Genomic DNA, 56730 nt, shown 5'->3' on the forward strand with positions numbered 1-56730 from the left:
GTGAGCACCGACGAGGTGTACGGCTCGATCGCGCACGGCTCGTGGACCGAAGACTGGCCGCTCGCGCCCAACTCGCCGTACTCGGCCTCCAAGGCCGGCTCCGACCTGCTCGCGCTCGCCTACTTCCGCACCCACGGGCTCGACGTGGTGGTCACCCGCTGCTCCAACAACTACGGGCACTACCAGTACCCGGAGAAGGTGATCCCGCTCTTCGTCACCAACCTGCTCGACGGCGGCACGGTGCCGCTCTACGGCGACGGCGGCAACGTGCGCGACTGGCTGCACGTGCACGACCACTGCCGGGGCATCGCGCTGGTGCAGGACAAGGGGCGGCCGGGCGAGGTCTACCACATCGGCGGCGGCACCGAGCTCACCAACCGCGAGCTCACCGAGCGCCTGATCGCCGCGTGCGGCGCGACCTGGGAGTCGGTGCGGCCGGTCCCCGACCGCAAGGGCCACGACCGCCGCTACAGCCTCGACATCACCAAGATCAGTCAGGAGCTGGGGTACGCGCCGACGGTCGACCTCGCGCGCGGCCTGGCCGAGACGGTCACCTGGTACCGGGAGAACCGCGCCTGGTGGGAGCCCCTCAAGGGATGACACGCATCCTCGTCACCGGTGCGGGCGGGATGCTCGGGCAGGACCTGCTCGACGTCCTCAAGGGTCAGCCCAGCCTCAAGGGCCGGCCCGACCTCGACGTGACCGCGCTCGCCCGCGCGGACCTCGACGTGACGGACGAGGCCGCGGTCCGCGCCGCCGTCGCCGGCCACGACGTGGTACTCAACGCGGCGGCCTGGACCGACGTCGACGGCGCCGAGGAGCGCGAGGCCGAGGCCACCGCTGTCAACGGCGCCGGCGTGGCCCACCTGGCCCGCGCGGCGCGCGCGACCGGCGCCCGCCTGGTGCACGTCTCCACCGACTACGTATTCCGCGGCGACGCCACCACGCCCTACGCCGAGGACGCGCCCACCGACCCGATCAACGCCTACGGCCGGAGCAAGCTCGCCGGCGAGCGGGCGGTGCTGGCGGCCGGCGGGTACGTGGTGCGGACCGCGTGGCTGTACGGCGCGCACGGGCGCAACTTCGTCACCACCATGCTGCGGCTGGCCGGCGAACGGGAGACCGTCGACGTGGTCGACGACCAGCGCGGCCAGCCGACCTGGTCGTGGGCGCTCGCCGAGCGGCTGGTCGACCTCGCGCTCGCGGACGCGCCGCCCGGCGTCTACCACGGCACGGCCAGCGGCGAGACCACCTGGTACGGCCTGGCCCGCGCCGCCTTCGCCCGCGCCGGGCACGACCCCGACCGGGTCCGCCCGACGACCAGCGACCGCTTCGTGCGGCCCGCGCCCCGCCCCTCGTACAGCGTGCTGGGCCACGATCGGTGGGCCGAGGCCGGCATGACACCCATGACAGACTGGGAGACGATGCTGTCCGCCTACCTCGGGAGCCCCCGTGCCTGACCTGCCCCGGGTGAGTGCCGTGGTGCTCGCGTGGCGCACGGAGCCGCTGCTGCGGCGCTGCGTCGAGGCGCTGCTCGCGTCCGTCAAGGTCGACGTCGAGGTCGTGCTCGTCGACAACGGCTGCACGAATCCCGACTTCGAGTACCTGTCGAGCCTCCCCGGCGTCGTCGTGGCCGGCTCGGGGGAAAACGCCGGTTTCTCCGCCGGCTGCAACGCGGGCGTGGCCGCCTCCACCGGCGAGTACGTGGCCCTGGTCAACGGCGACGCGATCGTCGAGCCCACCGCCCTGGCCCGCCTCGTCGACGTGCTGGCCGACGAGAGCGTCGGGATCGCCGCCGGCGCCGTACGCCTTGCCGACGAGCCCGAGCTGCTCAACTCCCGCGGCAACGAGATCCACGTGCTCGGCGTCAGCTGGGTGGGCGGCTTCCGCGAGCGCGAGACCCGTAGCGAGCCGACCGAGACGGCCGGCGCGATGGGCGCCTTCGTGGTCACCCGCCGCGCACACTGGGACCGCCTGGGCGGCTTCGACGACCACTATTTCGCGTACGTCGAGGACGCCGAGATCTCGCTGCGCACCTGGCGGCTCGGCCTGCGCGTGCTCAACGTCCCGGACGCGGTCGCGCTGCACGGATACGAGTTCAGCAAGGTCAGCTTCAAGTTCTACCTGATCGAGCGCAACCGCCTGATGTTCGTGACCACCGTCTGGGGCGGCCGCGCCCTGGCGCTGCTGGCCCCACCGCTGCTGGCGCTGGAGCTCGTCATGATCCTGCTGGCCGCCAAGGAGGGCTGGCTGAAGGACAAGCTCCGCGGCTACGGCTGGCTGTGGCGCCACCGCCGCCACCTACGCGCCCGCCGCCGCGCCCTCCAGGCCGAACGCGTCGTCCCCGACCGCGAGTGGACCCGCGTCCTGACCGACCGCTTCGACACCCCGCTCATCAACCCGCCGGGCGTCGGCCTCCTGAACGCCCTGATGACCCGCTACTGGCGGCTCGTCGGCCGCTGGATCTGACCCCTCCCGCTCCGCGCCGGCTCCCTGTCTAGAGCGACAGTTCCCAAGCGGATACACCCCGGTCCGCGTCACCTGAGGACCGTATGCCGCGGGCACCGCGGCGGCCGGCGGCTCGCGAGCGAGCCGAAACCCCCGGCCCCCGCTGCCACCTCCGCGCGACAAGCCCAACTCCCCGGCAACCCGTCGAGCGCGCCATGATCGTTAGCCCAAAATCCGCAGTCCCACCGGCGTGTCACACAGCTGGAGGGCTAACGATCATGGTGCCGCCCAAAAGCCTCTTCGAAGAAGTGGGACGAGCAGTCCCGGTCGAGGGCAACAAGCTCTCAATCGTAGCCACACCAGCCATGGGCGATCGTGGCCGCCCACAGTGGACAGATGACGCGGCATTTGTCGCACCCACGGCAGTCGCCCTGTTGATCAGGGGGTTGGTGGAGTGACGCACCGGGCGACACGCCCACCAAGTCCCTGATCAACACCGAGCCACCACCCCTCCACGCACGAACCAGCCGCAGGGCGGCCCTGTCCGGAGCCCGAGGCCCCGCCGGGAGGCGCGCTAACCGCAACCAAAAGCCGAGCCGCGTCCATCCACGAAGACCAAGAGGATAAGGGCTTGGGACCGCGGACCCGGCAGCGGACGGCCGGGGTTTCGACGAGCGCCGGCGAGGAGCCGGCCGGGAGCGGTCTCCGGCGGGAGCGGCGGTCCGCCGCTGACGCGGCCCGGGACAGAATGTGGTTCCGGCCCAGGCTGACACCGCCTGGGCCGGAAGCCGATGCGGCCTAGCTGGCGTAGGTCTCGAACTCCGCGACGCGTGGGGCGCCGCCGGAGCTGGTGATGCGGAAGGTGATCTTCGTCAGCGACGTCGCGGCGAAGGTGATGGTGCCGGCGCCGCTGCCGGAGGTCAGGACGGCGCCGGTGTCGTGGTTGACGAGCTGCCAGGAGCCGATGCTGCCGCTGGTGCCGGACGGTTCGCGGATGACGGCGCGGGAGACGCGGGTGGCCGAGCCCCACTTGATCGAGATGTCGCCGGTCGCGCCGGCCGGGGACCAGTAGGTGGTCAGGCTGCCGTCGCGGACGTTGCCGTAGCTCGTGCCGCTCGCCTTGCTGGAGCCGTCCGAGCCGGCGCCGATGCTGAGGTTGGTGCCGCTCGGCTGGGTCGGTGCGGGCGTGGTGGGCGCCGGCGTCGTCGGGTTCGGGCCGGCGGTGGTGGGCGGCGGCGTGGTCGGGTTCTGCGGCACGCAGTTGCCGTTGGAGACCTGGAGGCCCTTGTTGGCGCCAGCGGTCTGGCTGACCACGTTCGGCACGCAGCTGGCACCGTCGAGCGTGTACGCGTACGGGATGCTGACGCTGGTGTTCGACTGGACGTTGGGGCCGGCCGGGTTGGTGTCGTCGCCGGGGGCCGACCAGGTCACGTTGTCGAAGACGTTGCCGCTCACCTGCCAGTAGCCGGCCGCGTCGGTGTAGAACGTGCCGAGCACGTCCTTGGAGTTCCGGAAGTAGTTGTTGTCCACCTTGGCGCGTGCGCCGGCGCGCGAGTTGATGCCCGACTCGCGGAGGCTCACGTAGTGGTTGTTGTAGATGTGGGCGATGCCGCCGCGCAGCAGGGGCGTGCGGGAGTCGATGTTCTCGTACAGGTTGTGGTGGAACGTGACGAACCCGTTCGAGGTGTCGCTCTCGCTCGACCCGATGAGGCCGCCGCGGCCGGAGTTGCGCAGGATGCTGTACGAGAGCGTCACGTACTGGGTGTTGTCCTTCATGTCGAAGAGGCCGTCGAAGCCCTCCGCCTCACCGCCGGACGCCTCCAGCGTGACGTGGTCGACCCAGATGTTGCGGACCGTGCTCTCCATGCCGATGGCGTCGCCGCCGTTGGAGAGGGGCGAGCCGGACTTCTTGACGTTCCGGACGGTCACGTTCTGGATGATGATGTTGCTGGAGTCACGGATGTGGATGCCCAACTGGTCGAAGACGGCTCCGCCACCGACCCCGATGATGGTGATGTTGCTGATCTCCTTGAGCTCGATCTTGTCGGCGGCGGTGTTGCAGCTGTCGCCCGACACCTTGGTGGTGTTGCCGTGGTTGATCGTGCCCTCGACCTGGATGACGATCGGGGTGCTGCTGCTGGCCCGGTTGCACAGGGCGGTGTGGATGGCGGTGCCGGTGGTGGCCCGCACCGTCTGGCCGCCCGCGCCGCCGGTGGTGCCGCCGTTCTGCGTGGCGTAGCCGGTGACGCCGCCGGTCGCCGCCGACGCCTCCGGAATCGCCAGCATCACACCGGTCCCGCCGGCGACCACGGCCGCCGCCCCGAGCGCCGCGAAGAGTCGCAGTCTCACTTTTCCTCGCCTCATCTCTCGCTTGGTCGCCTCCACCGGAGGGATCCGTGAGGCAGGAAAGCGCTTTCCACGGGCGAGCATAGGACGCCGTCTATAGATGTTGCAAGTGTCAACTCGCCGCGGTCACCCCAGGCCCCAGGGAAACGTGGAGCTTTGGGGTGCTGTCCCGCATGCACCGCTCCCGGCCGGCTCGTCGCTGGCGCTCGTCGCACCCCGTCCGTCCACTGCCAGCTCCGCGGGACAAGCCCGAAGGATCGCGCGGCCCACCCGCCGCCGCGCCCCTGACGGAGGGTAACCAGCCCCGAGGGCGGATCTAGGAGAGTTCGGGTTGACATGGCGCCCTAACTCTCCAAGATCTGGCATCGGACGCGGTTCACGCGCGCTGTGGCGGTTACTGGCGGTGATGGCGTGTCTGTTCGGTCTGGTGCCCGTCGCCCCCGGGCAATGGACATCGTGGACAAACGAACCGTGCGTCCCTGGGGTGAGCGGCGGACGAGTGAGTCCGCGGCAGCGGCATGGACCGCGACGGCATCGAGCTTTTCCAGACTGCGGCGAGTTGGAGTTTGCCCGGGTTCGGGTCAGCCGCGGACCGCTGCTCCCGCCGGAGTACGCGCGGGTCGGCGGCTCGCCAGGGCTCGCCGAGATCCCCGACCCGCGCTGCCAGGCCCGCGCCGCAAGCCAGCGGACGGCCGGGGCACTCGGCTCGCCCGCGAGCCGCCGGCCGGGAGCGGCGCCCGCGGGGAAAGCACGCCAGGAAACGCCTCGCCGCGCTCCACGCTTCCCCCGGGGACCCCGGGCATACGGTCCGCAGCGGACGCGAACGAGGGGAAATCTGCCTCGAAGCGGCGCCTACTCCTTGGCGTCGCCTTCGGCCTCGTCGAGGTCGTCGAGGATCTCCAGGTCGTCGGAGCCGGCGGACTGCGGCGGAGCCTTCTTCTCCACCGCCGGCGGCGGCTCGGACGGCGACTCGGTGACCGGCGCGGCCGGCGGCTCCTCGGTCAGCAGCGACGTCAGCGCCACCCCGATGACCCGGCGGAACGTGCGGCCCGTGCGGCTCCGGTCGAGCACCGCCACCTCGAGCTGCTCGGCGCCGAGCGTGCGGGGCTGCCCGCCCTCGCCGCCGACGCTGCCCAGCGCCTTCACCGCCAGGCGCACCGCCTCGCCGAGCGACAGGTCGATCCGGTGGGCCTCCTTGAGCGCGCCGGAGATCGCCTCCGCCTGGCCGCCCATCGCCATCACGCCCGGCTCGTCCTGCACCGAGCCGTCGTACGTGATCCGGTAGATCTCGTCGGACTCCGGCGTCGTGCCCACCTCGGCGACGCAGATCTCCACCTCGTACGCCTTCACCTGCTCGGTGAAGATGGCGCCGAGCGCGTGCGCGTAGGCGTTGGCGATCGCCCGCCCGGTCACGTCACGCCGGTCGTAGCTGTAGCCGTCGAGGTCGGCCTTGCGCACGCCGGCGCGGCGCAGGTTTTCGAACTCGTTGTACCGCCCCACGGCCGCGAACCCGATGCGGTCGTAGATCTCGCTCACCTTGCGCAGCGAGGTCAGGTTTTCCGCGACGAACAGCACCCCGCCCTCGTACGTGAGCACCACGGCGCTGCGACCGCGGGAGATGCCCTTGCGGGCGTGCTCCGAGCGGTCGCGCATGATCTGCTCGGGTGAGGCGTAGAACTGCATTGCCACGTCGGCGGCTCTCCTTCAGACAGACGAGATCGGTGGGGCGGGTATCAGCCGCCGATGTTTTCCATGCGGCGGGCGACGACGGCCTCGGCGATCGCGCCGACCTCCTCGTCGGTGTGGCGGCGGGTGCCCTCGGTGGTCGCGCTCATGACCACCGGGTAGATCTTGCGGGTCAGGTCGGGGCCACCGGTGGCCGTGTCGTCGTCGGCCGCGTCGTAGAGCGCCTCCACGCCCAGCGTCACCGCCTCCTCCACCGACAGGCCCGGCCGGTACCGCTTCTTGAGCGCCGACTTGGCGAACAGCGACCCGGAGCCGATGCCGTCGTACCCGGTCTCCTCGTAGAGGCCGCCCGCGACGTCGAAGCTGAAGATGCGCCCCACCTTGGTCGGGTCGGTGGCGGCCAGGTCGACGCCCGCGAAGATCGGCACGACCGCGAGGCCCTGCATGGCCGCGCCGAGGTTGTTGCGCACCAGCGCGGCGAGGCGGTTGGCCTTGCCGTCGAGCGAGAGCATCGCGCCCTCGATCTTCTCGTAGTGCTCGAGCTCCACCTGGAAGAGCTTGATCAGCTCGATGCCCACGCCGGCCGTGCCGGCCATGCCCACCAGCGAGTACGGGTCGGCCGGGTGCACCTTCTCGATGTCGCGGCTGGCGATGAGGTTGCCCGCCGTGGCGCGCCGGTCGCCGGCCATCACCACGCCGTTGGCGCAGACGATCGACACGACCGTGGTGGCGTGCGGTGCCATGTCCGCGGAGTACCCCGGCGGGAGCGGACGACGCCCGGGCAGGAGCTCAGGCGCGTTCAGACTGAGGAACTGCGTGAAGGAGGACGTCCCCGGGTCCGCGAAGAAGTCTGGTAGACGCCGGGATGGATCAAAACCCGCAGGCACGTGCTTCCCTTCAGATAGGTGATCGCGTTCGCAAGATACGCCACGTCACAGAGTGCGCGAGCGGACGGAGCCGCTCGCACTAAAGAACGCCCAAAGCAGACACTTACCGACTACTGGCCGCCTTTCTGGACGTACCCCCTCACGAACTCCTCCGCGTTCTCTTCCAGCACCGAGTCGATCTCGTCCAGGAGGTCGTCGACGTCCTCCGTGATCTCGGCGTGGCGCTCGGCGACCTCCGGGTTGGCCTCGGGGGCCGGGCCGGCGTCGACGTCCTCCTCGCGGCGGGCCTTGCCGGACTGTGACTGACCGCCTGTGTCACGGGTAGCCATCGGGTCCTCCTCAACATCGCTTGCTGAAAAACTACCTCGCCGGTGCCACGGAAAACCCTCGCCTCACGCGACGTTTCGCCCAGGGCGCAGCGATCACCCGCCGGTGATGGCCTCGAGCAGGTCCTTGGCACTGGCGCAGCGGTCGAAGAGAGCACCGACGTGCTTGCGGGTGCCCCGCTCGGGCTCCATCATCGGCACCCGCACGAGCGACTCGCGCCCCACGTCGAAGATGACCGAGTCCCAGCTGGCGGCGACCACCTCGGACGCGTACTGGGCGAGGCAGCGGCCCCGGAAGTAGGCCCGGGTGTCCTCCGGCGGCTCGACCATCGCCCGGCGGGTCTGCTCGTCTTCGAGGAGCGTCTTCATCGAGCCGCGGGCGACGAGGCGGTGGTAGAGCCCCTTCTCCGGGCGGACGTCCGAGTACTGGAGGTCGACGAGCTGGAGCTTGTGCGAGGCCCAACCGAGCTTTTCCCGCTCGCGGTAGCCCTCCAGCAGCCGCAGCTTGGCCACCCAGTCGAGCTCGTCGGCGCAGAGCATGGGGTCGCGGCCGAGGCGGTCGAGCACGCTCTCCCAGCGGGCGAGCACGTCGGTGGTGGCGGCGTCGGTGTCCTGGCCGTAGCGGTCGTCCACAAAGGACTTGACCCGCTCGAAGTAGGCCCACTGGAGGTCGAGCGCGGTGAGCCGGCGCCCGTCGCGCAGCCGCATGAGGTGGGCCAGCGCCGGGTCGTGGCTGACCGCCTTGAGCTCGGAGACCGGGTCGGCGATGCCGAGGTCGGGCGTGAGCGCCTTCTCCTCGATCATCGTGAGCACCAGCGCGGTGGTGCCCACCTTGAGGTAGGTGGAGATCTCCGACAGGTTGGCGTCGCCGATGATGACGTGCAGGCGCCGGTATTTGTCCGCGTCGGCGTGCGGCTCGTCGCGGGTGTTGATGATCGGGCGCTTGAGCGTCGTCTCCAGCCCGACCTCGACCTCGAAGAAGTCGGCACGCTGGGAGATCTGGAAGCCGGGCTGCGACCCGTCCTGCCCGATCCCGACCCGGCCCGCGCCGCACACGATCTGGCGGGTCACGAAGAACGGCGTCAGGTAGGCCACGATGTCGGCGAACGCCGTCTGGCGGCGCATCAGGTAGTTTTCGTGCGCGCCGTAGCTGGCGCCCTTGTTGTCGGTGTTGTTCTTGTACAGGTGGATGGTGTGCGTGCCCGGGATGGTGGCCGCGCGCCGCGACGCCTCGGCCATCACGCGCTCGCCCGCCTTGTCCCACTTGACCACGTCGAGCGGGTTGGTCACCTCGGGCGTCGAATACTCCGGGTGCGCGTGGTCGACGTAGAGCCGGGCGCCGTTGGTGAGGATGACGTTGGCCAGCCCCAGATCCTCGTCGGCGAGCGCCTCCGCCGGGTCGTACGCGGCCCCCGAGTAGGTGAAGCCGCGCGCGTCGCGCAGCGGCGACTCCTCCTCGTAATCCCACCGAGCCCGCCCACCGCGGGTCAGCTCGGGCCGGGCCCCGTACGCGTTGACCACCTGGGACGAGGTGACCATCGGGTTGGCCCCGGGCTGGCCGGGCACCGAGATACCGTACTCGACCTCGGTCCCCATGATCCGCCGAACACTCATGCCTCGCCTACCTCACTGCCGCCCAGGTGCGTACGCGCCACCCGTCGAGCGTAGTCCGATAGGCACGCTCCGCGCTGCGCCGCACCGGGTGGGGTTGGAACGACTCTCCGGGGCTACGCTCCGGTATCATGACGCGGCCACAGTGGGCGGCGCACGGGCAAACGCATGGCGACCAGGCGAGGAGCGTAGCGGGTGGGTGAGCTGACGGTCACGCGAGCCGTCCCGTCCGAGGAGAAGGAGGCCGTCGTGCCGGCCCCTTCGGCCGAGGAAAAGCCAGCGAAACGGCGCACGAGAAGATGGCGCCGACCCTCCGGACCGTTCGCGTGGGGCGCCCTCGTCGTCCTGGCGGCCACGACCACCGCGATGATCTGGACCTACGCCTCGACCCACCAGATCTTCCCCGACTCGCAGTGGTACCTGATCTACACGTATCAGTACATGGGGTACGACAAGGCGCACGGCGAGCAGATCGTGCTCGACTACATCCGCGACCACGGCACCTTCAAGCCGTACGACTACCTGTGGGCCTCCAAGCCCTTCACGCTCAGCTACCGCCCACGCATACTGCTGCCACTGCTGTCGATCCCGTGGGTGGCGCTCTTCGGCCCCGGCGGCATCGTGGTGGTGCCGGCCATCGCGTTCGTGGTCGCGATGTTCCTGATCTACCGCTTCGCCACCGTGCACGCCTCGGTGCCGGCCTCGGTCGCGGCGAGCGTGCTCGCGGTCATGTCCCCGCTGATCGCCAAGTGGTGCGTCGGCGGCCTGACCGACTCGCTCGCGCTGATGCTCCATACGACGCTGCTGCTGCTACTCCCCTGGCGCAAGCCCGCGACGAAGTGGACCGTGGCCGGCCTGGCGCTGGCCGCGTTCCTGGTGGGCACCGCACGCGTCATCACGCCCTACACGGTGGCCACGGTCGCGGCGGTATGGCTCTGGGCGATGTGGCGCGACCGCGACCGCTGGCGCTCCTGGACCGCCGCCGCCGCCGGCGCCGCGGTTGGCGTGATCGCCGGCGGCATCTGGAGCAAGGAGGTCAGCGCGCCGCTGAGCAGCCGCGACCACTTCTTCAGCATGACCGGCGGCCGCGCCCGCACACTGGGCGAGGCGATGCCCTGGTACCGCGAGGCGGTCCCGACGGCGCTCTCCAAGGAGGCCACGATCGTCCTCTCCAGCTGGCCCCTTGTGCTGCTGCTGGTGCTGTCGATCGTGGCCAGCGTGGTCGCCTGGCGCACCGTGGTGCCGTGGCTCGTGGCCTCCGCCTGGGTCGGCGCCACGGGCATCTTCCTCATCGCGCCGTTCATGACCATGTTCCGGTACGAGCTGCCGATGCTGCCCGCGCTGGTCGTGGCCGTGGCGGTCCTCTTCGACCGGGTCGCGAAGGGCCTGCTGCCCGCCTTCCAGAGACCACCCGCCGCCGAGCCCGCGTCTTCTCCGGGCGCCAGCGGCTGACCATTTGGGTTTTGCCCGCGTCCGCGTCAGCTGTAGGCCGTATGCGCGGGGTCCCCGGGGAAACGTGGAGCGCGGCGGAGCGTTTTCTTGGGGTGTTTTCCCGCGGGCACCGCTCCCGGCCGGCGGCTCGCAGGGCGAGTCGAAACCCCCGGCCGTCCACTGCCGGGTCCGCGGCGCAAGCCCCTCAGGCGGCCGCCCCGATGACAGCCGGTGGTCTTGGTATTTGTGGCCCCTCGACTTCGGAGTTGGAGCCGGGTTGTCCCTTGCTCTGCGGTTTCGGCTTCGCTTGTGGTTGCGGTTACTGCGCCTCCGGCGGGGCCTCGGGCTCCGGCCGGGCCGTCCCCGGCTGGTTCTTTTGTTGGTGGGTGGTTGCGGTGGGAGCCGTGCCGTATGCCGTCGTCCAGGCAAAGCCGAGCAGACCAGCGCCGGGGCCGCCAGCCGCCGTCTGATCCTCACCCTGCTTTGGGGTGTGGCGGCCCCGGCGCTGGTCTGCTCCCCGTGCGGGTGGACGACGGCATACGGCACGGCTCGGGCTACGCCCGCTGGCTGCGGCAAGAGGCAGGGCCGGCCACAGGGGTCATGACCGCTTTCAGCCGACTACTTCCAAGCAGATCTCTCCAGTCCGCGTCAGCGGTAGACCGTATGCTCCCCGCTCGCAAGGTCCGCTCCGGCCATGGGCTATCGGTTACATGGCGTCACCGGCCCGGGATCGGGGGCTTTGAGATCTAGGACGGTTAGGGTTGATATGGCGCCCTAACTCTCCAAGATCTCGAATCTTGTGCCGCGTGCACGGCGACGGCGGTTACTCGCGGCGACGAAACCCCCTTGTTGTTGCGGGATCGCCTATCCGAGAACAGACATCGTGGACAGGGGCGACCGCGGCCCGGCGGCGGATGGGGTGAAGCCGCTGGCTGCGGCGGTCCGGACCTGGATTTCGTTGCGGTTAGTGCGCCTCCGGCTCCGGACGGGGCCGCCTGCCCTTGTTTGACGTTGTTGGTGGGTGGTTGCGGTGGGAGGCGTGCTTCGCACGCTGCTGCGGCTTCGGGGGTTGACCGGGGCCGCGAAACACAAATGACCGGCGGATCGCCGGCCCACCCGCCCGGTCCTTGGGATGTGGCTCAGCATGTGGGCGGCGTCATGATCGTGAGCCCGAAAAGGTCGCGACACGCCGAAGACCACGCCCCTAACGGGCTAACGATCATGCGATGCGGCGCCGCAGCCCCGCATCTCCCACGTGACGGGACCATCGGGTCAGCATGTGGAAGGCGTCGTGATCGTTAGCCCGAAACCCGTGTGACACGCCGGCACGAACGCGGGTTTTGGGCTAACGATCATCAAAACGCGGTGAACACCGAGCCAATCTCCCGAGACGTGGGCTGTGGCAACGATCCGCTGGTCATGCGTGTTCGCGGCCAGGCCATCCCCCTAGCCGCAGCGGTGCGCGAAGCCCGAGGCGCACCAACCCGCAACCACGAACGAGGCTGACGCGGCCGACACGAGAAGGGCCCCGGCAACGCCGGGGCCCTTCTGTGCGAACGGTGCGGGCTACAGGTACTGACCCGTGTTGCTCACGGTGTCGATGGAGCGGCCGGCCTCGGCGCCCTTGCCGCCGGAGACGAGCGTGCGGATGTAGACGATCCGCTCGCCCTTCTTGCCGGAGATGCGGGCCCAGTCGTCCGGGTTGGTGGTGTTGGGCAGGTCTTCGTTTTCGCGGAACTCGTCGACGCAGGCGTCCAGCAGGTGCTGCAAGCGCAGGCCCTTACGGCCCGACGACAGGAACTCCTTGATGGCCATCTTCTTGCCGCGGTCGACGATGTTTTGGATCATGGCGCCGGAGTTGAAGTCCTTGAAGTACAGGACTTCCTTGTCGCCGTTGGCGTAGGTGACCTCGAGGAAGCGGTTTTCCTCGGTCTCGGAGTACATGCGCAGGACGACCGCCTCGATCATCGCGGCGACGGTGGCTTGTGCGTCGCCGCCGTGCTCGGTGAGGTCGTCGGGGTGCAGGGGCAGCCCGGTCAGGATGTACTTCGAGAAGATGTCACGCGCGGCCTCGGCGTCCGGGCGCTCGATCTTGATCTTCACGTCGAGACGGCCGGGGCGCAGGATGGCCGGGTCGATCATGTCTTCGCGGTTGGAGGCGCCGATCACGATGACGTTTTCGAGGCCCTCGACGCCGTCGATCTCGCTGAGCAGCTGCGGCACGATCGTGTTTTCCACGTCGGAGGAGACGCCGGAGCCGCGGGTGCGGAAGACGGAGTCCATCTCGTCGAAGAACACGATGACCGGCGTGCCCTCGTCCGCCTTCTCGCGGGCCCGCTGGAAGACAAGCCGGATGTGCCGCTCGGTCTCGCCGACGTACTTGTTGAGCAGCTCAGGGCCCTTGATGTTGAGGAAGTAGCTGGTGTGCTTTTCCTCGCCACGACCCTCGGCGATCTTCTTGGCCAGCGAGTTGGCGACGGCCTTGGCGATCATGGTCTTGCCGCAGCCGGGCGGGCCGTAGAGCAGGATGCCCTTCGGCGGGCGCAGCTGGTGCTCCCGGAACAGGTCGGAGTGCAGGAACGGCAGCTCGACCGCGTCGCGGATCTGCTCGATCTGGGACTGGAGGCCACCGATGTCCTCGTATCCGACGTCGGGCACCTCCTCCAAGACGAGCTCCTCGACCTCGCTCTTGGGGATCCGCTCGTACGCGTACGCCGAGCGGGGCTCGATCATCAGCGAGTCGCCGGCGCGCAGCGCCGAGCCGATGAGCGTCTCCGCGAGGTGGACGATGCGCTCCTCGTCGGCGTGGGACACCACCAGCGCCCGGTCACCCGGACCGCCGGCGGGGTGCTCCAGCACCTCCTTGAGCATGACCACCTCGCCGACCCGCTCGTAACCGAACGCGTCGACGATGTTGAGCGCGTCGTTGAGCAGGACCTCCTGCCCGCGACGCAGCTCGTCGACGTCGAGTGACGGGGACACCGCCACCCGGAGCTTTCGCCCGCCGGTGAACACGTCGACGGTGCCGTCGTCGTGTTTGGCCAGGAAGACGCCGTAACCGCTCGGCGGCTGCGCCAGGCGGTCGATCTCCTCCTTGAGCGTGACGATCTGGGCTCGGGCCTCTTTGAGAGTGCTCACGAGCCGCTCGTTGTTTTCGGTCAGTCGGGCCAGCTGCGCCTGCGTTGCCGCTAGCCGCTCCTCGAGCTGCCGGACGTGTCGTGGGCTTTCGGTCAGCTTGCGCCGCACCAGAGCGAGTTCCTCTTGAAGGAACGCGACCTGAGTGGAGAGATCGTGGGCCTCCTTCTCCCACCGTGCGGCGCGCGAGTCCGCGTCGTCGCTGCGTGCCACGTCCCACCTCCCCGGGGGGCTTGAACGTACTGCCATAACACTAACCGCTGTTACGGCCAATCGAACCTACGCAACACCCTCGTCACTGACTCTTGATCTGCAATGCGGGGGTGAGCAGCCTGTGTAATGCCCGGAGACCAGCGGCACATTCCTCAAAGTGTCGGGCGTCCCACCATCGAGGCCACGAGCCGGGCAAACTCCTCGAGCCGCGTGATCTGCCCCGCACCGCCGTCGTCGAGCGTCTTGCCGAAGCGGAGCGCGTCGTGGCGTACCGAGTTGGCGTTCTCCTCGGCCGGCGCGGCGGGGTTGGGCACGGCCTCGTCGAGGGAGCTGAGCAGCAGGTACACGTCGATGCTGTCGACCCGGGCCTGCCCGCCGGCAGTGCGGGTGAGCCGCCGGCGGCAGCCCACCTCGGTGACCGTGGAGAGCGGCACGACGCGCAGCGAGGAGGTCATCGAGCCGGGCGGGCCGTCGCCGGGCGCCACGTCCTCGCCGTGCCACAGGATGAGCCGGCTGCCGTCGCAGACCACGACCTCCTGCCAGACACCGTTGACCTCGTTGACGAAGCGTTCGAGTGTGAAGCCGAGCACGGTGGCGCCGCGCAGCACCCCGCCGAGGGCCTCCAGGGCCACATCGGGGTCGCGCAGGTAGGCCCGGGCCGCCGAGTCCAGGTCCTGGTACGGCGACCAGTCGGGAAAGACCGCGGGCAGCTCACCACCTCCGAACGCCGGCCTAGCCACTCGTGTCGGCCTCCTCACCCCGGGCGGGCGCCGGCACGGGCCCGGCGGCGGCCACCGCCCGCGGCGGCACCTCCGGAGCGGCGCCCGAAGCCGCTTTGCGGGCCGCGTACGCCTCGGCGCCCTTGCTGGGCTTGCGGCGGCGCGGCGGGGCTGTCACGCCGGGCGCGAGGCGGCGGGTGGAGACCAGGAACGCGGTGTGCGCGATCATCCGGTGGTCGGGGCGGACGGCCAGCCCGTCGGCGTGCCAGTCGCGCACCAGGCTCTCCCAGGCGCGCGGCTCGGTGAAGCACCCGCGCTCGCGCAGCGCCTCGACCAGCTCGGAGAGCTGGGGCACGGTCGCCACGTACCCGATGAAGACGCCGCCGGGCACGAGGGCCCGCTCGACGAGGTCGAGCGCCTCCCACGGGGTAAGCATGTCCAGGATTATCCGGTCGAAGCCTGTTTCGTCGCATTCAGTGACGTCGCCGACGCGCAGGTGCCACGCGGAGTGCGGGCCGCCGAAGAAGGCCTCGACGTTCTTCCGGGCGATGGCGGCGAAGTCGTCGCGCACCTCCCACGAATGCAGCTCGCCCGCCGTGCCCACCGCGCGCAGCAGCGAGCAGGAGAGCGCGCCTGAGCCGGCGCCGGCCTCCAGGACCTTCGCACCCGGGAAGATGTCGCCCATCGCGACGATCTGTGCCGCGTCCTTGGGGTAGATCACCTGGGCGCCGCGCGGCATCGACAGGACATAGTCGGACAGCAGCGGGCGGAGCGCCAGGTACGCGGTGCCGCCGCTGGATGTCACCACACTTCCATCCGGAAGGCCGATGAGCGCGTCGTGCTCCAGCGCACCCCGGTGGGTGTGGAACGAGCGGCCGGGCTCCAGCACGATCGTGTGCATCCTGCCCTTGGGATCGGTGAGCTGCACCCGGTCACCAGGGCGGAACGGCCCGCGGTGGGCGGGCACGGAGTCGACGTCGTCGGAGAGCGCGGCGGTCACGTGTTCATCTTCCGGTTGGGTTCGAGGAGTTGGGCGAGATCGGCGACGTGGAGGACGCCGACGACATCGTCGCCCGCGGTCACCAGGTACTGCGCGCCGGGGTGTGCCTGGACCGCCTTGATCACCTGCTCGCCGCTGGTGCCGACCGGGATCGTGTGGATGCCGTCGATGCCCCGGGCCACGGTGTCGACCGAGACCCACGGACGGCGCTCGGCCGGCACGGCCGCGGCCGCGGCCCGGTCGACCAGCGCGACGAGCCGCCCGGCGGAGTCGGAGACCCCGAGCGAGGCGCCCGCGCGGCCGGCGTCGGTGCCGCGCCGCTGCGCCTCGGCGAGGGGCGTGCCGGTGGGCACCGCGAACACCGGCCGGGCCAGCCGCGCCACGTCGATCAGCGGGAACCGGCGGCTGATCCGGGCCACCCGGATCGCCTGGCCGGCGCCCTGCCACATCGTGAACGCCACGAGCAGCATGAACACCAGCCCGAACGTGGACAGCACGCCGGCCACGGTGAGCAGCGCGACCGCGGCGGCGGTGGCGATCGCGACCGCGCGCCCCACCCACCCGGCGACCTCGGTGCCCAGGTGGCGGTCGCGGCTGATCGCCCAGACCGCCGCGCGCAGCGCCCGGCCGCCGTCGAGCGGCAGGCCGGGCAGCGAGTTGAACACGGCGACCACGATGTTGCTCACCGCGAGCTGGAACGCGAGCTGGTTGACCAGCGTGCGGTCGGGCAGCGCGAGCGCCGCGACCGTGGCCACCACGCCGAGCACCAGCGACACGGCCGGCCCGGCGAGCGACACGTAGAGGTCGACCTTGGGGCTGGGCGCGTCGCGGTCCATCTCGGTGTAGCCGCCGAGCAGCTCCAGGGTGATGCCGCGCACGCCGATACCGTACCGGCGCGCCGTCAACGCGTGGCCGAGTTCGTGCAGGAGCACCGATCCGAGTAGGCAGACGACGAAACCGAACCCGATCGCGTAACCCGCCGGCTGGGAGAGATCGAGCTCGCGGCGGACGAACTCGCCGTAGATGACCGTGACGAGGACGGCGAGGAGGAGCATCGACGCGTTGAGATACACCGGCACGCCGAGCACCCGCCCCACGGCGAGACCCGGTCGGCGGTCGGACTGATCCTTCCGGGCACGGTCCTGCCGCGCGCGATCCTCCACCCCTCGATGCTACGGGTTGCCGAGCGCGGCGCGGGTGACGTGTCATACCCGTGCCCTAACCTCTTGGCATGACGGTCGCGGAGCTTGGCGAGATCGATTCGCAGGAGCCGGTCTACCCCACCCTCTCCCCCTCGCGCGCGGCCGATTTCAAGACCTGCCCTTTGTTGTACAGGTTTCGCACGATCGACCGGCTGCCCGAGCAGCCGACGCCCGACCAGGCCCGCGGCACGCTGGTGCACGCGGTGCTGGAGCGCCTGTTCGACCTGCCGGCCGCCGAGCGCACCCCGGCCGCGGCCGCCGACCTGATCACTCCACAGTGGGAGCGGCTGGTCGAGGAGGCACCGGCGCTGGCCGAGCTGCTGGTCGCGGACGAGCGGGAGCGGTTCCTCACGTCGGCCGGCGAGTTGCTGGAGGGCTACTTCGCGGTCGAGGACCCGCGGCGGCTCGAGCCGGCCGAGCGGGAGAGCCTGGTCTCCGCGGTGGTCGACGACCGGCTGGTGATCCGGGGCTACGTCGACCGCCTCGACGTCTCCCCCGCCGGCGACCTGCGGGTGGTCGACTACAAGAGCGGCGGCGCGCCGCGCGAGGCGTTCGAGGCGCGGGCGCTGTTCCAGCTCAAGTTCTACGCGCTGGTGCTGTGGCGCACCCGGGGCGTGGTGCCGCGCGTCCTGCGCCTGCTCTACCTGCGCGACCGGGAGATCTGCGACTACGCGCCCGACCCCGAGGAGCTGGTCCGCTTCGAGCGCACGCTGCTGGCGCTCTGGCAGGCGATCGACCGGGCCACCGCCGAGCGCGACTTCCGGCCCAAGCCGAGCCGCCTCTGCGACTGGTGCAGCCATCAGTCGCTCTGCCCGGCCTTCGGCGGCACCCCACCGCCGTTCCCCGAGCCGGGCGACGAGACCGCGGACGCCGCCCTCATCCCCCAGGAGGATGACCGGCTCACCGCGGGCGACGAAGGAGAAGCGTCCCGCAGCGGATAGTTTCGCTGCATGACCCCCGCGGACGCTCCCGCCGCCGGCCGGCCCCTGTGGGGCGGCTGGCGTGAGCGGCTGCGTCCCGACCCGGACGCGCGGCGCGTGCTGCGCAACGACGGCCTGCTCGCGGCCGCGGTCATCGCGGTCGAGCTGATCCTCACCGCGATCGGTCCACCCCAGCCGCGCCAGCTGGGCTGGGCGGCGGTCGTGGTGCTGAGCGTCGCCGGCGCGGCGCCGCTGGTGCTGCGCCGGGTCAGCACGTGGGGCGCCGTCGTCCTGCTGATCGCGGCCGGCGGCGCGTCCGCGATCACCGAGCACCAGACGGTGACCGCGACCGTGGCGATCCTGCTGCTGACCTACACGGTCGCCGCCCAGTTCGCCCTTTCCCGGGCCGGCCTGGCGGCCGCGCTGCTGTGGGGTCCGGTGCTGGTGATCAACTTCTTCACACCCGCCCACCTGCGCCCCGACGGCATGTCGCTCGGCTACATCGTGTTCCTCAACGTGCTGATCGCCATGGTCTGCTTCTTCTTCGGCCGCACCGTGCACGCTCGCCGCACGTCCACGCACGCGCTGGAGGAACGCGCCCGCGCCGCCGAGCAGAACCAGCGGGCGCTGGCCGAGCAGGCCGTCGGCGACGAGCGCCGCCGGATCGCGCGCGAGCTGCACGACATGGTCGCCCACCACGTCAGCGTGATGGGGGTACTGGCCACCGGCGCCCGCCGCGTGCTCAAGCGCGACCCGGACTCGGCCGACGAGGCGCTCGCCACGATCGAGGACACCAGCCGCGCCACGCTCCGCGAGATGCGCCGCCTGCTCGACGTCCTCCGCACCGACGCCGAGCCGGCCGCCGAGCTCTCCCCGCAGCCCGGCCTCGCCGGCATCGAGGCGCTGGTCGAGCAGGTACGCGAGGCGGGGCTGCCGGTCGCGCTCCGGGTCGACGGCACACCCGGCCCGCTCGACCACGGCGTGGCCCTCGCCATCTACCGGATCGTGCAGGAGGCGCTCACCAACGCGCTCAAGCACGCCGGCAACGCCACCGCGCACGTGCGGCTCAGCTTCGGCGTGTACTGGCTGATCGTCGAGGTCTTCGACACCGGCCGCGGCCCCGTGCCCGGCTCCGACCAGGCCGTCGGGCACGGGCTCGTCGGCATGCGCGAGCGGGTCGCGCTGTACGGCGGGACGCTGCGCACGGGCCCCCGGCCCGGCGGCGGCTTCCGGGTGTACGCGAAGATCCCCATGGAACAGTAGCGACAGGGGGACCAGGGTGACTTCGGAACGGCCGGTGCGGATCCTGCTCGCCGACGACCAGCCGCTGCTGCGGACGGGCTTTCGCATGGTGCTCGGCGCCGAGGAAGACCTGGACATCGTCGGCGAGGCCGGCGACGGCGCCGAGGCGGTCGACCTGGCCCGCCGGCTGCTGCCCGACGTGGTGCTGATGGACATCCGCATGCCCCGCCTCGACGGGGTGGCGGCCACCCGCGCGATCGTCGACGCCCGCCTGCCGGTGCGGGTCCTCATCCTCACGACCTTCGACCTCGACGAGTACGTGGTGGGCGCGCTGCGGGCCGGCGCGAGCGGCTTCCTCGCCAAGGACGTGCCGGCCGAAGACCTGGTGACCGCGATCCGCACGGTGGCGGCCGGCGAGGCGGTGGTGGCGCCGCGGATCCTCAAGCGGCTGCTCGACCGGTTCGCGGACAGCCTGCCCGACCCCTCCTCCACCCCGCCGAAGGCGCTCGACTCGCTCACCGAACGGGAGCGCGAGGTGCTCGTGCAGGTCGCCCGGGGCCTGTCCAACGCGGAGATCGCCGGCGCGCTGTCGGTCAGCGAGACCACGATCAAGACCCACGTGGGCCACGTGCTGACCAAGCTCGGCCTCCGCGACCGGGTGCAGGCGGTCGTGCTCGCGTACGAGACCGGCCTGGTACGCCCCGGCGCGTAGGGGGACGCGGGCGTACTCCTTCAGGGGGAGGCCGGGCGCGCCGGACACCTCGCCGGGCGTACCCGAAGAGTCTCCGCAAGCACGACGGCGCGGGCCCTTCCGTGACCTAGCGTGAGATCCGTGATGGGCATTCGGGGGAAGGCCTGGCCACAGGCCTTGTGCGCGGGCTCGCTCAGGGGCAACCCTGAGCGAGCATCGGGGACGGCCCGCATCCAAAGGTGGGTTTCGAGTTCCCCCCGCGGGCGGACGATTCCGCGGCTCGCGGCCCTCAACATGGATGCTGCCGGCCGGTCCACGGGTCCGGCCGGACCAGACTTCCTGCGCCCGGCACCACGCCGGGCGCAGATCGATGAGGGGGAAGTGTGACGACGACGGTAGCCCGCGACACGCATGTGGCGGCCCGAGCCACCGACGTGTGGAAGGTGTACGGCTCGGGCGAGGCCCAGGTGGTGGCGCTCCGGGGGGTGACCGCCGAGTTCGAGCGGGGACGCTTCACCGCGATCATGGGCCCGTCCGGGTCCGGCAAGTCCACGCTGATGCACTGCCTGGCGGGCCTCGACTCGGTGACCCGCGGCCAGGTGGCGATCGGCGACACGGTGGTCACCGGCCTCGGTGACGCCGGCCTGACCAAGCTGCGCCGCGACAAGGTGGGCTTCATCTTCCAGCAGTTCAACCTGCTGCCCACCCTGTCGGCGAAGGAAAACATCCTGCTGCCGCTCTCGATCGCGGGGCGCAAGCCCGACCAGGCCTGGTTCGACACCGTGATCGCCACGGTGGGGCTCGGCGACCGGCTCGGCCACCGCCCGTCCCAGCTCTCCGGCGGCCAGCAGCAGCGGGTGGCGTGCGCCCGCGCGCTCGTCTCGCGGCCCGAGGTGGTCTTCGCCGACGAGCCGACCGGTAACCTCGACTCCCGCTCCGGCGCGGAAGTGCTGGCGTTCCTCCAGCGCTCCGTCCGTGAGTACGGGCAGACGATCGTCATGGTGACCCACGACCCGGTCGCCGCGTCGTACGCGGACCGCGTGGTCTTCCTCGCCGACGGCTCGATCGTCTCCGAGCTCTACGAGCCGACGCCCGAGTCCGTCCTCGACACCATGAAGCGCCTCGACGTGCTGACCGGTGAGGCGGCGGCCTGATGCTGCGCGCCACTTTCAAGAGCCTGCTCGCCCGCAAGCTCCGGCTCGTGCTGTCGGGGCTGGCTGTCGTGCTCGGCGTGATGTTCGTGTCGGGGGCATTCGTGCTCACCGACACGCTCGGCCGCTCGTTCGACCAGGTCTTCTCCACGGCGTACTCGCAGACCGACGTCGGCATCACCGCGAAGCCCAAGGTCGACGTCGACGAGTTCGAGGGCGAGGAGGCGGCGGCGCCGTTCCCCGCCTCCACTGTGGACAAGGTGACGGCGGTGCCCGGCGTGGCCAAGGCCACCGGCTCGGTCTCCACCGACGGCGCCCGCCTCATCGGTGAAAACGGCAAGGTGGTCACCTCGTTCGGGCCGCCGCAGCTGGGCGAGAGCTGGAACCCGGACGACGGGCTCATCCAGCTCCGCGAGGGGCGCGGCCCCACCGCCGACAACGAGATCGCCATCAACGCGACGCTCGCCGACGCCGGCAAGGTCACGGTGGGCGACAAGGTCGGCGTGCTGACCCGCGAGCCGCGGCAGGAGTTCACGATCGTCGGCGTCTTCGGCTACAGCGGTGACCGCGACAGCCTCGGCGGCGTGCAGCAGATCGCGTTCACGCCACCGGTGGCGCAAAAGCTGATGCTCGGCGAGACCGGCGTGTGGAACAACATCACCGTCAAGGCCGCCAGCGGCGTCTCGCACGACAAGCTGCGCGACGACATCGCGGCCCAGATCGGCAGCGGCTACGAGGTGAAGACCGGCAAGCAGCTGACCGACGAGGCGTCCGACACCTTCCAGCAGGGGCTGAGCTTCTTCAACAACATCCTGCTCGGCTTCGCCGGCGTGGCGCTGTTCGTCGGCATCTTCCTGATCCTCAACACGTTCTCGATCATCGTGGCGCAGCGGACCCGCGAGCTGGCGCTGATGCGCGCGGTCGGCGCGAGCCGCCGGCAGATGATCGGCTCGGTGCTCACCGAGGCGATCGTCATCGGCATCGTCGCCTCCGTGCTCGGCCTCGGCGCCGGCATCGGGGTGGGCGCGCTGCTGGCGTTCGTCTTCGGCAGCCTGGGCGGCGGGCTGGAGATAGCCTCGATCGGCGTCCCGCCCGCGGCCGTCATCAGCTCGTTCGTGGTCGGCCTGCTGGTGACCGTGGTCGCCGCGGTGCTGCCCGCGCTGCGGGCCTCGCGCATCCCGCCGGTCGCGGCGATGCAGGAGGTCGCCACGCCCGACCGTCCACTCACGAAGGTCACGGTGTGGGGCGCGATCGTCGGCGCCGCCGGCGGCGCGCTGCTCGCGCTCGGCCTGAGCGGCAACGCCGGCGACGGAAATGGGACACTGTGGACGATCCTGGGTGGCGTGCTGGTCACGTTCATCGGCGTGGCGCTCCTGACCCCGCTGGTGAGCAAGCCGGTGGTGAGCCTGCTCGGCCGCATCTTCTCCTGGTCGGTGCCGGGCAAGCTGGGCCGCCTCAACTCCGGCCGCAACCCGCGGCGCACCGCCATCACGGCGGCCGCGCTGATGGTCGGCATCGCGCTGGTCACCGGCGTCACCGTGCTGCTCGGTTCGGCCAAGTCGAGCATCACCAAGCTCGCCGAGGACACCATCCACGCCGACCTGGTCATCTCCGGCGTGCAGAGCGGGCCGCGGCCGCCGAGCTTCGACCCGGCGGTGCTCAACGAGGTCAAGGCCATCCCGGGCGTGCAGGCCGCGACCGGCACCTACGGCGACCTCGGCACGGTCAACGGCAAGAAGGAGTACCTCACCGCGGTCAGCGACATCGGCGCGCTGAAGGACGTCTACCGGGCCGAGCCGACCGCCGGCAGCATCGCCTCGCTCGGCCCCGACCAGATGCTCGTCGACTCCAAGACCGCCACCGACGAGGGCCTGTCGGTCGGGTCGCGGCTCACCGTACAGCTGTCCCGGGGTGAGACGCACACCTACACGCTGTCGGGCATCTACAAGGAGTCCGACCTGTATGGCGGCTTCGTGATGCCGGTACAGGCCACCAAGGACTTCGCGATCCCGCAGCCGACGCAGGGGTACATCCAGCTCAGCCCCGGCGCCACGGTGGCGCAGGTGGAGCCCCAGGTCGACAAGCTGCTCGCGGACAGCCCCGAGGTGTCGGTGGCCGACCGGAGCAAGTTCATCGAGCAGCAGACCAGCGGCTTCGACCAGATCCTCACGATGATCCAGATCCTGCTGGCGCTCGCGATCCTGATCGCGGTGCTCGGCATCGTCAACACCCTCGCCCTGTCGGTGCTCGAGCGGACCCGCGAGCTGGGCCTGCTCCGCGCCATCGGCCTGCGCCGCGCCCAGACGATGCGCATGATCACGGTCGAGGCGGTGGTCATCTCGATGTTCGGCGCGATCCTCGGCATCGTGGTCGGCACCGGCCTCGGCGCCGCGGTGGTCCGCGCCCTCAAGGACGACGGCATCACCGAGCTCGTCCTTCCCTGGTCCCAGATGGGGCTGGCCGTGGTAGTGGCAGCGATCGTAGGAGTGGTCGCCGCGATCCTGCCCGCGATCCGGGCCGCACGCCTCAACGTGCTCGGCGCGATCGCCCACGAATAGCCCAGCGGGGGACAGATGGGGGCGGCTCGGGCGGGCCGCCCCCATCGGGTACCCAGCGGGTCGCCGTGCTCGCTAGCCCGAAAGGGCGTGACTCGCCGGCTGGAGCGGCCGTTTGGGCCAACGATCAATGCGCGTGGCGGTCAGCGGCGGGACCAGGCGGCCGCGCGGATGTCGCGCAGGGCCTGCCGGCGGGTGTCGCCGCGGAGGGTGTCGATGTAGAGCTTGCCGTCCAGATGGTCGGTCTCGTGCTGCAAGGCCCGGGCCAGAAAGCCGCTCCCGCTCACCGTCAGCGGCGTGCCGTACTGGTCGAAGCCCTGCACCGTCGCGGACATGGCGCGCGGCGTCGGAAAGTACAGCTCGGGGATGGACAGGCAGCCCTCCTCCCCCTCCTGGAGCTCCTCGGACAGCTCGATGGTCGGGTTGACCACGTGGCCCACCTGACCGTCCGCGTCGTACACGAACACGCGCGCGCTCACGCCGACCTGCGTGGCCGCGACGCCGGCCCGGCCGGGTGCGCCGAGCAGCGTGTCCATCAGGTCGGTGACCAGTGAGTGCAGCTCGGCGTCGAAGGAGGTGACCGGTTCGGCGGGCGTGCGCAGGACCGCGTCGCCCAGCAGCCGGATGGGCCGCATCGTCATGGCCGCCAGGCTATCTGGTCCCTTACGTCAGCGCCGCCCCAGGAACGCGGTCAGCGCCGCCTCTGGGGCGCGGCGCGCAACGGGGCCGCCCCTGGAGCGCGGCGCGGTCAGCGTCGGCCTTGGAGCGCGGCGCGCAGCGGCGCCGCCTTGGCCTCCGCCTCCGCCACCTCGGCCTCGGGGTCGCTGCCCCAGGTGATGCCGCCGCCGGCCCACAGGTGTACGCGTTCCCCGTCGGCGGCGGCGGTGCGGATGGTCAGGCCCAGGTCTAGGCGGTCGTGGCCGATCCAGCCGAGCGCGCCCATGCTGGGGCCGCGGCCGACCGGTTCCAGGGCGGCGATCTCGGCCAGCGCGGCGCGCTTGGGCGCGCCGGTGACCGAGCCGCCCGGCGCCATCGCGCGCAGCAGGTCGGCCAGGCTCAGGCCGGGGGCGGGTTCGGCGGAGACCACGGACTCGGCCTGCCAGAGGTCGCACCAGCGGCGGATCGCGTACAGCTCGTCGACGCGGACCGAGCCGGTGCGGGCGACGCGGGCCAGGTCGTTGCGTTCGAGGTCGACGATCATCACGTGCTCGGCGCGTTCCTTCGGTGAGGCGAGCAGCTCGCGCCGCCCCGCCGGGGTGGCCGGGCGGGTGCCCTTGATCGGGCGGGTGACGACCCGGCCGCCGGAGACCTCGACGAGCGTCTCGGGCGAGGCGCACCCGATCGCCCAGCGCTGCCCGGTGAGCACGCCGGCGTAGCGGGCGCCGGGCAGGTCGGCCAGGCGCCGCAGCGCGGGCAGGGGGTCGCCGAGGTAGGGGGCGGAGGCGTGGCCGACGACGTTCACCTGGTAGACGTCGCCGCGGGAGATCGCGGCCCGCACCGCCCGGACCGCCTCGGCGTGGGCGGCACGGGTCCAGCTCGGGCGCCACTCCCCCAGCTCCCACGGCCCGCCCTCCGCGGGAACGCCCGAGGAGGCCACGTCGTGAACCACCGCGGAGAGGTCGGGCACCGCCGCGGAAACGTCCGGGGACGCCGCGTCGTAGACCACCGCCGAGAAGTCGCGCACCGCCGCGGAAAGCTCCGGGGAGGCCGCGTCGTAGACCACTGCGACCAGGTCGGGCACCGCCGGGGCGGGGGTGGGTCGGCCGACCGGCGCACCCGCCGCGAACGCACCCGCCGCGGCCGAGACGAAGACCGACGCGCCGGCGGCGGCACCCGGGCGGGGCGACTTGTCGCCGATTTGACGCACATCCCGCACCGGTAGTCCGTGTTGATCGAGGAACGCTTGGAGAAGATGGAAGGGATCGCCACCGCTGTCGATCCGCCACTCGACGCGGCAACGCTCTCTGAACGCGCGGTAACGGGAAGGCTGCGCCCCGCTGACAACGTTGGACTGTGTTGGGAGCGTTCCCAGTACGACCGGTCCGAAGTGCCTCATCCGAAGGGTGGATTCTCCCGTGTTAGTGCCATTACTTGTTCGAAAGAGTGTCGTTCTGCTTGGTAGCGTGCGTCACTGGTCATGTGAACCGTGACACAGCACCCCCACAGTCCGGAGAACCCGATGTGTCCGCACCAACCGTCCTGCCCCTCCGCTGAAGCCACCGACAGGGATGCCGCACGCGTCGTCGCGTGTTTCCCGGAGCAAGGCTGGAGCCTTCTCTGTAACGGCGTAATCGTCTTCGAGGACACCGGTGAGCTTCTGCCCGACGGCAGGACCATCGCCCCCCACCGCGGCCCGGCACGCCACGCCCTCGCCGCCTGAGACCCGGCACGCTCCATCTGAGTGAGCATGCCACCAGCCTCGCCCCCAACGTTCGCGGGCTGAGGCTCTCGACGGACACCGTCGTCCCTCATCGATAAGGCCGGCCGTAACACCGCGCGGCCATGTCGTCACGCGTAGGAGTCGACCGGCGGGCACGCGCACACAAGGTTGCGGTCGCCGAACGCTCCGTCGATGCGCCGGACCGGCGGCCAGTACTTCGCGGACCGGTCCACCCCCGCCGGATAGGCGGCCACCGAGCGCGGGTACGGGTGGGTCCACTCGTCCGCCGTGACCATCGACGCCGTGTGCGGCGCGTTGGCGAGCGGGTTGTCCCCGCCCCACGAAGCGACCGAATCGATCTCCGAGCGGATGGCGATCATCGCGTCGCAGAAGCGGTCGAGCTCGGCCAGGTCCTCCGACTCCGTCGGCTCGACCATCAGGGTGCCGGCCACCGGAAACGACATCGTCGGTGCGTGGAAGCCGTAGTCGATCAGGCGCTTGGCCACGTCGTCGACGCTCACGCCGGTCGCCTTGGTCAGCGGGCGCAGGTCGAGGATGCACTCGTGGGCGACAAGACCCTTGTTGCCCGAGTACAGCACCGGGTAGTGCTCGCGCAGCCGCGCGGCCACGTAGTTGGCGGCGAGCACCGCGGCGCCGGTCGCCCGCATCAGCCCGTCCGGCCCCATCATCCGCAGGTACGCCCACGGAATCGGCAGGATGCCCGCCGAGCCGTGCGGCGCCGCCGACACCGACGTGGGCATGAACGGGGCGAGGTGCCCGCGCACCGCCACCGGGCCGACGCCGGGGCCTCCCCCGCCGTGCGGGATGCAGAACGTCTTGTGCAGGTTGAGGTGCGACACGTCGGCACCGAACCGCCCCGGCTTGGCGTACCCGACGAGCGCGTTGAGGTTGGCCCCGTCGACGTACACCTGCCCGCCCGCGTCGTGCACCTTGGCGCAGAGCGAGGCGATGCCCGTCTCGTACACGCCGTGGGTGGACGGGTAGGTGACCATGACCGCGGCCAGCGAGTCACGGTGATCGGCGATTTTGCGGTCGAGGTCGACGAGGTCGACGTTGCCGTCGGCGTCGCAGGCCACCACGACCACGCGCATGCCGGCCATCACCGCGCTGGCCGCGTTGGTGCCGTGTGCGCTGGACGGGATGAGGCACACGGTGCGGCCCGTGTCGCCGCGCGACAGGTGGTATCCGCGGATGGCCAGCAACCCGGCCAGTTCACCCTGGGAGCCGGCATTGGGCTGGACGCTCACCGCGTCGTACCCGGTGATCTCGGCCAGCCACCCCTCGAGCTGGGAGATCATCGCGGTGTAGCCGGTCGCCTGGGCGGCCGGCGCGAAGGGGTGCACATCCGCGAACTCCGGCCAGGTGATCGGCTCCATCTCGGTGGTGGCGTTGAGCTTCATCGTGCAGGAGCCGAGCGGGATCATGCCGCGGTCGAGCGCGTAGTCCTTGTCGGCGAGCCGCCGCAGGTAGCGCAGCATGGCGGTCTCGGAGTGGTGGCTGTGGAAGACCGGGTGGGTGAGGTACTCCGACGACCGCGGCAGCGGCACCGTGGCGGTGACCGGCTCGACCGGGTCGACGCCGAAGGCCGCCCACACCGCCGACAAATGCGACAAAGTCGTCGTCTCGTCGCAGGCGATGCCCACCGCGTCGTCCGTGACGAGCCGCAGGTTGACGCCGCGCGCGGCCGCCTCCGCGACCACGGCGGAAGCCCGTCCGGGCACCACCGCGGTCACCGTGTCGAAGAAGTCGTCCGAGGCCAGCGAGATCCCGCCGGCCCGCAGGCCCGCCGCGAGCGTGGCGGCCCGGCCGGCCACCCGGGACGCGATCGCGCGCAGGCCCTCGGGACCGTGGTAGACCGCGTACATGCTGGCCATCACGGCGAGCAGCACCTGGGCGGTGCAGATGTTGCTGGTCGCCTTCTCACGCCGGATGTGCTGCTCGCGGGTTTGCAGCGCCAGCCGGTAGGCCGGGGCGCCGTCCGCGTCGCGGGACACCCCGACGAGCCGCCCGGGCAGCATCCGCTCCAGGCCCGCGCGCACCACCAGGTAGCCGGCGTGCGGACCGCCGAATCCCATGGGTACACCGAAGCGCTGGGTGGTGCCGGCGGCGATGTCGGCGCCGATCTCGCCCGGCGGGCGGAGCAGCGTCAGCGCGAGCAGGTCGGCGGCGACGGTCACCAGCGCACCGGCGGCGTGCGCGCCGTCGACGAGCGCGGCGTGGTCGCGCACCGCGCCCGAGGCACCGGGGTACTGGAGGTGGAGCCCGAAGAACTCGTCCGGCAGCGGCTCGGCGTCGAGGTCGAGCACCCGCACCGTGATGCCCAGCGGCTCGGCGCGGGTCTGGATGACGGAGAGAGTCTGCGGCAACGCGTCGGCGTCCACCACGTACACCTGGCTGGGGCTCTTGCTCGCGCGGCGGGCGAGGGTCATCGCCTCGGCCGCGGCGGTCGCCTCGTCGAGCATGGAGGCGTTGGCGGTGGTGAGGCCGGTGAGGTCGGCGACCATGGTCTGGAAGTTGAGCAGCGCCTCCAGGCGCCCCTGGCTGATCTCCGGCTGGTACGGGGTGTACGCCGTGTACCAGGCGGGGCTCTCCAGCACGTTGCGGCGGATCACGGCCGGCGTGTGGGTGCCGTGGTAGCCGAGGCCGATCATCGAGACCGCCACGGTGTTGCGGGTGGCGAGCGCGCGCAGCTCGGCGAGCGCCTCCTCCTCGGTGGCGGCCGGCGGCAGGTCGAGCCCGTCGTGCCAGCGGATGACCTCGGGGATCGCGGCGTCCATCAGCTCGTCGAGCGAGCCGTAGCCGACGGTCTCCAGCATGCGCCGCTGCTCGGCGGCGGACGGTCCGATGTGGCGGGCGGCGAAACTCATCGGCGACTCCCGGGAAGGTCGGCTGTCCAACCTCCCCCTCTGTCGCGCCACTGCGCGCTCCAGAGTCGCCTGCCCTCGCGGTCCTTTTGCCTGAGAGGTTCCGGGGAGGATTTGCCCCTTCGGCGCCGTGTAACGGTCTCTCCCGCGCGGGTGGTACCGGCAAGGTTCAACCTACCAGGATCCGTGTTTCGGCTACGTGTCACAGGATGCGGTTAAGGTCACGGCGTGACCTACGAAGCCGCGGTTGACCGCTACGAATCCATGACCTACCGCCGCGCCGGGCGCAGCGGGCTCCGGCTGCCGGCGATCTCGCTCGGCCTGTGGCACAACTTCGGCCACGGCCGCCCGCTCGACACCCAGCGGGAGATCCTGCGGCGCGCGTTCGACCTCGGCGTGACCCACATCGACCTGGCCAACAACTACGGGCCGCCGGCCGGCGCCGCGGAGGAAAACTTCGGGCGGGTGCTGGCGACCGACTTCCGGGCCCACCGCGACGAGCTGGTCATCTCCTCCAAGGCCGGCTATTACATGTGGCCCGGGCCGTACGGCGAGTGGGGTTCCCGCAAGTACCTGATCTCGTCGCTCGACCAGTCGCTGCGCCGGATGGGCCTCGACTACGTCGACATCTTCTACCACCACCGCCCGGATCCGGACACTCCGGTCGAGGAGTCGATGGCGGCGCTCGACCAGATCGTGCGCTCCGGCAAGGCGCTCTACGTCGGCATCTCCAACTACAACTCCCAGCAGACCGCGGCCGCCGCGGCGGTGCTGCGTGAGCTGGGCACGCCACTGCTGATCCACCAGCCGTCGTACTCGATGGTCAACCGCTGGATCGAGCGCGACGGGCTGCTCGGCACGCTGGAGGCGGCGGGCGCCGGCTGCATCGCGTTCAGCCCGCTCGCCCAGGGCATGCTCACCGACCGCTACCTGGGCGGCATCCCGGCCGACTCGCGGATCGCCACCGGCGGGTTCCTCCAGGAGAGCGCGCTGACCGACGAGACGATGGGCAAGGTGCGCGCGCTCAACGAGATCGCCGGCCGGCGGGGGCAGTCGCTCGCCCAGCTCGCGCTCGCCTGGGCGCTGCGCGACCCGCGCATGACGAGCCTCATCATCGGCGCCAGCAGCGTGGCCCAGTTGGAGGCCAACGTGGCCGCGCTCGACAACCTCGGCTTCACCGGCGACGAGCTCGCCGAGATCGACAAGTACGCCACGGAGTAGCCCGCTCAGGTGCGCTTTACTGCAAGATCAGGTCACGAAGAGGTCACGGGCGTGGCTTCGGTTTGACGCAGGCTGGTTGCATGGGCCCCGCACGGGGGAGGTGTCGATGCTTCGATCCCGCGACGCCTTGGCGACGGCGCCACCGGCACCGTCACTGGTGCCTTGGGGCATGTCGCCGGACGCGGATCTGGTCTACCGCACGCTGGTCACGTTCGGGCCGGCGGCCGCGGCAGACCTCGAGCGGAGCCTCGGCATGTCCCGGCGGCGGGTCCAGGCCGCCCTCGACGAGCTCGCCGCCGCCGGTGCCGCGCGCACCGGTCCGACGACGCCGCGCCGGGGGCTGATCTGGACCCCGCGACCACCCGACGAGGTGATCGCGGACCGGCGCCGGGCCCGGCTCCGGCTGGTGCGCACAGGGGCGCAGGAGGCGCGCGAGCCGTTGCCGCTCGGCGACGACCTGCGGCACCTGCCGAGCCGGGCCGCCACCCGCGACCGCCTCGCCGAGCTGGTGCGGATCGCCCGCCACGAGCACTTGGCGATCAACACCGAGCCGCGGTTCGACACCGAGTCGAGCCGCTCGGCCGCCCCCATGGACCGCGCGCTGGTCGACCATGGGGTCCGCGTCCGCGTGCTCGGCGTGCAGCCACCCGACCGCCGGTGGCTCTCCCCGCCGCCCGGAAAACCGGACGGACGCCGTCCGGAGTACCGGGAGGCTCCGTCCGTTCCGATGAAGCTCATCGTCGTCGACCGCAAGGTCGCGCTCTTCCCGGTCGCCCCCGCCGACTTCAGCCGGGGCTACCTGGAGGTGGCGCAGCCACCGGTCGTCTCCGCCCTGGTCGCCCTTTTCGAACGGCACTGGGAGACCGCCCAGCCGCCGCAGGAGCACACCTTGTACGACATCGCGCTCGACCCCCGCGAACGCTCGCTCATCGAGCTCCTCGCGCGCGGTCACACCGACGCAAGCGCCGCTCGCGAGCTGCGCATCAGCGCCCGTTCCGTGTCCTACATCCTGCGCGGCCTGATGGACCGCCTGGGCGTCGACAACCGCTTCCAGCTCGGCCTCGCGATCGGCGCGATGCGCACCGCGCAGCCGGCCGAGCCGCCCCCGCCCGCGGGAGAGGATGACCGATGATCCGCCGTGCCCTCGCCGTGCTGGCCGCCGCGCTGGTGCTGGCCACCTCGGCCGCCACGGCCGCACACGCCGACCCGTCGTGGAGCACCCAGCTCCCCTGCGCCAGCGGCGGCATCGCCGCCCAGTGGATCGGCGAAGACGACCAGGGCCGCACCACCACCTGGCTCTCCGGCACGATCGAGCCGTGCGGCCCGGCCGGCGAGGGTGAGCGCTTCGGCTTCGTCTACTACGTGCGCGACCGCGAGGCACCCGGCCCGGTCGGCTACGTGTTCTACGAGCGGCTGCGCCAGTACGCCCCGGGCCAGACCACGTTCGCGGGCACCATCGACCCGACCGTCGAGCACAACAACGGCGCGCTGATCGGCGTCTGCCTCGCCTACGGCCCGGGCCACCTCGTCGACTGCGTCCAGCCCCTCACCGACGACGGCCCGCCGCGCCCGCCCCTGCCGCCCACACACGACCTGGCCGGGCTGCCTGTGTCACCGTTCGCCCCGGTCGGCACCGAGCCCAACTGCGCCACCTGCGTCTGAAGGAGGACCGTTGAAGCGCCGAGCGACACTCGCCATCGCGCTGGTGGCGACACTGCTGCTGGGGGCCTCCCCGGCCGCCGCCGCCGAGACCTGGGCCACGCGGCTGACCTGCGCGGACGGTGAGTTCACCGGCCAGTGGGACGCCGAAGACGACATGGGCCGCCTGGTCACCTGGCTCGCCGGGTGGATCGAGCCCTGCGAGACCCCCGACGCGGACGAACGCTTCGGCTTCGTCTACTTCGTGCAGCGCCCCGACGAGACGACGCCGCGCGCGTACGTCATCGAGTCGCGGCTGCGCCCCTACGACGAGGGCCGGACCTTCTTCGAGGGCGCGATCGACCCGGCCGTGGAGGAGCACACCGGTCCGCTGATCGGGGTCTGCCTCGCGTACGCCCCCGGCCGCCTCGTCGCCTGCGACCAGCCGCCGCGCCGCCCCGGCCAGGAGCTGCCGCCGCTGCCGCCACTGCCCGACCTCGGCACGATCAAGGTCACCCCCGGCGACCCCTACAGCACCCAGCCCAACTGCGCCACCTGCGTCTAGGGGTTTCATTTCTGCCCCGGTCCGCGTCACCTGCGGACCGTATGCGCGGGGTCCCCGGGAAAACGTGGAGCGCGGCGGAGCGTTTTTTTGGGGTGCTTTCCCGCGGGCACCGCTCCGGCCGGCGGCTCGCCAGCGCGAGCCGAGAATCCCCGGCCTCCGCTGCCGGGTCCGCGGTTCAAGCCCTCCGCGGCCGGGGCGCTTTGTCTGTTTCCTGCCGTCGCCGCGGAGACTTCGTCGCCGGAGTAACGCCGTGACGGCGCGAGCTGCCGAGGATTCCAGATCTTGGAGAGTTTGGGCGCCATATCAACCCTAAGCGTCCTAGATCTGAAAGTCGGTCGTGCTGCCCGCTCACGCTTTGTGACCTCCGAGGTGGGGCGGACGGTCGGCTTGAAGCGCCCCACGACCCTGGGCCGCCTCAGAGATGGGGAAAACCAGACCCAGGGGTGATGATCCCCTCGGCAGGCGATCTCCACCTAGCCACCTGTCCGCGCGGAGCGCACGCCACACCCGCGCCGGTAAAAGAGCATCGCTGTGTGAAGGGTCGGCCTGGGCCCCTCGGCGTCGGTCGCAGGGGTGTTGGACGGCAGGGCCGTGCGGTGCCGCGGTGAGCGCTGTCACATCGGGGGCCCAGGGGCGGGCGCCGCCGGCGCACCGATCTCGGCCTGCGCGCACGCTCAGCGGCTGCGGCCGGTGTCGCGGGCGCACAGCCGGCGCGGCGGGCGGGGCGGTGGAGGGTCAGCCGGCGCGGCAGGCGCGGTGGTGGAGGGTCAGCCGGCGCGGCAGGCGCGGTGGTGGAGGGTCAGCCGGCGCGGCAGGCGCGGTGGTGGAGGATCAGCCGGCGCGGCGGCGGGCTCGGCGGGCGGCCAGCTCGTCGCCCACGGCGCCGGAGTCGTCGTCCGCCTCCTCCTCGGCCGCCTCCGTGGTCACCGGGGCGCCGGCCGCGGGCTCGGCGGGCAGGTGGGAGAGCGAGCCCTGGATCTCCTTGAAGGCGCCGCCGATCGCGATGCCGAACACGCCCTGCCCGCCCTGGAGCAGGTCGACGACCTCCTCCGGCGAGCGGCACTCGTACACCGTCGTGCCGTCGGAGATGAGCGTGATGCCGGCCAGGTCCTCGACGCCGCGGGAGCGGAGGGTCTCGATGGCCTTGCGGATGTTCTGGAGGGAGACGCCGGCGTCCAGCAAGCGCTTGACCACCTTGAGCACGACCAGGTCGCGGAAGGAGTACAGCCGCTGGGTGCCGGAGCCCGAGGCGTCCCGGATGCTCGGCACCACCAGCGCCGTGCGCGCCCAGTAGTCGAGCTGGCGGTAGCTGATCCCGACCGCGTGGCAGGCGGTCACGCCGCGATATCCGACGGTGTCGACCTCGACGCCACCCACGGCGGCGGCGGAGGAGGAACCCTCATCCATGTGGCAACCTCCCAACGGGGCCGTGCAAGCTGCCGCTCGCAAAAGGGCCCGGGAACGGCCCAACCCTATAGCGCACCTGGAGGGTTCCCGGGGAAGCATTCGCACGACACGCCGCCCGTGGGCGACGGATCACCCCGCGAAGTCCTCCGGGCGGACCTGCTCCAGGAACTCCCGGAACTTCTCCACTTCGTCTTCCTGCTCGTCGGGTATCACGATGCCGGCCTCACTCAGCACCTGGTCGGCGCAGCGGATCGGGGCGCCCACGCGGAGCGCGAGGGCGATCGAGTCGCTCGGCCGGGCGGAGACGCGGAGGCCGTCGCCGATGAGCAGGTCGGCGTAGAACACGTTTTCCTTCAGCTCGGTGATCTCGACCGCGCGCAGCGGCGCCTTGAGGGCCGCCAGGATGTCGCGCAACAGGTCGTGGGTGAGTGGCCGGGCCGGTTTCACGCCCTGCTGCTCGTACGCGATCGCGGTGGCTTCGACCGCGCCGATCCAGATCGGCAGGTAACGGTCGCCCTCGACCTCCCTGAGCAGCACGATCGGCTGGTTGCTGGGCAGCTCCACCCGCACCCCGACCACGCTCAGCTCGCGCACCGCCGCCTCCGTGTGGTTGTGTCTTTCCCGCCCTCACCGTCACGGTACACGGGCCGCCGGTGGCCCGTCCCCCACGGTTTGTGTCAACGACACCTGGGCCAACGGCCCCAAAAAACCTCAGCGCCCCAACGCCTCCCGCAGCCCCGCCCGCACGAGTGCCGCGTGCAACTGCTGTGAGAGGCGCACCAGGTCGTCGGCGGTCTGTGCGGCGCGGGCCCGGGCCGCCGGGTCGTTCTGGCGCGCCAGCGGCGCCACCAGCTGGGCGAAAAGGCCCACCTCGCGATCGGCCGCCGAACGGTAGGCGCGCAGGTGGCGCGGCTCCAGCCCGAACGCGGCCAGGCCGGCGACCGCCGTGGCGACGGCCAGCGCGTCGGCGTCGTAGCGGCCGGGGGCGATCGGGGCGAGCAGGCCCAGCCGCTCGACCTCGACCAGCGTCGGCTCGTCCAGCCCTGAGCGCTCGATCAGCTGGTCGCGGGAGAGCCGGGAGTCGCCTTCCGGCGCGGGGCCGACCGCCACCAAACGCACCGGAGTGGCGTCCCGCTGGGCGAGCTGCTCGCGGATCACGCGCAGCGGCAGGTACTGGTCGCGCTGCGCGCTCAGCACGAACCGCAGCCGGGCGACGTCCTCCCAGCTGTACTTGCGGTAGCCGGCCGCCGTGCGCCGTGGCTCGACGAGCCCCTCGGCCTCCAGGAAGCGCAGCTTGGAGATGGTGGTGTCGGGAAACTCCGCGCGCAGCTCAGCCAGCACCTCGCCGATGCTCATGTGAGCCGACGGCGAAGGCGGGCCGGCCGGCGAGGGCGAAGCCGACACTCCCTACCGGCCGTCCTCGTCCGGGCGCGGCCCGGCGATGAACACCAGCCGGAACTTGCCGATCTGCACCTCGTCGCCATTGCTGAGCGTGGCCGCCTCGACCCGCTCGCGGTTGACATACGTGCCGTTGAGGCTGCCCACGTCACGGACGGTGAAGGTGCCGCCGTCGCGGTGGAACTCGGCGTGGCGCCGGGAGACCGTCACGTCGTCGAGGAAGATGTCGCTGTCGGGGTGGCGGCCGCTGGTCGTCACGTCGTGGTCGAGCAGGAAGCGCGCGCCCGCGTTGGGCCCCCGCCGCACGACGAGCAGCGCCATGCCGGGCGGCAGCGAGCCGGACATGCGGCTCGGCACCACGTCCGCGTCGGGACCCTCCAGGACCTCGTCGAGCGAGCCCAGGTTGAGCGTGGACGTGACGTCGAGTGGGGGAAACTCGTCGTCTGGGCGAGTCATCTGACCACCTCACGGATCTATTCGGGCAGCGCTGAACACAGGTCTGGCTCGACTGGGCGAGCCTAGCCAGCGCCGAAATACAGGGTCAACCGGACGCGCGGGCAGAAGCCGCGCGGTGTCAGCTCGCCGTCAACTCACGGTAGGCGGAAGCGGTCAAAAGCCCCTCGACGGCCGCCGGGTCGGCGGGCTCGATCTCGACCAGCCAGCCCTCGCCGTACGGGTCGGTGTTGATGACCTCCGGCTCTTCGGCCAGCTTGTCGTTGCGGGCGGCCACCGTGCCCGTCAGCGGCGCGTAGATCTCCGAAACGCTCTTGGTCGACTCGACCTCGCCGAACGCCTCCCCCGCCGTCACCGCCGTGCCCGGGTCGGGCAGCTGGACGTAGACGATGTCGCCGAGCGCGTCCTGGGCGAAGTGGGTGATGCCCACCCGCACCGGCCCACCGCTCGCCCCGGCCACCCACTCGTGCTCGGCCGTGTATCGCAGATCCTCAGGAATCACAGACGTTCCTTCACATCAAGAGGTGGGACGCGCGTGCTGGAGGCTGGTCGGAGCGCGGAGTGCCGACACGTCGACCACGTCCTGCTCCTGCACGATCACCGTACCGCTGTCGTTTTCCACCGACTCCACCACCCCGCCGGGAATCTGGAGCGCGGTCTCCATGGTCCGCGGTTCGCCGATCACCGAGATCGTGTAGGGCGCGGAGAGCTTGCGCCCGTCGACCTGGATGCCGCCGTCGGAGTCGAGAAACCAGGTCGAGGCCACGATCCGCACCGCGTTGCCGTCCGCGCCGGCGATCTGCATCGCCTCCGCGCCCGCGCCGCGCAGCTCCTGCACGGCGTCGAGGATCGCCGAGGCCTTGAGCCGCTCCGAACCCTCCTGGAACCGCACGGTCAGCCCCGGCCCGCGCGCCGGCAGCGTGCCGGCGAGCACGCCCAGCTCGTCGGCCCGGCGGGTGGCCTCGTCGAGCGCCGCCTGCCGCCCCTGCGCACCCGAGGTGAGCTGCCGCTGGCTGTCCTCCAGGTCCTGGATCTCGTCGCGCAGCCGCTCCTCCTGCGCGTCCAGGTCGGAGAGGATCCGCACCAGGTCCTCCTGGCGCGCGGACGCCAGGCCCGAGTCGGCCGAGTTGCTCTTGACCTGCACCACCAGCGTGAAACCCAGCAGCGCCAGCAGGACCGCGATCACCACACCGGCCGAGCTGATCCGCCGCTTGCCCGCCGCCGGCCGCTCACCCTCCGCGCGCCGTTCCGCTTCCTCATCCGGTACCGGCGCCGCGTCGTCACTCGCGGACTCCGGCTCGGGCGCCGGGTCCGGGTCGGGCGGACCCGCGGGAAGCCGCACGGTCTCCTGGCCGGTGGCGGCCGCGCCGCGCATGTCCAGGCGCACGGTCTCGTGCCCGGGGGCCTCCTCGGGCCCACCCGGGACGTCCAGGCGCACGGTCTGCTGGCCGAGCTCCTCGTCCGGCTCGGGTGCCAGGCTCAGCCGCTCGGTCTCCGGCTCCTCGTCCGGCTCCGGCCAGCCGGTACCAGATGGCTTGTGATCGTCGCTCATGTCATTACGCCTTGAAGAGCCGCCGGCGGATGGCCGCCACGTTGCCGAAGATCCGCACGCCCAGCACGACCACCACGCCGGTGGAGAGCTGCCCGCCCACGCCGAGCTGGTCGCCCAGGTACACGATAAGCGCGGCGACCAGCACGTTCGAGATGAAGGAGATCACGAACTGCTTGTCGTCGAAGATCCCGTCGAGCCGGGCGCGGACGCCACCGAACACGGCGTCGAGCGCGGCCACCACCGCGATCGGCAGGTACGGCTGGAGCGCCGCCGGCACGGTCGGGTCCAGCAGGACACCGAGCACGACGCCGACGGCCAGGGCGAGTACCGCGATCATTTTCCGCCTTCCGTGGCGCGAGGGGTGGGCGTGGCGGTGGGCGACGGCGTCGCGTAGCGCAGGTGCGGGTCGGACGCGGCCGGCAGGGTGAGGTTGTCGACCTGCCGGACCGAAAAGGACATGCCCTCGTCCTCGACCAGCGCCCGGAAGAGCCGCGCCGTGTCGCTGTCCTTGAAGTCGTCGTCGAGGTCGTCCGGGCCGATCGCGCGCACCACGTACGGGCGCTTGACCGGCCGGAAGTCGACCAGGATGGCCGAGCCGGCCGCCCGGATCGTCGAGGTGGCGGTGAGCCGCTGGTCGTTGATCGAGATGGCCTCGGCGCCGGCGCTCCACAGCGCGTTGGCGATCTCCTGGAGGTCGCGGTCGAGCACCCGGCCCAGGTCGGGTTTGCCGGCGCCGGTGACCGCGTCGACGGCGTCCGGCGCGTCGTCGAGCCGCACCTCCACGCCGTCGCCGCGCACGCGCGCCAGCCCGGCGGCCGCCTCCTGGTCGCGCAGCCGGGCCGCGTCACGGTCGTCGAGCACCGCGTCGCGCTGGCGGGCCACCTCGTCGCGCAGCTGGTCGGCCTCGCGCTGGAGCGCGTCGGTGGCGTCCTGGCGCTGCCCGATCTGGTCGACCAGGCCGGCCCGCGCCTGGCTGCGGGAGGGCTCGTCGGCCACCGTCTGCCTGTACGCCACCACCAGCAGGAACCCGACCGCCACCAGCGTCAGCGCGCTCACCACCCGCACGCCGGTCGCCCGCCAGCCGCGCGGCTCGCCGGCGATGGCCTTGCGCTTGGCGGCGTCCGCGTACCCCTGGTCGAGCGGGTTGCGGAACAGCTCGGTGAGGAAGTCCGGCGCGTACACCCGGGTCTTGTCGTTGTCGCTCACCGAGCCTCCGGGTTCGCTCGCTCGTGCGGCGCTGAAGGCGACGTCTTCCCTCGCCGGCCCGAAACCCCGACTTCGTCGACGGGCCAGCTCAGTCCAGACGCCGCCGCGCCAACTCGCTCGCTCACCGCTGTACCGCCCGGGCGCGCACGAGCTGGGCGGTCTGCACGACGTAGAGCGCCGCGGCCACCCAGTAGAGGACCAGCCCCCACCAGGCCAGCCCCCAGCCGATCGGGAAGGCCACCGGCGCCGCGCCGTCGGAGGCGTGCGCGAGCAGCAGCACCGGGAAGGCGGCCAGGATGATGAACGTGGCCGTCTTGCCCACGTAGTGCACGGGCGGCGGACCGTACCCGTGGCGCCGGAGCACCGCCAGGCTCGCCACCAGCACAAGCTCGCGGGCCAGCAGCGCGGCGGTGAACTGCCACGGCACCACCTCGCGCACGGTGAACGCGACGAGCGTGGCGAGGATGTACAGGCGGTCGACGGCCGGGTCGAGCAGCTCGCCCAGGCGGCTGACCTGCTGGAGGCGGCGGGCCACGTATCCGTCGACCCAGTCGGTGGTGCCGCCGATGGCGAGGACGACCACCGCGGCGACGTCGGAGCGCGGGCCCAGCAGAAGATAGAGGAACAGCGGCACGCCGAGCAGCCGCACGAAGCTGATCGCGTTGGGAATCGTGAGGACCCGGGAAGCCTGGGCGCCCTGATGCGACACCGAGCCTCCCTCCGCTCCCCCCTTGCAGCCGTTGCACTATATCCACCTCACCTTTGGGGGGTGCGCGGCACACCCCGCCTGACCTCCCTCCGGCCGCAACTTAACCGGTTGATTTGAGTACTCCATTCATCTACGCTGATGCCGTCACCCAGGGAGCCGGGTGGTCTTTGCGTGGGGCTTCGGGCACAGCCCCCGTCCGATGCCCTTTGGGCTCCTTTACGAGGTGATCCATGAAACGCAAAATCGCGATCGTCGGCGCGGCGGCCCTCGCCCTGCTCGCGTCGGTCCTCTTCTTCGTCAAGCCGGCCGACGCCGCCGTGGGCCTCCGGGTCAGCGGCGGCCGAGTCGTCGAGGCCAACGGCACCAACGTCGTGATGCGCGGCGTCAGCCACCCGCACGTCTGGTACACCGGCCAGACGAGCTCGTTCGCCAACATCAAGGCGACCGGCGCCAACACCGTGCGCGTGGTGCTCGGCAGCGGCCAGCGCTGGGGCCCGAGCAACGACCTGCCCACGGTCGTCAACCTGTGCCGCACCAACCGCCTGCTCTGCGTGCTCGAGGTGCACGACACCACCGGGTACGGCGAGGAGGGCGCGGCGGCCACGCTCGACCAGGCGGCCAGCTACTGGATCAGCCAGCGCAGCGCGCTCGCCGGCACCGAGAACTTCGTCATCATCAACATCGGCAACGAGCCGTTCGGCAACAACGAGCAGGTCAGTGCCACCTGGCCCACCGCCACGTCCAACGCGATCGGCCGGCTGCGCAACGCCGGCTTCGAGCACCTCATCATGGTGGACGCGCCCAACTGGGGCCAGGACTGGCGCTTCATCATGCGCGACAACGCGCAGACGGTCTTCAACAGCGACCCGCAGCGCAACACCGTCTTCTCCGTGCACATGTACGGCGTCTTCGACACCGCCGCGGAGATCACCGACTACCTGGGCCGCTTCCGCACCGCGGGGCTGCCGATCGTGGTCGGCGAGTTTGGCCACAACCACTCTGACGGCAACCCCGACGAAGACACCATCATGTCGTACACCCAGGCCAACGGCATCGGGTACATCGGCTGGAGCTGGAGCGGCAACGGCGGCGGCGTCGAATACCTCGACATGGTCACCAACTTCAACCCCGCCCAGCTGACGTCGTGGGGCACCCGGATCATCAACGGCGCCAACGGCATCCGGCAGACCTCGCGGGAGCTGAGCTGGTTCGGCGGCAACCCGACCACGGCGCCCACGACCAGCCGCCCGCCGACCACCACGCCGACGACGCCGCCGACGACCGCACCGACCACCTCGCCCCCGCCCGGGGGGCGCAGTTGCTCGGTCACGTACGCGGTGGCCAACCAGTGGGGCGGCGGCTTCCAGGGCGAGGTGCGCGTGACCGCCGGCAGCTCCGCGATCAGCGGGTGGACGGTCACCTGGACCTTCCCGTCCGGACAGACCGTCAACCAGGCCTGGAACGCGCAGGTGACGTCGAGCGGATCGAGCGTGACCGCCCGCAACATGACCTACAACGGCAATCTGGGCGCGGGGGCCACCACCGCGTTCGGCTTCATCGGCACCTGGAACGGCACCAACACCAACCCGACTCCTACCTGTACGGCCAGCTGATCGGTTTCTTGGGGGCCCCGCCGCGCTGGCGGGGCCCCTTTGGTTGCGGTTACCCCGCCTCCGGCGGGGCCTCGGGCTCCGGACGGGGCCGCCCGGCCTTGTTTCACGTTGTTGGTGGGTGGTTGCGGTGGGCATGCGGTCGCGGGCCAGCGCACACCGCGTCCCGGTAAGCGGGCGATTCGGCCCACTGGCCGGGATGGCTCATGATCGTTAGCCCGAAAAGGGCGTGACTCGCCGGTCGGAGCGGCCGTATCGGGCTAACGATCATGATGGGCTTACGGGAGTAGGGCGTTCACGTCGGCGGGTGACTCCAGGAGGCCGTCTTGTAGGGCCAGGTCGGCCAGGGTCTGCACCGAGGCGCGGTTGACCTCCGGGGGCCACTTCGGGAGCGTGACCTGGGCGATCACCTCGGGCGTGATCTTCGTGTAGGTGCCGATGACGCGCCTCGCCTCGTCCGGGTTGGCGTCGGCGTAGGCCAGCGACTCGCGCATCGCCTCGGAAAAGCGGCGGACCAGGTCGGGGTCGCTGTCGATCAGGGCGGTCGAGGTGAAGTAGACCGCGACCGTCAGGTTGGGCGCGGCGTCCACGTAGCTCGACGCCACCGAGCGGGCGCCCTGGGCGCGGGCGGCGGACTGGAAGGGCTCGACCATGAAGGCCGCGTCCACCTTGCCGCCCTGGAGCGCCGCGGGCATGTCGGGGAAGGGCAGCTCGGTGAAGCGCAGCGAGGACGCGTCGGCGCCGGCCTCGCGGACCGACGCGCGGACGGTGGTGTCGACGATGTTGCGGAGCGTGTTGACGGCGATGTTGCGGCCGGCGAGGTCGGCGGCGGTGCGGATGGGGCTGTCGGCGCGTACCAGCACGCTGCCGAAGTCCTTGCCGTCCTCACCGGTGGAGTTGTTGCCGTTGCTCACCACCTTGAGCGGCAGGCGCTGCGACTGGGCGAGCAGCAGGCTCACCACGTTGCTGAAGCCGAACTGGTACTGGCCGCTCACCACCGCGGGCACGATCGCCGCGCCGCCCTGGGCGGGGGTGAGGGTGAGGTCGATGTCGCGGTTGGCGAAGAAGCCTTTCTCCTTGCCGAGGTAGATGGGTGCCACGTCGAGGATGGCGATGACGCCGACGTTAACCTTGTCCGGACCCGGGGCCGGAGACTCCTCCGGCGAACCGCCGCAGCCGAAGAGCAGCACGCACACGACGACGAACGAGAGCCGGCGCATGACGACTCACCCCCAGACCTCTGTCGCGGTCTCCACCACGAGGCGCAGCTTGGCGACCTGCTCGTCGTACGTGAGCGTGTTGCCCTCCACTGTGGACGAGAAGCCGCACTGGGGTGACAGGCACAGCTGCTCCAGCGGCACGTACCGGGCCGCCTCGTCGATGCGGCGCTTGAGGTCGTCTTTGCTCTCCAGCTCGCCGCGCTTGGTGGTGACCAGCCCGAGCACGACCATCTTGCCGGGCGGCACGAAGCGCAGCGGGCCGAAGCCGCCGGAGCGGGCGTCGTCGTACTCCAGGAAGAAGCCGTCGACGTCGAGCTGGTTGAAGAGGGCCTCGGCGACGAAGTCGTATCCGCCCTCGGCGGCCCACGAGGAGCGGAAGTTGCCCCGGCACATGTGGGTGGTCACGGCCATCTCGGGCGGGCGGCCGGCGAGCGCGGCGTTGATCTGCCGGATGTACCGCTCGTGCTGGTGCATCGGGTCGCCGCCGTGCGCCGCGACGAGCTCGCGCTGCCGCGGGTCGTTGAGGTAGGCCAGGCTCGTGTCGTCGAGCTGGAGGTAGGTGCAGCCGAGCAGGCCGAGCTGGCGCACCTCCTCGGCGTACGCGGCGGAGAGGTCGTCCCAGAACTGGTCGAGGTCCGGGTAGACCGCGGTGTCGATCGCCGCCCGGCCGCCGCGGTAGTGGACCATGCTGGGCGAGGGGATGGTGAGCTTGGGGATGTTGGTCTTGACCTGCGACTGGAGGTAGGTGAAGGCGTCCGTGAAGATGGGCTGGGCGAGCGAGACGCGGTCGTGCACGCGCAGGGCCGCCGAGCTGAACTCGAGCGTCCCCTCGTCGTTGAAGAACCGCACGGTCAGCTTCTCGTCGGCCGGGTCGATGCCGCCGAGCTGGTAGATGAAGTCCATGTGCCAGGAGGTCCGGCGAAACTCGCCATCGGTGGCCGAGCGCAGGCCGACCTCCTCCTGCATGCGGACGACCTCGGTGATCGCGTCGTCCTCGACCGCGCGGAGCTCGTCGGCGGTGATACGGCCGGCGGCGCGGTCCTCCCGTGCGCGCAGCAGCGCGGCGGGTCGCAACAGGCTGCCGACGTGGTCGGCGCGGAATGGTGGGCGGTTACGCGCATCCATCCGCTCACGATAGACCCAAACTAACCATAAGTATCGATACGCATTCGCACCTTCAGCGCGTCGCGGCCGGTCTCGCGGAATCCGAGGCGGGTGTATAGGGCGTGCGCGCGGGTGTTGACCACGAGCACCTCGAGCGAGATCGCCTGCCCGCGCTCGGCGGCCTCCGCGATCAGCTCGCGCAGCAGCCGCCCACCCACACCCCTTCCCTGGTACACCGGGAGCAGCTCGATCAGCCCGAGAAAGATCCCGTCCGGGCGGCGGTCGACGTCGAGGCGGCCGGCTTCCCGCCCGTTCACCAGGATGATCTTTGTTTTTGTCGGGTCGAAGCCCCGCTCGTGGAAGCCGCGCTGCACCTCCTCGTCCCAGCCCCACGTCGCCTCGACGTAGGGCCGGAGCGAGACCAGGCGCAGCGCCCAGCAGAAGTCGCCGTCGGCCGCCGTCGCGTCCCGCAACGCCACGTGCATGCCACGCAGGCTACGACGCCCCGCTACCAAGAGGGCAGCCCTTTACCCATCGAGGCGGGTAAAGGGCTGCCCACTTGGGAGCGGGGCGCGCCGGTAAAATTCGACCGTGGAGGAGACGCGCTGGCTGACGGCCGAGCAGCAGCGTGCCTGGCGGCGGTTCGCGGCCGTGGTGATGCAGCTGCCCGGCACGCTCGACACCCAGCTCCAGCAGGACGCGCAGATCACACACTTCGGCTACTGGGTGATGGCCATGCTCTCCGAGGCGCCCAGCCGTTCGCTCCGCATGAGCGAGCTGGCCGCGCTCGCCAACGGCTCCCAGTCCCGCCTCTCCCACCTCGTCGGGCGGCTGGAGGAGCGCGGGTGGGTGCGCCGCGAGCGCACGCCCGAAGACGGCCGCGGCTACGTGGCGGTGCTCACCGACGAGGGATACCAGAAGGTGGTGGAGACCGCGCCCGGCCACGTGGAGAAGGTGCGGTCGGTGGTCTTCGACGCGCTCACCCCGGAGCAGATCACCCAGCTCGACGAGATCAGCGCGGCCGTCCTCGCCCGGCTCGACCCGGACGCCACCTGCTGAGAGCGGGTGGCGTCCGGGCGAGACCTCAGATCTTGCCGGTGCCGGCGCCGCTCGTCACCGACGCCTTGACGCTGCTCGCGCTGTCCATCTGGTACGAGTACGGGATGCTCCGGACGCTGCCGCCCTGGTCACCCGAGCCCGAGTTGACGAAGTGGTTGTTGCGCGCGACCAGCGAGCCGGCCGGCGAGCTGCCCTCACCGCGGTGGAACGGGTCCTCGACGTTCTCGAAGTAGTTGCCCTCGACGAGGACGCCGGCCTCGCAGGTGGAGGCGACGCCGTAGCTGCCGACGTTGCGGTAGTAGTTGTTGAACACGTGCACCGGGTTGCCGAAGCGGACCCGGGGGTGGCGCTGGTTGCTGCCGTCGAAGTAGTTGTTGTTGTACGTCACCCGCAGCTTGCCCCGGTCCTCGCCGCCGTTGCTGTCGGAGTGGCCGAGCAGCATCGACTTGTCGTGGCTGAAGAAGCGGTTCCACGACACCGTGACGTAGTCGGACGCGCGCTTGATGTCGACGGCGCCGTCGCTGCCGTTGCTGAAGCTGTTGTGGTCGATCCACACGCGGGTGGAGTACTGCACGTTGATCGCGTCGTCACCCCAGTTCCGGAAGTTGATGTTCCGGATGATGACGTTGCTGACGCTGGCCACGTTGAGCCCGCCGCCGGTGATGGTGGCGCCGCTGCCCACGCCGATGATGGTCTTGTTCGCCGCCACCTTCTGCATGCCGCTGATCGAGATCGTGCCGGAGACCCGGATGACCCGGGCGCCGCTGGCCTGCATGTTGCTGATCAGGTCGGACGAGGTGGTGACGGTCACCGGCGAGGCGCTGCCGCCGCCGCTCGTGCCGCCGCCCTGCGTGGCCCAGCCCTGCATGTTGAACGTGGCGGCGGACGCCTCCGGCATCGCGACCAGGGCGCCGGCCGCGGCGAGTGCCAGTGCGGCGGCGCCGATCGCCGGTCCGCGCCAGCGGCGCGAGCGCGGGCGTTCGGTGTGGTCGGTGCGGTGGAGCGTCATGAGGAAACCTCCCATGGGACGGTGCGCCGTGCACGGCCGGCGCGAGGCAGATCGGCACCGGCGGGCGCGGCGAAGCGGTAGCCCGGAGGACAGGAAAACGCTTTCCAGGTACGAGCGTATCGATGTCCATGAATCATGTCAACCGAGGGGGATTTCCGCTCGCGGATGATCGGGATACGCTGTGGCGCGCCGGCGGCACCGCCGGACCACCCGCCCGGCCCCCACTCGGGCGACCACCGCCGTGCCGCCCACGCAGGGAGAGTGAGTGCGCAGCCGCCCGGATCCCCCCGGCCCTCGCTCCGCGAGCCCAGCGGGCGCACCCGGCCGCCGCCGCGCCGCGACCACCACCGGCCGGCGCCTGCGCCGTCCCACCCCGTCCGAGGTGCTGCTGCTCTGGGCACCGACCGCGCTCGGCGTCTCGGTGGCGCTGATCATCATCGCGGCGGTGGCGGTCACCCGCGGCACCGGCGCCGGGCCGGCACCACGCGCCTCCATCGACTACGCCTGGACGCCGCCGGTCGCCGACTACACGCCCGGCGTCGCCACCCGCGCCTCGTCACCGACGCGCACCGCCTCGCCGTTGCCGCGCCTCTCGCCGACGCCCAAGCGCACCACGGCCAGCCCCCGCACCACGCCGCCCGCTCCCCCGCCGCCGCCACCGGTGACCGGCCGCTACGCGGTCGTCGACGCGTGGCAGGGCGGCTTCATCGGCGAGGTCATGGTCACCAACCCGTCAGGCAACCCGCGCGACTGGACGGTGCGCGTGCAGTTTCCGCCCGGCGTCGGCCGGCTCAACACCTTCTGGGTCGACGGCGTGCCCCAGCCCGCGCTCAGCCGCCTCGGCGAGGCGTACATCTTCACCGGCAGCGTCCCGGTGGCGGCCCAGGGCAAGCTCGCGCTGCGGATGCACTTCGACCAGTGGGGCCGCGACCGCCACCCGACGGCGTGCGCCGTCAACGGCAAGGCCTGCGACTGACCCGACCCGCGGCCGGGCGGCGCCGGCGACGGGATGGCGCCGCGCCGGAGGCGGTGACACCGACCCACGGCCGCCGGCGGCGGCGCGTCAGCGCACGCAGAGCGCGACGCTGACGCCGCTGTAGTCGGGATCGTCGTCGCACATCACCTGGCTGACATTGCTCTCCGGCGTGCACGACATGCTGAGATTGCTCTCGAACCGCACCGCGACGCGCCCGGTAGCCATGCCTTGCAGATCCAGCAGCACCATCCCGCCATTGTCGCTACGCGGTCGCATGGTCACAAGAAGTGATACACCCGCGCGACATGTCCGCTGTGGACCTCGCGAGGCCTACCGCCACGCGTGGTGAGCGCGATCAACCGTGGCCGGGTGACCGGTGCCCCGACAGCCGCACCGTTGCTCCCGCGGCCTCACCCGTCCGCCGCTGGTCGCACTCACCCACGCAACCGGCGGGAGCGGATTGAGCTCGCGCGAGCCGCCGGCCGGGAACGGTGCCCGCGGGAAAGCACCCCAAGAAAACGCTCCGCCGCGCTCCACGTTTCCCCGGGGACCCCGTGCATACGGTCCGCCACTGACGCGGACATGGGCGAAATATGCCTCGAAGAAACGCCACGACGAGCGGCGAACCTCACCCCGAAAGGGCTCTAGACGCGGACGAGCATCTTGCCGAGGTTGGTGCCGCGCAGCAGGCCGAGGAAGGCGTCCGGCGCGTTTTCCAGACCGTCCACTATGGTCTCGTCGTAGCGGATGCGGCCCTCGCGCAGCCACTGCGCCATCTCGGCGTAGAAGGCGGGCGCCAGGTGGCCGTACGACGTGACGATGAAGCCGCGCAGTGTCAGCTGCTTGCCGATCGCGAGCGCGAGGTTGCGCGGCGCGGGTGTCGGCTCGGTCGCGTTGTACTGGGCGATCGCCCCGCACAGCGCCACCCGGCCGTGGGTGTGCAGCGCACTGATCGCGGCCTCCAGGTGCTCGCCGCCCACGTTGTCGAAGTAGACGTCGATGCCGTCGGGCGCGGCCTCGCGCAGCCGCTCGCGGACCGGGCTGTCGTGGTAGTCGAAGGCGGCGTCGAAGCCGAGCCCGCGCACGTACTCTACTTTGGACGGTGAGCCGGCGCTGCCGACCACGCGGGCGGCGCCGCGGAGCTTGGCGATCTGGCCGGCGAGGCTGCCGACCGCGCCGGCCGCGCCGGAGACGAAGACGGTCTCGCCCTCCTTCATCGGCGCGATCTCGACCAGCCCGACGTACGCGGTGAGGCCCGGCCCACCCAGCGGCCCCAGGTACGCGGTCGCCGGCGCGGCCTTCGTGTCGAGCACGCGCGTGCGGGCGGCGGGGAGGACGGCGAGGTCGCGCCAGCCGGAGTTGTGCACCACGACGTCGCCGACCGCGCGGTCGGGTGACTCGGAGGCGATCACCTCGCCGACCGCGGCGCCGTCGAGCGGGGCGTCGAGCTGGAAGGGCGGGACGTAGGACTTCACGTCGTTCATCCGGCCGCGCATGTAGGGGTCGACGGACATCACCTCGTTGCGCACCAGCACCTGGCCGGGCTCCAGCGCCGGCACGGGCACCTCGACGAGACGGAAGTTGTCCGGCTCGGGCCAGCCGCTCGGGCGGGAGGCGAGGTGGATCTCGCGCGCCTTCACTCGGCCACCACCAGGTCGACGTCGACGTTGCCGCGGGTGGCGTTGGAGTACGGGCAGACCTGGTGTGCCTTGCCGACGAGGTCTTCGGCCAGCTCGCGGGCGACGCCGGGCAGCGTGACCTCGAGCGTGACCGCGAGGCCGAACCCGCCGGCGTCGTTGGGGCCGATGCCCACGCGGGCGGTCACCGCCGAGCCGGTGGCGTCCACCTTGGCGCGCTTGGCGACGCCCTTGAGCGCGGAGTGGAAGCAGGCCGCGTAGCCCGCCGCGAACAGCTGCTCCGGGTTGGTCGCCCCGCCCGGGCCGCCCATCGCCTTGGGCACGGCCAGATCCGCCTCGAACAGGCCGTCGGAGGCTCGGACATGTCCGCTGCGTCCATCGCCCGTCGCGAGGGCCTCGGCGGTGTAGAGCACGCGCATGCGGCATCATCCCTTCGTCGGTGTCGCGCTTTCGCGCAGTGACCCGGCCAGCCGGGTCAGCGTGCTGTGCAATGTGGACAGCTCGGCCACGGACAGCCCGGTGGCCGCCGCCAGCGTCGCGGGTATCTTCCGGGCGCGGCGCCGCAGCGCCGTACCACCCGGGGTCAGGTGGACCTCGACGACGCGCTCGTCGCCGGCGGACCGCTCGCGGGTGACCAGGCCCGCGCCTTCGAGGCGCTTCAGCAGCGGCGACAGCGTGCCGCTGTCGAGGTCGAGGGCCGCGCCCAGCTCACCCACCGTGCGCCCGTCGCGCTCCCAGAGCAGCAACAGGACCAGATATTGCGGGTATGTGAGGCCGAGCGGGTCGAGCAGCGGACGGTAGAGCGCGTTGGCCGCGCGGGCCGCGTTGTGCAGCGCGAAGCACACCTGGTGCCGCAGCAACAACTCCTCGTCCACGTCCCTCACCGTAGCGCGCAATTCAATTGCGCACAACTTGTCCGGGCGGGCCGGTGACTCTACCGTCCTCCCATGACGCTGCTCGCGGACCTCGTGGCCGCCCTCGACTCCGGCACGATCGAGGTGGTCGACCTCACCGCTCCCCTGTCCTCGCGGACCCCGATCATCGCGCTGCCCGAGCAGTTCGGGCAGACCAGCCGCTTCGGGCTCGCCCAGATCAGCCGGTACGACGACGCCGGCCCCGCCTGGTACTGGAACAACTTCACCAGCGGTGAGCACACCGGCACCCACTTCGACGCGCCGATCCACTGGGTGACCGGCCGCGACCTGCCCGACGTCTCCCGCGTGCCGGCCGGCGACCTCGTGGCGCCGGCCGTGGTGCTCGACTTCACCGCCCGGGTCGCCGGCAACCCCGACGCGCTGCTGGAGGTCGCCGACATCGAGGCGTGGCAGGAGGAGCACGGCCCGCTCCCGGCCGGCGGGTGGCTGCTCGTCCGCACCGGGTGGGACGCCCGCGCCGACGACGACGCGGCGTACCTCAACGCCGGCCGCACCCCCGGCATGTCGGTGGCCTGCGCGAAGTGGCTGGCCGAGGAGGCGCCGGTGCGGGGTGTGGGCGTGGAGACGGTCGGCACGGACGCGGGCGCGTCCCACTCGTTCGACCCGCCGTTCCCCTGCCACTCGTACCTGCTGGGCGCCGGCAAGTACGGCCTCACCCAGCTGCGCAACCTCGCCCAGCTGCCACCCACCGGCGCGGTGCTGGTGACCGGCCCGCTGCCGATCGTGGACGGCTCCGGCAGCCCCTGCCGCGTGCTCGCGCTCGTCGAGCGGTGAACGTAGCGGAGGCGGTCGGCCACGCCCTGGCCGAGCGGGGCGTGCGGGACGTGTTCGGCGTGGTGGGCAGCGGCAACTTCCACGTGACGAACGCGCTCGTCGCGGCCGGAGCCCGCTTCCACCCCGCGGCCCACGAGGGCGGCGCGGCGAGCATGGCCGACGGGTACGCCCGCGTCTCCGGCCGCCTCGCCGTGCTGTCCGTGCACCAGGGCCCCGGCGTGACCAACGCGCTGACCGGCGTCGCCGAGGCGGCCAAGAGCCGCACCCCGCTGGTCGTGCTCGCCCCGGAGGCGACGAACCCACACTCCAACTTCCACATCGACCTGCCGTCCCTGGCCGCGTCGGTGGGCGCCACCTTCCGGCGGGTGACACCATCCACTGTGTACACAGATGTGGCGTGGGCCTGTGCGGCCGGTCAGACGGTGGTGTTGGGGTTGCCGCTGGACGTGCAGGGCCTACCGGCCGGCCCCGTTTCCGCCGGCGTGCCACCGGTTTCGCGGGATCTACCGGCCGGCACCGTTTCCGCCGGCGTGCCGCCGGATGCGCGGAATCTTCCGGCCGGCACCGTTTCCGCTGGCGTGCCGCCGGTTTCGCCGGACGCGCCGGGTGTCGGGTCCCTTGTGGACGCTCTCGCGGCGGCCCGGTGGCCGGTCTTCATCGCCGGCCGCGGCGCCGCCCGCCGGGGCGCGGCCGCCCGCACCGCGATCGCCGAGCTCGCCGCCCGCCGCGGCGCCCTTCTCGCCGTCTCCGCCGCCGCCCGCGGCCTGTTCGCCGGCGACCCGTGGTACCTCGACGTGTCCGGCGGCTTCGCCACCCCGCTCGCCGCCGAGCTCATCGCCGGCGCCGACCTCGTCGTCGCCTGGGGCAGCACCCTCAACATGTGGACCACCCGGCACGGCCGTCTGATCCCGCCCGGCGCCACCGTCGCCCAGGTCGACACGGACCCGGCCGCGCTCGGCCGGCACCGCGCGGTCGACGTGCCCGTGACCGGCGACGTGGTCGAGGTGGCCCGTACCTGCGCCGACGCGCTCGGCCACCACGCCGGCTGGCGCACGCCCGCGCTACGAGCAAGGATCGCGGCCGAGGGCCGCTGGCGCGACGTGCCGTTCGAAGACACCACCGCGGACGGCCGTATCGACCCGCGAACGCTGAGCATCGCGCTGGACGACCTCCTCCCCCGCGAACGGACGGTCGTCGTCGACTCGGGCAACTTCATGGGCTACCCGGCGATGTACATGTCGGTGCCGGACGCCGCCGGCTTCTGCTTCACCCAGGCGTTCCAGTCGATCGGCCTGGGCCTCGCCTCTGCCCTGGGCGCCGCGGTCGCCCGCCCCGACCGCCTGACGGTGGCCGCGCTGGGCGACGGCGGCTTCCTGATGTCGGTCGCCGAGCTCACCACCGCCGTCCGCCTGGGCCTGCCACTGCTGGCGGTGGTCTACGACGACGCCGCGTACGGCGCCGAGGTCCACCACTTCGGCCCGCACCGCCACCCGCTCGACACGGTCACCTTCCCGGACACGGACCTGGCCGCGACCGCGCGCGGCTTCGGCTGCGAGGCCCTGACCGTCCGCACCGAGGCCGACCTGCGCGGCGTCCACGCGTGGCTGGCCGGCGACCGCACCCGCCCGATGGTCGTGGACGCCAAAGTCGTCTCGACCGAGCCGTCCTGGTGGCTGGAGGAGGCCTTCCGCGGCCACTGAGGTTATCCACAGATCGATCCTGGCCGGTTGCTCAGGCGAGCCTCGTCGGCGACAGTCGCCGAATGAACCCGGAACTGCGGGCCCTGCTCGACCGCAATGGCGGCGTCGCGACGCGCGACGAGGTGTGCCGCGTGGTGCCGACCTGGGTGCTGGAGTGGGCGTGCCGGGTCGGCGACGTGCGCCGGCTCCTTCCGGGTGTCTACGTGGACGGCACTGTGGCCGGCGAGCCCGCGGTGCTCCGGCAGGCAGCCGTGCGCTATGCCGGCGGGCGCGCGGCGATCAGCCATACGACCGCCTTGGACGTGTGGGGGCTGCGGCCCGCCGATCGTGACGAACCGGTCCACGTCAGTGTCCCTTTCGGGGTGCGGCTGCGCTTTCGCCAGCTGGTAGTGGTTCACCAACGCCGAGGCCTGCGGATCGAGGCACCGGACGTGGTCGTCCGCCGCAGCCTGCCGGTCACCCGTCTGGAGACCACGCTCGTCGATGCGTGGCCGCTCCTATCACCCGACCAGCGACCGGCTCCCGTGATCACGGCCGTCAGTGGCCGCCTCACCACGCCGGAGCGAGTCTTGGCGGCGCTGGAAACCGCGCCCCGACTCACCGACCGAGCCACGATGCGCGTATTGCTGGACCGCCTCGCCGCGGGTTGCCACAGCGCCCTCGAAATCTGGGGTCACGACCATGTGTTCGCGGGACCCGGCATGCCGCCGTTCGAGCGTCAAGTGCGGGTGCGCCTCGGTGGGCGGACGTTCTACCTCGACGTGTGGGCGCCCGAGGAGCGGGTTGACTTCGAGTTGGATGGCGTTGCTTCGCACGGATCCCCCGACCAGCGGGAGGCGGATCTGCGGCGAGACGCCCAGTTGGCAGCGCACGGGATTCAGGTGGTCCGCTTTACCCACCGACGATTGTTCTTTGAGACGGATGTGGTGCGGCGGGAGGTCCTGGACGTCCTCACCGCCGCCGTGGCGCCGCATGATCGGTAGCCCGCAACCTGTGCGACACGCCGGGAAGACTCCGGTTTCCGGGCTAACGATCAAGAAGTCGGTCAGGCGGGTGGGCGGTTTCGGAGGGCGATGACTGTGGCGCCCTGGTGGAGGCTTGTGGCTAGGGAGCCGCGGGCGCCGTCTACGCCGTCGCGCAGCGCCTCCAAAAGCTCGCCGGCCTTCATCGCGCGGCCGAACAGGTGGCCCTGGCCGGCCGTGCAGCCCAGCTCCCACAGGGCTTGGCGCTGGTCGGCGGTCTCGACGCCCTCCGCGACCACGGTCAGGCCGAGCGAGCGGCCCAGCTCCACAGTGGAGCGGACCGCGGCGGCGGCCTGGGCGGAGGTGCGCATCGCGGCGACGAAGGTGCGGTCGATCTTCAGCTCGTGCACCGGGATCTCGGAGACGACGGAGAGCGTCGAGTGGCCGGTGCCGAAGTCGTCGAGCGCGAGACGCACGCCCGCGTTGCGCAGGCCGGTCAGCACGCGCTCGACCGCCTGGAGCTGGCCCACCGAGGCGGTCTCGGCCAGCTCCAGCACCAGCGAGCCGGGGTCGAGGTGGTGGGCGCGCAGCTCGTCGAGGACAAGCCCGGGGAACGCGGGGTCGAGCAGGCTGTGCGGCGACACGTTGAGCGCGACGGCCAGGTCGAAGCCGGCGGACCGCCACTCGCGGAGGCCGAGGAGCGCCTGGCGCAGCACCCGGGCGGTGAACGCGCCGAGCAGGTCGGAGCGCTCGACGATGGGCAGCCACTGCTTGGGCAGCAGCACGCCGTGGCGGGGGTGGGCCCAGCGGGTGAGCGCCTCGGCCGCGACCGCCTCGCCGCTGCCGAGGTCGACGATCGGCTGGAAGCGGACGGTGAACTCGCCCTCGGCCACCGCGCGGGCCAGCTCGCCGCCGAGCGAGAGCTGGCGGTGGTCGGCGGTGTCGCGGCCATGCTGGTAGTCCACGATGGACACACCGGCGCGCTTGGCCTGGTACATCGCGACGTCGGCGCGGCGCAGCAGCTCGCCCGCGCTCACGCCGGGGCCGGCGAGCGCGATGCCCGCGCTGGCCTGCACCGTGACCTGCATGCCGGCCAGCGCGACCGGCTCGCGGAGGCAGTCGAGGATGCGGCGGGCGCGGTGGATCGCGGTGGCCGGGGCGGGCAGGTTGTCGAGCAGGATCGCGAACTCGTCGCCGCCCAGCCGGGCCACCACCGCGCCGTTGTCTTTCGCGGCCGCCTCGAGCCGGCCGCCGAGGTCGACCAGCAGCTGGTCGCCGAAGGCGTGGCCGAGCGTGTCGTTGACCTCCTTGAACCTGTTGAGGTCGACGAGCGCCAGCGCGCGGGTGCCGCTGCCCGGGCGCTCCTGCGCGGTGCCGAGGAGGTCGAGCAGGGCACGCCTGTTGGCGAGGCCGGTGAGCGGGTCGCGGCGCGCGTCGTCGGCGTGCCGCTCGGACTGCTGGTGCAGCTCGGCGTAGGCGCGGGCGTTGAGGATCGCGGTGGTGAGCGACGCGCCGAACGCGCGCAGCGTGCTCTCCTCCCGCCCCTGGATGCCACCGGTGGTCGGTGGCAGGGCGAGCCGCAGCACGCCGATCGCGCTGCCGTCGCGGCCGCCGAGGAGGCGGCTGGCGGTCAGCGTGGCCGGCGGGGGCGCCGCGCTGGACGGCCCGTCGTAGAGCACGCCGTCGGCGTCGGCGCGGACCAGCCGGCACGGCTCGACGTCCCAGAGCTCGACCTGGGCCTGGCGGGCGCCGAAGACCGCGACCGCCCCGCGCGCCGCGGTGCGCAGCACCCCGTCGAGGTCGACGCCGTTGAGCGCGTCGGTGGCGGCGGCGAGCTGCTCCCAGGTGGTGCGCTCGGCGCGCAGGTGCAGCCGGTGCATGTAGACGAGGTAGACGACGAGCTGGGCCGGCGGGATGGCGATCAGCAGCCCGGGGTCGAGCCCGACGAGCGCGAGGGCGGCGCCGGCCAGCAGGACGGAGGCGACGTTGAGCGCGAGCCGCACGTCGAGGTCGGTGCGGAAGATCTGCGCCCAGGGCCGGCCGGTGGCGAGCACCAGCGTGGCCAGCATGATGATCTCCTCGACCGCGATCAGCGCGACCGCGGCGAGCAGCAGGGCCGGCGGGTAGACGCTCCACGGCTGGGTGAGCAGGTCGCCCTCCAGGGAGGGGCGGACGCCGGCCAGCCACACCGCGTATGTCGCCGCGGTGGCGGCGAGGATGTCCTTGCCGCTGTTGTGCAGGGCCTTGTGCGCGGAGGCGCCGTTGTGGCGGACCACGAGCCGGGCGGCGGTGACGCCGGCGGCCGTGCAGACGATCGCCCACGCGGGCGGCAGCCCGAGCACCAGCACGAGCAGGAACGCCGAGGAGGCGCTGAACCGGATCTGCGTGCGGATGCGGACCGGTGCCGAGCAGGCGACGCCCACACCGGCGAGGCTCACCGCGACGACGAGGTAGATGACCTCCGCCGGCGGTGGGACGGTCAGATGGGCGATGGCCCAGGCCACGCAGCCGGCGGCCAGAAACAGGACGAGACCGGTCAACAGCCGTAGCTGCCCGGTCTCACCCTTCCGCACGCCGACCTGTCCCTTCCACTGTGGAGGGTTTCCATCGACCGATTGACATCCGGTCAGGTTACCGCAGCGGAGAGTGAGATCGACACCCCGGGAGAGGCTCAGCCCCAGTCGATGTTGCGCCGCATGGCCGTCCTCCCTCCGTGTCGCCCACAGACACGGTAGGGAGAGTTCGCCCCGGAAAGGAAGGTTAAAACGTCCCTTGCACCAGACTGAGCCTATTCAGACCGATCTGTGCCATAACGTCATGTTGCCGCCACGCTCCGCAACCGCGCTGGGCCGCGCCCGTCACCCGGGAGGGACCACGCGCGGTAACCCTCAATCGGCACTTTACCCAGCTCACGTCACACAGGCATCATGGGTTTCACTTAGGAGGGGATCCCATCGACGGATGATCGCGGCCCGTATCGACGAGGTTCTACCAGATACCCGCGGTGACCTGGCACCCACAGTGCACTCCGGACCCAGAGCCGGTAACGAACGCGTGACGGCCGCCCGGTACGCTCGCGCGGTGGAGGATTCGGGTGCGTTACGGCGGCGTGGCCGTCCCCGGGACCCCGATATGGAGACGCGGGTCTACAGCGTCGTCGTCCTGGTGTTCGCCGAAAAGGGCTGGGCGGGCTTCACGCTGGACGAGGTGGCCCGCCGTTCCGGCGTCGGAAAGGCCTCGGTCTACCTGCGGTGGCGCGACAAGCGGGAGCTGCTGCTCGCGGCGATGCGCGCCCGGCTGGAGCCGTTCCAGGGCTGGACCCACACCGGCGACCTGCGCGCCGACCTCAAGACCATGGCGCGGTACGTGTTCCACATGTACTGGGGGTGGGCCGGCCTGGCGATCATGCGGCTCTGGCTGGACGCCCGCACCTACCCCGACCTCTTCGCCGACCTGCGCGACTTCTACCTGTTCGGCAGCGTGCGCACGGTGGAGGCGATGATCGCCGCGGCGGTCGACCGGGGCGAGCTGCCCGAGGGCACCGAGCCCGCGCTGGTGCTGGGCACGATGTTCGGCGTCGCCACCGTGCAGGTCTCGATGGCGCCGCCCGCCCCGGGCGAAGACGTGACCGCCCGCACCGAGGAGTACGTCGACCGCCTCGTCGACATGGTGCTCGTCGGCCTCCGCGGCGGCCACACCCCAGGCCACCAGACCACCGTTCGCTAGACCACCCATGCGCTAGACCACCGACCGCTGGGCCACGCCGCTTGGATCGGCCGGGTTTCGCCTGGTCAGGTACTGCGGGATGGGGGCCCGGTCCGAGCCCGTGTCGCGCACCTTGCCGTAGCGCAGCGGGCCCCACCCGCCCTGGCTCGGTCCGCGGGACAGGTCGGCGTTCACGTCGTTCCAGCTGGTCGGCCCGACCGCGAGGTCGTAGTCGGCCGAGGCCTGGGGGACCTCGTTGTGGTGCAGCGTGACCGCGCCGTCGAGGTAGTAGTACTCGACCAGCCACATCTGCTGCGCGCCCGGCGGCACCCGCGCGGGGTTGCGGTCGGGGTGGCCCATCCAGGTCGCGCCCGGGTACGGCCCCGGCATCCGGTCGTCGAGCCGCAGCCCGCCGCCGGAGCCGGCGTGGAAGAGCTTGCCGGACAGGCCGGTCCAGGTGGGCATCGCGATCTGGCCGCCGCAGTTGTAGTACGCCACGGACCAGCGCACCGCGAAGTAGCCCTCGCCCTCCAGCGTGACCCGGTGCCCGCGCTGCCGCAGGGCCACCTTGTCACTCCGGTCGAAGCGGTCGAAGGTGCCGCCCACCGGGGCCACCTTGCCACCCTCGGGGCGGCGCGGCAGCGGGCCGGGCGCGCGGTCGGCCGGCGGCGCCGGGTCGGGAGCGTCCACATTGCTCCCGTATCCGGGCTTGGGCGCGATCTTCGCCGGCACGGGCGCCCGCTCCTCGGCGACCTTCCCCCGCTCCCCCGGCTTCAGCTCCCACGGGCTCGGCGACGGTGCCACCGCCGGGGCGGTCGCGGGCGGCGGCGCGGCCACCTCGTCCGGCGCGGAGGGTCCGTGCGGCACGATCAGGTACACGATGCCGACGGCCAGGACCACCGCGCCGGCCAGCAGCCCGCCGCGGACGCCGGGGCGCGCGGAGATGGTCTCCCGGGCCTGGTCCAGCCAGCGCTCGAGGGCGCCGGGCGCGTCCGGGTCGGTGTGGGCCGAGACGTCCGCGGTGGCCTGGGTGACCACCACACCGTGCGGTCCGCCGAGCCG

Annotated in this window: 52 protein-coding genes and 1 riboswitch (2 of these 53 only partly in view); of the genes, 21 read left to right on the top strand and 31 right to left on the bottom strand. The window is 71.7% G+C overall.

Annotation, left to right across the window (positions count from 1 at the left end; translation table 11 throughout):
• The 3 genes in view from rfbB to ACTMTJ_RS03835 are tightly spaced (each overlapping or abutting the next) and all read left to right on the top strand, a layout consistent with a single transcriptional unit that may run on beyond the window.
• Positions 1–600, top strand: partial view of a dTDP-glucose 4,6-dehydratase gene (gene rfbB / locus ACTMTJ_RS03825; protein ID WP_441214635.1) — the 3' portion only. The gene continues 372 nt to the left of window position 1, outside the view; only the last 600 of its 972 coding nucleotides appear in the window; the start codon falls outside the window, past its left edge; its stop codon occupies positions 598–600.
• On the top strand, positions 597–1460 hold the full coding sequence (rfbD, locus tag ACTMTJ_RS03830) for a dTDP-4-dehydrorhamnose reductase (protein WP_441214636.1): 864 nt from the start codon (positions 597–599) through the stop codon (positions 1458–1460). Before rfbB ends, rfbD begins: the two co-directional genes overlap by 4 nt.
• Positions 1453–2469 (top strand): glycosyltransferase family 2 protein, encoded by a 1017-nt coding sequence (locus ACTMTJ_RS03835; protein WP_441214637.1) that lies wholly within the window; start codon positions 1453–1455, stop codon positions 2467–2469. The genes rfbD and ACTMTJ_RS03835 overlap by 8 nt, the downstream gene beginning before the upstream one ends.
• A 777-nt stretch (positions 2470–3246) precedes the next feature.
• Here ACTMTJ_RS03835 and ACTMTJ_RS03840 read toward each other — a convergent pair.
• The 5 genes from ACTMTJ_RS03840 to dop form a co-directional block, all read right to left on the bottom strand.
• Positions 3247–4812 carry a pectate lyase family protein gene (locus ACTMTJ_RS03840; protein ID WP_441214638.1) on the bottom strand — a complete coding sequence of 522 codons (1566 nt, stop codon included), beginning with the start codon at positions 4810–4812 and terminating at the stop codon, positions 3247–3249.
• Between the two features lie 834 nt (positions 4813–5646).
• Positions 5647–6483 (bottom strand): proteasome subunit alpha, encoded by an 837-nt coding sequence (gene prcA / locus ACTMTJ_RS03845; protein ID WP_441214639.1) that lies wholly within the window; start codon positions 6481–6483, stop codon positions 5647–5649.
• Between the two features lie 44 nt (positions 6484–6527).
• The gene (gene prcB, locus ACTMTJ_RS03850; RefSeq protein WP_441214640.1) at positions 6528–7367 is read right to left on the bottom strand and encodes a proteasome subunit beta; all 840 of its coding nucleotides are present in this window, start codon (positions 7365–7367) and stop codon (positions 6528–6530) included.
• 110 nt (positions 7368–7477) lie between these two features.
• The gene (locus tag ACTMTJ_RS03855; RefSeq protein ID WP_441214641.1) at positions 7478–7696 is read right to left on the bottom strand and encodes a ubiquitin-like protein Pup; all 219 of its coding nucleotides are present in this window, start codon (positions 7694–7696) and stop codon (positions 7478–7480) included.
• Positions 7697–7789: 93 nt separating this feature from the next.
• Entirely contained in the window at positions 7790–9307 is a 1518-nt protein-coding gene (gene dop, locus ACTMTJ_RS03860; RefSeq protein ID WP_441214642.1) for a depupylase/deamidase Dop, read from the bottom strand.
• Positions 9308–9499: 192 nt separating this feature from the next.
• Here dop and ACTMTJ_RS03865 point away from each other — a divergent pair, with 192 nt between their 5' ends.
• A complete protein-coding gene (locus ACTMTJ_RS03865) occupies positions 9500–10756 on the top strand; it encodes a hypothetical protein (protein ID WP_441214643.1) in 1257 nt (418 codons plus the stop codon).
• 1545 nt (positions 10757–12301) lie between these two features.
• On the opposite strand, the gene arc is transcribed toward ACTMTJ_RS03865, so the two are convergent.
• The 4 genes from arc to ACTMTJ_RS03885 all read right to left on the bottom strand — a co-directional run bounded on the left by arc (position 12302) and on the right by ACTMTJ_RS03885 (position 16890).
• Positions 12302–14083: a proteasome ATPase gene (gene arc, locus ACTMTJ_RS03870; RefSeq protein ID WP_441214644.1), complete on the bottom strand. Its 1782-nt coding sequence runs from the start codon at positions 14081–14083 to the stop codon at positions 12302–12304.
• 152 nt (positions 14084–14235) lie between these two features.
• Positions 14236–14823: a hypothetical protein gene (locus ACTMTJ_RS03875; RefSeq protein ID WP_441214645.1), complete on the bottom strand. Its 588-nt coding sequence runs from the start codon at positions 14821–14823 to the stop codon at positions 14236–14238.
• Entirely contained in the window at positions 14816–15802 is a 987-nt protein-coding gene (locus tag ACTMTJ_RS03880) for a tRNA (adenine-N1)-methyltransferase (RefSeq protein ID WP_441214646.1), read from the bottom strand. The genes ACTMTJ_RS03875 and ACTMTJ_RS03880 overlap by 8 nt, the downstream gene beginning before the upstream one ends.
• On the bottom strand, positions 15799–16890 hold the full coding sequence (locus ACTMTJ_RS03885) for a site-2 protease family protein (protein WP_441214951.1): 1092 nt from the start codon (positions 16888–16890) through the stop codon (positions 15799–15801). Before ACTMTJ_RS03885 ends, ACTMTJ_RS03880 begins: the two co-directional genes overlap by 4 nt.
• Positions 16891–17033: 143 nt before the next feature.
• Between ACTMTJ_RS03885 and ACTMTJ_RS03890 the strand changes: the two genes are divergently transcribed.
• From ACTMTJ_RS03890 to ACTMTJ_RS03910, 5 genes are all read left to right on the top strand, one after another.
• On the top strand, positions 17034–17945 hold the full coding sequence (locus ACTMTJ_RS03890; protein WP_441214647.1) for a RecB family exonuclease: 912 nt from the start codon (positions 17034–17036) through the stop codon (positions 17943–17945).
• 9 nt (positions 17946–17954) lie between these two features.
• Positions 17955–19187 (top strand): sensor histidine kinase, encoded by a 1233-nt coding sequence (locus ACTMTJ_RS03895; RefSeq protein ID WP_441214648.1) that lies wholly within the window; start codon positions 17955–17957, stop codon positions 19185–19187.
• Positions 19188–19203: 16 nt separating this feature from the next.
• Entirely contained in the window at positions 19204–19878 is a 675-nt protein-coding gene (locus ACTMTJ_RS03900; protein ID WP_441214649.1) for a response regulator, read from the top strand.
• Between the two features lie 362 nt (positions 19879–20240).
• Positions 20241–21011: an ABC transporter ATP-binding protein gene (locus ACTMTJ_RS03905; protein WP_441214650.1), complete on the top strand. Its 771-nt coding sequence runs from the start codon at positions 20241–20243 to the stop codon at positions 21009–21011.
• On the top strand, positions 21011–23566 hold the full coding sequence (locus ACTMTJ_RS03910; protein WP_441214651.1) for an ABC transporter permease: 2556 nt from the start codon (positions 21011–21013) through the stop codon (positions 23564–23566). The genes ACTMTJ_RS03905 and ACTMTJ_RS03910 overlap by 1 nt, the downstream gene beginning before the upstream one ends.
• 140 nt (positions 23567–23706) lie before the next feature.
• Here ACTMTJ_RS03910 and def read toward each other — a convergent pair whose 3' ends face one another.
• Positions 23707–24204 carry a peptide deformylase gene (gene def, locus ACTMTJ_RS03915; RefSeq protein WP_441214652.1) on the bottom strand — a complete coding sequence of 166 codons (498 nt, stop codon included), beginning with the start codon at positions 24202–24204 and terminating at the stop codon, positions 23707–23709.
• 107 nt (positions 24205–24311) lie between these two features.
• Positions 24312–25439, bottom strand: coding sequence for a chorismate-binding protein (locus tag ACTMTJ_RS03920; protein WP_441214653.1), 1128 nt, complete (start codon positions 25437–25439; stop codon positions 24312–24314).
• Positions 25440–25742: 303 nt separating this feature from the next.
• Here ACTMTJ_RS03920 and ACTMTJ_RS03925 point away from each other — a divergent pair, with 303 nt between their 5' ends.
• Complete coding sequence (locus ACTMTJ_RS03925) at positions 25743–25943, top strand: DUF5999 family protein (RefSeq protein WP_441214952.1); 201 nt, start codon at positions 25743–25745, stop codon at positions 25941–25943.
• A 128-nt stretch (positions 25944–26071) separates the two neighbouring features.
• Here ACTMTJ_RS03925 and gcvP read toward each other — a convergent pair whose 3' ends face one another.
• A complete protein-coding gene (gene gcvP / locus ACTMTJ_RS03930) occupies positions 26072–28831 on the bottom strand; it encodes an aminomethyl-transferring glycine dehydrogenase (RefSeq protein ID WP_441214654.1) in 2760 nt (919 codons plus the stop codon).
• 68 nt (positions 28832–28899) lie between these two features.
• Positions 28900–28986: riboswitch (glycine riboswitch) on the bottom strand.
• A 70-nt stretch (positions 28987–29056) separates the two neighbouring features.
• Here gcvP and mgrA point away from each other — a divergent pair.
• The 4 genes from mgrA to ACTMTJ_RS03950 all read left to right on the top strand — a co-directional run bounded on the left by mgrA (position 29057) and on the right by ACTMTJ_RS03950 (position 32252).
• Positions 29057–30049 (top strand): L-glyceraldehyde 3-phosphate reductase, encoded by a 993-nt coding sequence (mgrA, locus tag ACTMTJ_RS03935; RefSeq protein WP_441214655.1) that lies wholly within the window; start codon positions 29057–29059, stop codon positions 30047–30049.
• A 106-nt stretch (positions 30050–30155) separates the two neighbouring features.
• A complete protein-coding gene (locus ACTMTJ_RS03940; RefSeq protein ID WP_441214656.1) occupies positions 30156–31181 on the top strand; it encodes a LuxR C-terminal-related transcriptional regulator in 1026 nt (341 codons plus the stop codon).
• The gene (locus ACTMTJ_RS03945) at positions 31178–31711 is read left to right on the top strand and encodes a hypothetical protein (RefSeq protein ID WP_441214657.1); all 534 of its coding nucleotides are present in this window, start codon (positions 31178–31180) and stop codon (positions 31709–31711) included. The genes ACTMTJ_RS03940 and ACTMTJ_RS03945 overlap by 4 nt, the downstream gene beginning before the upstream one ends.
• Positions 31712–31721: 10 nt before the next feature.
• Positions 31722–32252: a hypothetical protein gene (locus ACTMTJ_RS03950; RefSeq protein WP_441214658.1), complete on the top strand. Its 531-nt coding sequence runs from the start codon at positions 31722–31724 to the stop codon at positions 32250–32252.
• An 831-nt stretch (positions 32253–33083) separates the two neighbouring features.
• On the opposite strand, the gene ACTMTJ_RS03955 is transcribed toward ACTMTJ_RS03950, so the two are convergent.
• The 9 genes from ACTMTJ_RS03955 to ACTMTJ_RS03995 form a co-directional block, all read right to left on the bottom strand.
• Positions 33084–33659, bottom strand: coding sequence for a MerR family transcriptional regulator (locus tag ACTMTJ_RS03955; RefSeq protein ID WP_441214659.1), 576 nt, complete (start codon positions 33657–33659; stop codon positions 33084–33086).
• Between the two features lie 129 nt (positions 33660–33788).
• On the bottom strand, positions 33789–34253 hold the full coding sequence (locus tag ACTMTJ_RS03960) for a bifunctional nuclease family protein (protein ID WP_441214660.1): 465 nt from the start codon (positions 34251–34253) through the stop codon (positions 33789–33791).
• A 117-nt stretch (positions 34254–34370) separates the two neighbouring features.
• The gene (gene ftsR, locus ACTMTJ_RS03965; protein ID WP_441214661.1) at positions 34371–35015 is read right to left on the bottom strand and encodes a transcriptional regulator FtsR; all 645 of its coding nucleotides are present in this window, start codon (positions 35013–35015) and stop codon (positions 34371–34373) included.
• 51 nt (positions 35016–35066) lie between these two features.
• The gene (gene odhI, locus ACTMTJ_RS03970; protein WP_441214662.1) at positions 35067–35513 is read right to left on the bottom strand and encodes an oxoglutarate dehydrogenase inhibitor Odhl; all 447 of its coding nucleotides are present in this window, start codon (positions 35511–35513) and stop codon (positions 35067–35069) included.
• Between the two features lie 118 nt (positions 35514–35631).
• The gene (gene gcvH / locus ACTMTJ_RS03975) at positions 35632–36012 is read right to left on the bottom strand and encodes a glycine cleavage system protein GcvH (protein WP_441214663.1); all 381 of its coding nucleotides are present in this window, start codon (positions 36010–36012) and stop codon (positions 35632–35634) included.
• A gap of 15 nt (positions 36013–36027) precedes the next feature.
• Positions 36028–37062, bottom strand: a complete 1035-nt coding sequence (locus ACTMTJ_RS03980; protein ID WP_441214664.1) for a DUF881 domain-containing protein — start codon at positions 37060–37062, stop codon at positions 36028–36030.
• A gap of 4 nt (positions 37063–37066) precedes the next feature.
• Complete coding sequence (locus ACTMTJ_RS03985; protein WP_308715871.1) at positions 37067–37399, bottom strand: small basic family protein; 333 nt, start codon at positions 37397–37399, stop codon at positions 37067–37069.
• Complete coding sequence (locus ACTMTJ_RS03990; protein WP_441214665.1) at positions 37396–38268, bottom strand: DUF881 domain-containing protein; 873 nt, start codon at positions 38266–38268, stop codon at positions 37396–37398. Before ACTMTJ_RS03990 ends, ACTMTJ_RS03985 begins: the two co-directional genes overlap by 4 nt.
• Positions 38269–38389: 121 nt before the next feature.
• Positions 38390–38977 (bottom strand): CDP-alcohol phosphatidyltransferase family protein, encoded by a 588-nt coding sequence (locus tag ACTMTJ_RS03995; RefSeq protein ID WP_441214666.1) that lies wholly within the window; start codon positions 38975–38977, stop codon positions 38390–38392.
• Between the two features lie 230 nt (positions 38978–39207).
• Here ACTMTJ_RS03995 and ACTMTJ_RS04000 point away from each other — a divergent pair, with 230 nt between their 5' ends.
• Complete coding sequence (locus ACTMTJ_RS04000; protein ID WP_441214667.1) at positions 39208–40590, top strand: cellulase family glycosylhydrolase; 1383 nt, start codon at positions 39208–39210, stop codon at positions 40588–40590.
• A gap of 275 nt (positions 40591–40865) precedes the next feature.
• Here the strand turns inward: ACTMTJ_RS04000 and ACTMTJ_RS04005 are convergent, their stop codons facing one another.
• The 3 genes from ACTMTJ_RS04005 to ACTMTJ_RS04015 are packed head-to-tail and all read right to left on the bottom strand — an operon-like array spanning position 40866 to position 43396.
• Positions 40866–41807, bottom strand: coding sequence for an ABC transporter substrate-binding protein (locus ACTMTJ_RS04005; RefSeq protein ID WP_441214668.1), 942 nt, complete (start codon positions 41805–41807; stop codon positions 40866–40868).
• Positions 41808–41813: 6 nt separating this feature from the next.
• On the bottom strand, positions 41814–42932 hold the full coding sequence (locus tag ACTMTJ_RS04010; RefSeq protein ID WP_441214669.1) for a 5-methyltetrahydropteroyltriglutamate--homocysteine S-methyltransferase: 1119 nt from the start codon (positions 42930–42932) through the stop codon (positions 41814–41816).
• Between the two features lie 20 nt (positions 42933–42952).
• A complete protein-coding gene (locus ACTMTJ_RS04015) occupies positions 42953–43396 on the bottom strand; it encodes a GNAT family N-acetyltransferase (protein WP_441214670.1) in 444 nt (147 codons plus the stop codon).
• A gap of 106 nt (positions 43397–43502) precedes the next feature.
• Between ACTMTJ_RS04015 and ACTMTJ_RS04020 the strand changes: the two genes are divergently transcribed.
• Positions 43503–43970 carry a MarR family winged helix-turn-helix transcriptional regulator gene (locus ACTMTJ_RS04020; protein ID WP_441214671.1) on the top strand — a complete coding sequence of 156 codons (468 nt, stop codon included), beginning with the start codon at positions 43503–43505 and terminating at the stop codon, positions 43968–43970.
• 25 nt (positions 43971–43995) lie between these two features.
• Here the strand turns inward: ACTMTJ_RS04020 and ACTMTJ_RS04025 are convergent, their stop codons facing one another.
• The gene (locus ACTMTJ_RS04025) at positions 43996–44979 is read right to left on the bottom strand and encodes a pectate lyase family protein (RefSeq protein ID WP_441214672.1); all 984 of its coding nucleotides are present in this window, start codon (positions 44977–44979) and stop codon (positions 43996–43998) included.
• A 265-nt stretch (positions 44980–45244) separates the two neighbouring features.
• Between ACTMTJ_RS04025 and ACTMTJ_RS04030 the strand changes: the two genes are divergently transcribed.
• Positions 45245–45955: a cellulose binding domain-containing protein gene (locus tag ACTMTJ_RS04030; protein WP_441214673.1), complete on the top strand. Its 711-nt coding sequence runs from the start codon at positions 45245–45247 to the stop codon at positions 45953–45955.
• Between the two features lie 87 nt (positions 45956–46042).
• Here ACTMTJ_RS04030 and ACTMTJ_RS04035 read toward each other — a convergent pair whose 3' ends face one another.
• From ACTMTJ_RS04035 to ACTMTJ_RS04050, 4 genes are all read right to left on the bottom strand, one after another.
• A complete protein-coding gene (locus tag ACTMTJ_RS04035; protein WP_441214674.1) occupies positions 46043–46204 on the bottom strand; it encodes a hypothetical protein in 162 nt (53 codons plus the stop codon).
• A 395-nt stretch (positions 46205–46599) separates the two neighbouring features.
• Positions 46600–47595 (bottom strand): NADP-dependent oxidoreductase, encoded by a 996-nt coding sequence (locus ACTMTJ_RS04040; RefSeq protein WP_441214675.1) that lies wholly within the window; start codon positions 47593–47595, stop codon positions 46600–46602.
• Entirely contained in the window at positions 47592–48011 is a 420-nt protein-coding gene (locus tag ACTMTJ_RS04045; protein ID WP_441214676.1) for an organic hydroperoxide resistance protein, read from the bottom strand. Before ACTMTJ_RS04045 ends, ACTMTJ_RS04040 begins: the two co-directional genes overlap by 4 nt.
• Positions 48012–48017: 6 nt before the next feature.
• Complete coding sequence (locus tag ACTMTJ_RS04050) at positions 48018–48467, bottom strand: MarR family winged helix-turn-helix transcriptional regulator (RefSeq protein ID WP_441214677.1); 450 nt, start codon at positions 48465–48467, stop codon at positions 48018–48020.
• A gap of 72 nt (positions 48468–48539) precedes the next feature.
• Here ACTMTJ_RS04050 and ACTMTJ_RS04055 point away from each other — a divergent pair, with 72 nt between their 5' ends.
• The 3 genes from ACTMTJ_RS04055 (at position 48540) to ACTMTJ_RS04065 (ending at position 51984) form a co-directional block, all read left to right on the top strand.
• Positions 48540–49301, top strand: a complete 762-nt coding sequence (locus tag ACTMTJ_RS04055) for a cyclase family protein (RefSeq protein ID WP_441214678.1) — start codon at positions 48540–48542, stop codon at positions 49299–49301.
• Complete coding sequence (locus ACTMTJ_RS04060; RefSeq protein ID WP_441214679.1) at positions 49298–51001, top strand: thiamine pyrophosphate-binding protein; 1704 nt, start codon at positions 49298–49300, stop codon at positions 50999–51001. The genes ACTMTJ_RS04055 and ACTMTJ_RS04060 overlap by 4 nt, the downstream gene beginning before the upstream one ends.
• Positions 51002–51063: 62 nt before the next feature.
• Complete coding sequence (locus ACTMTJ_RS04065) at positions 51064–51984, top strand: DUF559 domain-containing protein (protein WP_441214680.1); 921 nt, start codon at positions 51064–51066, stop codon at positions 51982–51984.
• Positions 51985–52046: 62 nt separating this feature from the next.
• On the opposite strand, the gene ACTMTJ_RS04070 is transcribed toward ACTMTJ_RS04065, so the two are convergent.
• On the bottom strand, positions 52047–54536 hold the full coding sequence (locus ACTMTJ_RS04070; RefSeq protein WP_441214681.1) for a putative bifunctional diguanylate cyclase/phosphodiesterase: 2490 nt from the start codon (positions 54534–54536) through the stop codon (positions 52047–52049).
• Positions 54537–55095: 559 nt separating this feature from the next.
• On the opposite strand from ACTMTJ_RS04070, the gene ACTMTJ_RS04075 reads away from it, so the two are divergent.
• Positions 55096–55689, top strand: a complete 594-nt coding sequence (locus ACTMTJ_RS04075) for a TetR/AcrR family transcriptional regulator (RefSeq protein ID WP_441214682.1) — start codon at positions 55096–55098, stop codon at positions 55687–55689.
• A 12-nt stretch (positions 55690–55701) separates the two neighbouring features.
• On the opposite strand, the gene ACTMTJ_RS04080 is transcribed toward ACTMTJ_RS04075, so the two are convergent.
• On the bottom strand, positions 55702–56730 hold the 3' portion of the coding sequence (locus ACTMTJ_RS04080) for an RNA polymerase sigma factor (protein ID WP_441214683.1). It continues 792 nt past the right edge of the window; 1029 of the gene's 1821 nt are visible here — the last part of the coding sequence; its start codon lies off the right edge, out of view — the gene reads right to left on this strand; it ends in the stop codon at positions 55702–55704.

It is taken from the genome of Phytohabitans sp. LJ34 (genome assembly GCF_052068095.1).
Classification (GTDB): domain Bacteria; phylum Actinomycetota; class Actinomycetes; order Mycobacteriales; family Micromonosporaceae; genus Phytohabitans.

Excerpts from the sequence above, each read along its gene's own strand:
- rfbD (WP_441214636.1), top strand. The coding sequence starts at position 597 with ATGACACGCATCCTCGTCACCGGTGCGGGCGGGATGCTCGGGCAGGAC.
- ACTMTJ_RS03840 (WP_441214638.1), bottom strand. The coding sequence starts at position 4,812 with ATGAGGCGAGGAAAAGTGAGACTGCGACTCTTCGCGGCGCTCGGGGCG.
- ACTMTJ_RS03855 (WP_441214641.1), bottom strand. The coding sequence starts at position 7,696 with ATGGCTACCCGTGACACAGGCGGTCAGTCACAGTCCGGCAAGGCCCGC.
- dop (WP_441214642.1), bottom strand. The coding sequence starts at position 9,307 with ATGAGTGTTCGGCGGATCATGGGGACCGAGGTCGAGTACGGTATCTCG.
- ACTMTJ_RS03890 (WP_441214647.1), top strand. The coding sequence starts at position 17,034 with ATGACGGTCGCGGAGCTTGGCGAGATCGATTCGCAGGAGCCGGTCTAC.
- ACTMTJ_RS03895 (WP_441214648.1), top strand. The coding sequence starts at position 17,955 with ATGACCCCCGCGGACGCTCCCGCCGCCGGCCGGCCCCTGTGGGGCGGC.
- ACTMTJ_RS03910 (WP_441214651.1), top strand. The coding sequence starts at position 21,011 with ATGCTGCGCGCCACTTTCAAGAGCCTGCTCGCCCGCAAGCTCCGGCTC.
- def (WP_441214652.1), bottom strand. The coding sequence starts at position 24,204 with ATGACGATGCGGCCCATCCGGCTGCTGGGCGACGCGGTCCTGCGCACG.
- ACTMTJ_RS03925 (WP_441214952.1), top strand. The coding sequence starts at position 25,743 with ATGTGTCCGCACCAACCGTCCTGCCCCTCCGCTGAAGCCACCGACAGG.
- gcvP (WP_441214654.1), bottom strand. The coding sequence starts at position 28,831 with ATGAGTTTCGCCGCCCGCCACATCGGACCGTCCGCCGCCGAGCAGCGG.
- ACTMTJ_RS03940 (WP_441214656.1), top strand. The coding sequence starts at position 30,156 with ATGCTTCGATCCCGCGACGCCTTGGCGACGGCGCCACCGGCACCGTCA.
- ACTMTJ_RS03945 (WP_441214657.1), top strand. The coding sequence starts at position 31,178 with ATGATCCGCCGTGCCCTCGCCGTGCTGGCCGCCGCGCTGGTGCTGGCC.
- ACTMTJ_RS03955 (WP_441214659.1), bottom strand. The coding sequence starts at position 33,659 with ATGGATGAGGGTTCCTCCTCCGCCGCCGCCGTGGGTGGCGTCGAGGTC.
- ftsR (WP_441214661.1), bottom strand. The coding sequence starts at position 35,015 with ATGAGCATCGGCGAGGTGCTGGCTGAGCTGCGCGCGGAGTTTCCCGAC.
- odhI (WP_441214662.1), bottom strand. The coding sequence starts at position 35,513 with ATGACTCGCCCAGACGACGAGTTTCCCCCACTCGACGTCACGTCCACG.
- ACTMTJ_RS03980 (WP_441214664.1), bottom strand. The coding sequence starts at position 37,062 with ATGAGCGACGATCACAAGCCATCTGGTACCGGCTGGCCGGAGCCGGAC.
- ACTMTJ_RS03985 (WP_308715871.1), bottom strand. The coding sequence starts at position 37,399 with ATGATCGCGGTACTCGCCCTGGCCGTCGGCGTCGTGCTCGGTGTCCTG.
- ACTMTJ_RS04000 (WP_441214667.1), top strand. The coding sequence starts at position 39,208 with ATGAAACGCAAAATCGCGATCGTCGGCGCGGCGGCCCTCGCCCTGCTC.
- ACTMTJ_RS04005 (WP_441214668.1), bottom strand. The coding sequence starts at position 41,807 with ATGCGCCGGCTCTCGTTCGTCGTCGTGTGCGTGCTGCTCTTCGGCTGC.
- ACTMTJ_RS04010 (WP_441214669.1), bottom strand. The coding sequence starts at position 42,932 with ATGGATGCGCGTAACCGCCCACCATTCCGCGCCGACCACGTCGGCAGC.
- ACTMTJ_RS04015 (WP_441214670.1), bottom strand. The coding sequence starts at position 43,396 with ATGCACGTGGCGTTGCGGGACGCGACGGCGGCCGACGGCGACTTCTGC.
- ACTMTJ_RS04025 (WP_441214672.1), bottom strand. The coding sequence starts at position 44,979 with ATGACGCTCCACCGCACCGACCACACCGAACGCCCGCGCTCGCGCCGC.
- ACTMTJ_RS04035 (WP_441214674.1), bottom strand. The coding sequence starts at position 46,204 with ATGGTGCTGCTGGATCTGCAAGGCATGGCTACCGGGCGCGTCGCGGTG.
- ACTMTJ_RS04045 (WP_441214676.1), bottom strand. The coding sequence starts at position 48,011 with ATGCGCGTGCTCTACACCGCCGAGGCCCTCGCGACGGGCGATGGACGC.
- ACTMTJ_RS04055 (WP_441214678.1), top strand. The coding sequence starts at position 48,540 with ATGACGCTGCTCGCGGACCTCGTGGCCGCCCTCGACTCCGGCACGATC.
- ACTMTJ_RS04065 (WP_441214680.1), top strand. The coding sequence starts at position 51,064 with ATGAACCCGGAACTGCGGGCCCTGCTCGACCGCAATGGCGGCGTCGCG.
- ACTMTJ_RS04075 (WP_441214682.1), top strand. The coding sequence starts at position 55,096 with ATGGAGACGCGGGTCTACAGCGTCGTCGTCCTGGTGTTCGCCGAAAAG.